49 protein-coding genes and 1 pseudogene are annotated in these 50,586 nt (G+C 39.0%); 43 read left to right on the top strand and 7 right to left on the bottom strand.

The genetic code is table 11. The features are described from left to right. Positions 1-227, bottom strand: a 227-nt coding sequence (locus WYK_RS25610; protein ID WP_040374438.1) for a hypothetical protein, incomplete at its 3' end; no start/stop codon positions are given. 331 nt (positions 228-558) lie between these two features. On the opposite strand from WYK_RS25610, the gene WYK_RS10445 reads away from it, so the two are divergent. Genes WYK_RS10445 through WYK_RS10435 form a run of 3 tightly spaced genes read left to right on the top strand, consistent with a single transcriptional unit; the run spans position 559 to position 2,976 of the window. Next, positions 559-1,377, top strand: a complete 819-nt coding sequence (locus WYK_RS10445; RefSeq protein WP_040374437.1) for an ABC transporter permease subunit — start codon at positions 559-561, stop codon at positions 1,375-1,377. Beyond that, positions 1,374-2,324 (top strand): hypothetical protein, encoded by a 951-nt coding sequence (locus WYK_RS10440; protein WP_040374436.1) that lies wholly within the window; start codon positions 1,374-1,376, stop codon positions 2,322-2,324. Before WYK_RS10445 ends, WYK_RS10440 begins: the two co-directional genes overlap by 4 nt. A 25-nt stretch (positions 2,325-2,349) precedes the next feature. Beyond that, a complete protein-coding gene (locus WYK_RS10435) occupies positions 2,350-2,976 on the top strand; it encodes a class I SAM-dependent methyltransferase (protein WP_040374435.1) in 627 nt (208 codons plus the stop codon). Between the two features lie 34 nt (positions 2,977-3,010). Here WYK_RS10435 and WYK_RS10430 read toward each other — a convergent pair whose 3' ends face one another. Continuing rightward, positions 3,011-3,847, bottom strand: a complete 837-nt coding sequence (locus tag WYK_RS10430; RefSeq protein WP_040374434.1) for a DMT family transporter — start codon at positions 3,845-3,847, stop codon at positions 3,011-3,013. A 285-nt stretch (positions 3,848-4,132) separates the two neighbouring features. Here WYK_RS10430 and WYK_RS10425 point away from each other — a divergent pair, with 285 nt between their 5' ends. From WYK_RS10425 to WYK_RS10320, 22 genes and pseudogenes are all read left to right on the top strand, one after another. Beyond that, positions 4,133-5,503 carry an aspartate kinase gene (locus WYK_RS10425; RefSeq protein WP_040374433.1) on the top strand — a complete coding sequence of 457 codons (1,371 nt, stop codon included), beginning with the start codon at positions 4,133-4,135 and terminating at the stop codon, positions 5,501-5,503. Positions 5,504-5,734: 231 nt separating this feature from the next. Then, positions 5,735-6,934 carry a sensor histidine kinase gene (locus tag WYK_RS10420; protein WP_051387437.1) on the top strand — a complete coding sequence of 400 codons (1,200 nt, stop codon included), beginning with the start codon at positions 5,735-5,737 and terminating at the stop codon, positions 6,932-6,934. Next, the gene (locus tag WYK_RS10415) at positions 6,931-7,593 is read left to right on the top strand and encodes a response regulator transcription factor (protein ID WP_040374432.1); all 663 of its coding nucleotides are present in this window, start codon (positions 6,931-6,933) and stop codon (positions 7,591-7,593) included. Before WYK_RS10420 ends, WYK_RS10415 begins: the two co-directional genes overlap by 4 nt. A gap of 141 nt (positions 7,594-7,734) precedes the next feature. After that, a complete protein-coding gene (locus WYK_RS10410) occupies positions 7,735-8,670 on the top strand; it encodes an ABC transporter ATP-binding protein (RefSeq protein WP_040374431.1) in 936 nt (311 codons plus the stop codon). Positions 8,671-8,680: 10 nt separating this feature from the next. Continuing rightward, positions 8,681-9,883 (top strand): ABC transporter permease, encoded by a 1,203-nt coding sequence (locus WYK_RS10405; protein ID WP_040374430.1) that lies wholly within the window; start codon positions 8,681-8,683, stop codon positions 9,881-9,883. Further along, positions 9,880-11,045 (top strand): annotated as a pseudogene (locus WYK_RS26325) (ABC transporter permease). Before WYK_RS10405 ends, WYK_RS26325 begins: the two are co-directional and overlap by 4 nt. Positions 11,046-11,328: 283 nt before the next feature. Next, positions 11,329-12,270: a VanW family protein gene (locus tag WYK_RS10395; protein ID WP_040374429.1), complete on the top strand. Its 942-nt coding sequence runs from the start codon at positions 11,329-11,331 to the stop codon at positions 12,268-12,270. Between the two features lie 475 nt (positions 12,271-12,745). Then, complete coding sequence (locus tag WYK_RS10390) at positions 12,746-14,476, top strand: ABC transporter ATP-binding protein (protein WP_040374428.1); 1,731 nt, start codon at positions 12,746-12,748, stop codon at positions 14,474-14,476. Continuing rightward, positions 14,463-16,250 (top strand): ABC transporter ATP-binding protein, encoded by a 1,788-nt coding sequence (locus WYK_RS10385; protein WP_040374427.1) that lies wholly within the window; start codon positions 14,463-14,465, stop codon positions 16,248-16,250. Before WYK_RS10390 ends, WYK_RS10385 begins: the two co-directional genes overlap by 14 nt. A gap of 66 nt (positions 16,251-16,316) precedes the next feature. Continuing rightward, positions 16,317-16,658 (top strand): PadR family transcriptional regulator, encoded by a 342-nt coding sequence (locus WYK_RS10380; protein WP_040374426.1) that lies wholly within the window; start codon positions 16,317-16,319, stop codon positions 16,656-16,658. 254 nt (positions 16,659-16,912) lie between these two features. Then, positions 16,913-17,932, top strand: a complete 1,020-nt coding sequence (locus WYK_RS10375; RefSeq protein WP_040374425.1) for an ATP-grasp domain-containing protein — start codon at positions 16,913-16,915, stop codon at positions 17,930-17,932. A gap of 185 nt (positions 17,933-18,117) precedes the next feature. Beyond that, a complete protein-coding gene (locus tag WYK_RS10370; RefSeq protein WP_051387434.1) occupies positions 18,118-19,740 on the top strand; it encodes a YceG family protein in 1,623 nt (540 codons plus the stop codon). 44 nt (positions 19,741-19,784) lie between these two features. Continuing rightward, positions 19,785-20,882 (top strand): toxic anion resistance protein, encoded by a 1,098-nt coding sequence (locus WYK_RS10365; protein ID WP_040374424.1) that lies wholly within the window; start codon positions 19,785-19,787, stop codon positions 20,880-20,882. A gap of 113 nt (positions 20,883-20,995) precedes the next feature. Next, the gene (locus tag WYK_RS10360; RefSeq protein WP_040374423.1) at positions 20,996-21,607 is read left to right on the top strand and encodes a TerD family protein; all 612 of its coding nucleotides are present in this window, start codon (positions 20,996-20,998) and stop codon (positions 21,605-21,607) included. A gap of 28 nt (positions 21,608-21,635) precedes the next feature. Continuing rightward, a complete protein-coding gene (locus WYK_RS10355; protein ID WP_040374422.1) occupies positions 21,636-22,217 on the top strand; it encodes a TerD family protein in 582 nt (193 codons plus the stop codon). A gap of 49 nt (positions 22,218-22,266) precedes the next feature. Beyond that, on the top strand, positions 22,267-22,845 hold the full coding sequence (locus WYK_RS10350) for a TerD family protein (protein ID WP_040374421.1): 579 nt from the start codon (positions 22,267-22,269) through the stop codon (positions 22,843-22,845). Between the two features lie 93 nt (positions 22,846-22,938). After that, positions 22,939-23,715: a TerC family protein gene (locus WYK_RS10345; RefSeq protein WP_040374420.1), complete on the top strand. Its 777-nt coding sequence runs from the start codon at positions 22,939-22,941 to the stop codon at positions 23,713-23,715. Positions 23,716-23,821: 106 nt separating this feature from the next. Continuing rightward, positions 23,822-25,018 carry an HpcH/HpaI aldolase/citrate lyase family protein gene (locus WYK_RS10340; RefSeq protein WP_040374419.1) on the top strand — a complete coding sequence of 399 codons (1,197 nt, stop codon included), beginning with the start codon at positions 23,822-23,824 and terminating at the stop codon, positions 25,016-25,018. Next, a complete protein-coding gene (locus tag WYK_RS10335; RefSeq protein ID WP_051387433.1) occupies positions 24,963-26,423 on the top strand; it encodes a phosphoribosyltransferase family protein in 1,461 nt (486 codons plus the stop codon). The genes WYK_RS10340 and WYK_RS10335 overlap by 56 nt, the downstream gene beginning before the upstream one ends. Next, on the top strand, positions 26,371-27,486 hold the full coding sequence (locus WYK_RS10330; RefSeq protein WP_040374418.1) for a cysteine protease StiP family protein: 1,116 nt from the start codon (positions 26,371-26,373) through the stop codon (positions 27,484-27,486). Before WYK_RS10335 ends, WYK_RS10330 begins: the two co-directional genes overlap by 53 nt. A 7-nt stretch (positions 27,487-27,493) precedes the next feature. Next, the gene (locus tag WYK_RS10325) at positions 27,494-28,315 is read left to right on the top strand and encodes an HAD family hydrolase (protein ID WP_040374417.1); all 822 of its coding nucleotides are present in this window, start codon (positions 27,494-27,496) and stop codon (positions 28,313-28,315) included. A 41-nt stretch (positions 28,316-28,356) separates the two neighbouring features. Continuing rightward, positions 28,357-28,599, top strand: coding sequence for a helix-turn-helix domain-containing protein (locus WYK_RS10320; protein WP_040374416.1), 243 nt, complete (start codon positions 28,357-28,359; stop codon positions 28,597-28,599). Positions 28,600-28,698: 99 nt separating this feature from the next. On the opposite strand, the gene WYK_RS26160 is transcribed toward WYK_RS10320, so the two are convergent. Next, the gene (locus WYK_RS26160; RefSeq protein WP_040374415.1) at positions 28,699-30,075 is read right to left on the bottom strand and encodes a TerD family protein; all 1,377 of its coding nucleotides are present in this window, start codon (positions 30,073-30,075) and stop codon (positions 28,699-28,701) included. A gap of 379 nt (positions 30,076-30,454) precedes the next feature. Here WYK_RS26160 and WYK_RS10310 point away from each other — a divergent pair, with 379 nt between their 5' ends. The 7 genes from WYK_RS10310 to WYK_RS10285 all read left to right on the top strand — a co-directional run bounded on the left by WYK_RS10310 (position 30,455) and on the right by WYK_RS10285 (position 36,489). Next, positions 30,455-31,669 (top strand): ammonium transporter, encoded by a 1,215-nt coding sequence (locus WYK_RS10310; RefSeq protein ID WP_040374414.1) that lies wholly within the window; start codon positions 30,455-30,457, stop codon positions 31,667-31,669. A gap of 18 nt (positions 31,670-31,687) precedes the next feature. Continuing rightward, a complete protein-coding gene (locus WYK_RS10305; RefSeq protein WP_040374413.1) occupies positions 31,688-32,053 on the top strand; it encodes a P-II family nitrogen regulator in 366 nt (121 codons plus the stop codon). Between the two features lie 22 nt (positions 32,054-32,075). Then, complete coding sequence (locus tag WYK_RS24915) at positions 32,076-32,237, top strand: hypothetical protein (protein ID WP_161629125.1); 162 nt, start codon at positions 32,076-32,078, stop codon at positions 32,235-32,237. A 253-nt stretch (positions 32,238-32,490) separates the two neighbouring features. Continuing rightward, entirely contained in the window at positions 32,491-33,141 is a 651-nt protein-coding gene (locus WYK_RS10300; protein WP_040374412.1) for a LytTR family DNA-binding domain-containing protein, read from the top strand. A 130-nt stretch (positions 33,142-33,271) separates the two neighbouring features. Next, positions 33,272-34,804, top strand: a complete 1,533-nt coding sequence (locus WYK_RS10295) for an acetyl-CoA hydrolase/transferase family protein (protein ID WP_040374411.1) — start codon at positions 33,272-33,274, stop codon at positions 34,802-34,804. 120 nt (positions 34,805-34,924) lie between these two features. Then, positions 34,925-35,497 (top strand): TetR/AcrR family transcriptional regulator, encoded by a 573-nt coding sequence (locus WYK_RS10290; RefSeq protein WP_040374410.1) that lies wholly within the window; start codon positions 34,925-34,927, stop codon positions 35,495-35,497. Between the two features lie 56 nt (positions 35,498-35,553). After that, entirely contained in the window at positions 35,554-36,489 is a 936-nt protein-coding gene (locus WYK_RS10285; RefSeq protein WP_040374409.1) for an SDR family NAD(P)-dependent oxidoreductase, read from the top strand. Between the two features lie 262 nt (positions 36,490-36,751). Here the strand turns inward: WYK_RS10285 and WYK_RS10280 are convergent, their stop codons facing one another. Together WYK_RS10280 and WYK_RS10275 are read right to left on the bottom strand one after the other, a co-directional pair. Beyond that, entirely contained in the window at positions 36,752-37,405 is a 654-nt protein-coding gene (locus WYK_RS10280; protein WP_040374408.1) for a carboxymuconolactone decarboxylase family protein, read from the bottom strand. Positions 37,406-37,427: 22 nt separating this feature from the next. Beyond that, the gene (locus WYK_RS10275) at positions 37,428-38,846 is read right to left on the bottom strand and encodes an NAD-dependent succinate-semialdehyde dehydrogenase (protein WP_040374407.1); all 1,419 of its coding nucleotides are present in this window, start codon (positions 38,844-38,846) and stop codon (positions 37,428-37,430) included. Between the two features lie 225 nt (positions 38,847-39,071). Here WYK_RS10275 and WYK_RS10270 point away from each other — a divergent pair, with 225 nt between their 5' ends. The 11 genes from WYK_RS10270 to WYK_RS10215 all read left to right on the top strand — a co-directional run bounded on the left by WYK_RS10270 (position 39,072) and on the right by WYK_RS10215 (position 49,310). After that, the gene (locus WYK_RS10270; RefSeq protein WP_051387432.1) at positions 39,072-40,154 is read left to right on the top strand and encodes a hypothetical protein; all 1,083 of its coding nucleotides are present in this window, start codon (positions 39,072-39,074) and stop codon (positions 40,152-40,154) included. Next, complete coding sequence (locus WYK_RS10265) at positions 40,141-42,306, top strand: molybdopterin oxidoreductase family protein (protein ID WP_040374406.1); 2,166 nt, start codon at positions 40,141-40,143, stop codon at positions 42,304-42,306. Before WYK_RS10270 ends, WYK_RS10265 begins: the two co-directional genes overlap by 14 nt. Continuing rightward, positions 42,307-42,864, top strand: a complete 558-nt coding sequence (locus tag WYK_RS10260; RefSeq protein ID WP_040374405.1) for a 4Fe-4S dicluster domain-containing protein — start codon at positions 42,307-42,309, stop codon at positions 42,862-42,864. 15 nt (positions 42,865-42,879) lie between these two features. Next, the gene (locus WYK_RS10255) at positions 42,880-43,401 is read left to right on the top strand and encodes a Rieske (2Fe-2S) protein (protein WP_040374404.1); all 522 of its coding nucleotides are present in this window, start codon (positions 42,880-42,882) and stop codon (positions 43,399-43,401) included. A 195-nt stretch (positions 43,402-43,596) separates the two neighbouring features. Further along, on the top strand, positions 43,597-43,905 hold the full coding sequence (locus WYK_RS10245; RefSeq protein ID WP_040374402.1) for a hypothetical protein: 309 nt from the start codon (positions 43,597-43,599) through the stop codon (positions 43,903-43,905). Beyond that, the gene (locus WYK_RS10240) at positions 43,892-44,176 is read left to right on the top strand and encodes a hypothetical protein (RefSeq protein WP_051387431.1); all 285 of its coding nucleotides are present in this window, start codon (positions 43,892-43,894) and stop codon (positions 44,174-44,176) included. Before WYK_RS10245 ends, WYK_RS10240 begins: the two co-directional genes overlap by 14 nt. Next, entirely contained in the window at positions 44,169-45,665 is a 1,497-nt protein-coding gene (locus WYK_RS10235) for a nitrate/nitrite transporter (protein WP_040374400.1), read from the top strand. The genes WYK_RS10240 and WYK_RS10235 overlap by 8 nt, the downstream gene beginning before the upstream one ends. A 104-nt stretch (positions 45,666-45,769) precedes the next feature. After that, positions 45,770-46,420 carry a sensor histidine kinase gene (locus tag WYK_RS10230; RefSeq protein ID WP_040374399.1) on the top strand — a complete coding sequence of 217 codons (651 nt, stop codon included), beginning with the start codon at positions 45,770-45,772 and terminating at the stop codon, positions 46,418-46,420. A gap of 30 nt (positions 46,421-46,450) precedes the next feature. Further along, positions 46,451-47,104 carry a response regulator transcription factor gene (locus WYK_RS10225; protein WP_040374398.1) on the top strand — a complete coding sequence of 218 codons (654 nt, stop codon included), beginning with the start codon at positions 46,451-46,453 and terminating at the stop codon, positions 47,102-47,104. Beyond that, positions 47,094-47,570: a GAF domain-containing protein gene (locus WYK_RS10220; RefSeq protein WP_051387430.1), complete on the top strand. Its 477-nt coding sequence runs from the start codon at positions 47,094-47,096 to the stop codon at positions 47,568-47,570. Before WYK_RS10225 ends, WYK_RS10220 begins: the two co-directional genes overlap by 11 nt. A gap of 15 nt (positions 47,571-47,585) precedes the next feature. Next, the gene (locus WYK_RS10215) at positions 47,586-49,310 is read left to right on the top strand and encodes a PAS domain-containing sensor histidine kinase (RefSeq protein WP_040374397.1); all 1,725 of its coding nucleotides are present in this window, start codon (positions 47,586-47,588) and stop codon (positions 49,308-49,310) included. A gap of 42 nt (positions 49,311-49,352) precedes the next feature. Here WYK_RS10215 and WYK_RS10210 read toward each other — a convergent pair whose 3' ends face one another. Together WYK_RS10210 and WYK_RS10205 are read right to left on the bottom strand one after the other, a co-directional pair. Further along, complete coding sequence (locus tag WYK_RS10210) at positions 49,353-50,264, bottom strand: ketopantoate reductase family protein (protein ID WP_040374396.1); 912 nt, start codon at positions 50,262-50,264, stop codon at positions 49,353-49,355. Between the two features lie 119 nt (positions 50,265-50,383). Next, positions 50,384-50,586: 3D domain-containing protein (locus WYK_RS10205; protein WP_040374395.1), on the bottom strand; the 203-nt coding region annotated here is incomplete at its 5' end.

Raw genomic sequence — 50,586 nt, 5'->3', positions numbered from 1 at the left:
GATTTTACTCTTCGTGTTTTGGTAATGAGTTCCTCAGTGATAGTAAAGAACAAGCCCACTCCAAATACTAGCATCGAGTTAAATACTATAGCTATCGCAGCAAATGTTAAAAGATGGTTATCGTTGTAACCGGTTTCAAACAAACTAATAATAAATATAATTCCACCTATTGTACAACCAATCATTGCAAAGATACGGACAAAGTTAAGTAGTTTGTATTGTTCCATTTACAAATCATCTCCTTATATAGTTAATTTTAGTATAATTCACAAATTTGTCAAACCTTTTCATGAATTTATTGTATTTTATGCCGAAATAGTTGACAAGTTTACAGAAAAATGATTTTAAATCCTGACTAAAAATTAATATCGTAATATTCTAACTAATTTGTTAATATTGGTAATAGTTACCACGATTTTAAGGGGAGGGGTTTATATTAAGCTTGCAGCGAGATTAACTGGGAATTTACTTTTATACATAATCATTGGATTGCTTTTAGTATTACTGGTCCTTATGCCTCGTGAAACAACCTCACATCGTGAGGGAACCACTGACGTGATGAGTTATTCATTTACTTGGAGTTCGTATAAGCAAAACATCGTTACTTATTGGAAAGAAGTGAAAGAAAATAAAACACTTGGTATGACTATGTATGAAGATCCTGTGGAAGAAGAACTTCTTTATTATGCTAAAAAAAGCGTTGTAATTATAATTCCCGCATTTTTACTGAGTCTCTTTTTTGGTGTCTGCAAGGGAATCTATGATTACCGCCATACAGGCGGTGTTGGTAAATTAACTGGAAAAGGATCCACTTGGGTTTTACAATCTGTTCCAGACTTCTTCTTTATTATGGTCATTCAAATGTTTATGTTCTTTTGTATGAAAAATGACATATGGAAACCGGATATTTATGGCGATGAAGAGTGGTACAACGTATTTTTACCCATTCTTTATCTTTGTATGTACCCAATTGCTATAATCGCACGTTTAACTGCAGAAGCATTAGAGGAGGAAGAAACAGCTGATTATATTCGGACAGCTCGTTCGAAAGGTGCTAAGGATTGGGCGGTTATTTGGAAGCATGCCTTGTTGAATTGCTGGCCGAAGTTATTGCAGCATTTAATGCCAATTGCGTTAATAATCATGTCAGCTATGTTTGTGGTCGAATATCTATCGATGTATCGCGGCATTGGCACAAGACTAATTAGAGCCCTTCAGTTTAACGGGTGGTTTTATGCCGGTGAACCAATGGTCATGGATACTGCAGCAATAATAGGGTTCAGTTTATTATTGATGGCCATTTTACTAATTTTTCAATGGCTTCAGGAGATTTTGACCTTTTTCCTTGTTCCAGTACGGAAGGAGGATAATAAATGAGGAAAAATGTCCCGCTGCTCATCGGAATATGCGGATGTTCTGTATTTATGATTCTGGCCATTGCAGGACCCTATTTACCAGGGATTGATGCAAAACTAACAAAGCGCAGTTATTATCCAGATTTTTTTTCATACCCGCCATTCCCACCGTCCCAAGATTTTTTGTTAGGTACGGACCGGGAAGGTCGTGATGTACTTAGTTTCCTTGTAATTGGGACAAGGAATACCCTTGCAACGGTACTTGGAATGAGCCTTTCTGTCTTTATTTTAGCGATGATCCTGGCTGTTAGTGCGGCCCATTCAAAAAGTATAAATCTGATTTTGCAGGCTTGGAATTATTTATTCTCTCGTGTTCCGGTTATATTTATGGTTATGTTTTTTTCTTTACTGCCATTAATCGTTTTCAGCTCTCAGCGTATTCTCTGGATGATGGGGTTGATTATCCTTTTTGAAGTCGGAAAGGTAGCGGAGCTCATGAAGAAAAGTATCAAGCATGTTCAAGCATCGACGTATTACGAAGCAGCCACTGTACTCGGCACAGGGATAAAAGGAATGTTTACTAGATATTATTGGCCGCTCTGTTCACCTCAGTGGCTGTCTTATTTCTTCACACATCTTGGCAATATGTTATTTTTGATCGGACAGCTAGGTGTATTTGGAATATTTTTATCACAAAGCTTATCACAAATGGAGAATGGAGCTTACATGATTACAAACACGGCAATTGAATGGCCGTTATATATTTCAAACGTGCTTGTTGATATTGACGGAGCTCCCTGGATTCCTATTACAGCAGCTGTTTTTATAGGTACTGCAATGTTTTCTTTTTTTGCACTAAGCGAAGGTATCCGGCGCAAGTCACGCTTAGAACACCAAGGCTGGATTGAGAGAAAAGGATCACTTCTGAAGAGGTTCCTATCTAAGTTTCCTAAATCAAAAAGTGCTTAACAATAAGTTAAGAAGGAGATAAACAATGCTAAATAAACAGGGATTTGACATTTGGGCAAATGAATATGACCAAAGTGTTAAAGTTAGTGAAGATCAATTGCTATATCCATTCGCGGGATATAAGAAAGTAATCAACACCATTTTCAATGAAATCATGCAGATCAAACATGCGCAGGTGTTAGATATTGGCATAGGAACAGCGACTTTAAGTCACCGGCTATATGACTATGGTCATAGTATTGACGGCCTAGACTTTTCCACTAAAATGATCGAAATTGCTCAAGCTAAAATGCCAAAAGCAAATGTAATGGAGTGTGATTTCTCAAAAGGTTTGCCTAAAGAAATCAAAGAAAAGAAATATGATTTTATTGTAAGTACCTACGCATTACACCATTTAAACGATGATGAAAAACTGATGTTTATCGAAGAGTTACTGCCATTACTAACCGATAACGGGAAAATTCTTATTGGGGACATTGCCTTTCAAAGTCGGGAGAAACTGCAAGCATGCAGAAAAGAAAGTAGTGCCTATTGGGATGATGATGAGTTTTATTTTGTATACGATGAACTCGTTGTATCGTTACAAAAGGTATGTACATGCGAGTTTCATCCAATTTCACATTGTGCTGGTATTTTGATCCTAACAAAATAGTGAACAGAAAAAAAACAGGGGGATCCCTGTTTTTTTATATCTTAGTTAGAATGATGCCGATTAAGGCGATAGCGACACCCGCCATTTGATAGAGCTTTAATCTCTCTTTGTAAAGATAACAGCCAATAAAAACAACCACTAAGCAGTTTAAGCTGACAATAGGAAAGACAATACTTGAGATTCCTGTATTCAATGCGTAAAAATAGCATGAGTAACCGATTAGACTGAGCATAGAAACCGTGGCGCCGATTTTAACTTCTGATTGTTGTACTTTTTCTTTTTTTCTTGCCATTGTTATAAGTAAGTAAGCACTGCCCCCGCCATACATGGCGGATAAAACCTCAAGAGACTCAATATGAAGATGGGACGATACCTGCATTAATACCCCAAGTACACCGAAAGAAAAAATGGCTAAAATAATATGAAGCATCCATAAAGTATAATGAACATTTTTTGAAGCTTTCGGTGAATATTGAATGATTAGTGCCGCTCCTAGCATGCTCAGAATGCCTAACCATTGAACGAGTGTAATATGTTCTTTAAAGATAAGACCTGCACATAGAATGGGAAATAGAGTATTGGCTGCTATTAGAGGAGATGTTAAACTAGCCGGCCCGTTATCAAAGGCATGAGACATCTGGATATTGCCATAAGCATTTAAAATACCAATTGTCGCCCCTAGTACAATTGCTAGAAGATGAATGTGGTATTTCCCACTAATTAGGCTGAAACCTAATGTAAGAAAAAAAGCAGAAATATAAAAGAAAAATTGAATATGTATCTTGGAAAAGCCTTTCGTATTGCTCCATTTAAAGATCGTGTTGTTGATTCCAAAAGAACAGCTGGTGAGTAAGGCGGCCAATAACCACAAGTGACTTCGCTTCTTTCCGAAAAGATTTAAAATTCATACTTATTGTAAGTCCGTTATAATCGTAATGCAATAGGTAAAAAAGGAGAGATGTAATGGACAAGATCAGTATGCGTTTAGTCATGAGACAATAATCGTTGTTCTATCTTCTTTGTAAACTACATACCATTCCGTGATAAAAGTACATTTGTTTTTTTAGGGCAGAATATCCCTTGATTAATGGCTACAAAAGAGTGATAATAAGGGGAGTTATTTTTACTGAATATTTAATTTATAGGGGATGGGTTCATGAAAGTTGTGAAATTTGGCGGTAGTTCACTTGCTTCGGGAGAACAGCTAAAGAAGGTATTAGATATCGTCACAAGTGATTCTGAACGAAGGATTGTAGTTGTATCAGCACCAGGAAAACGAAATTCTGATGATATAAAAGTCACTGATTTATTAATTGCTTGCGGAGAAGATCAATTAGCGGGAGAAGATGCAGCGGATTTACTGGAAACTGTTATTCTCCGCTATTCAGATATTGCTTCAGAATTGGAACTGAGTGAAGACGTTGTTTCCGAAATCAGTGAAAATTTCTATTCGCTCCTCTATGCTGACCAAAAAGATCCACTGAGGTATCTGGATGGATTGAAGGCTGGTGGAGAAGACAATAATGCTAAACTTGTAGCGGCTTTTTTCACAAAAGAAGGATACGCAGCTCGTTATGTGAATCCTTTTGATGCAGGTTTAATTCTTACCGATGAAAATGGTTATGTCGAAGTGCTGTCAGAATCGTATCAACGCCTTTATGAACTTCGGGATCAGAAGGAAATTTTAATCTTCCCTGGATTTTTTGGATATACAGCAGACAAAGAGGTGCTTACTTTCTCTCGAAGTGGTTCGGATATAACAGGTTCAATCCTAGCTAATGGGACGAAAGCTGATTTGTATGAAAACTATACGGATGTAGATGCTGTCTATGCAGTCAATCCTAATGTGGTGAACCAACCGAAGGAAATAAAGGAGTTAACGTATCGCGAAATGCGCGAGCTCTCTTATGCAGGTTTTTCTGTTTTTCATGATGAAGCGTTGATTCCTGCTTACCGCGCGGGCATACCAGTGCAAATCAAAAATACAAATAATCCTGAATCTGAAGGTACGAAGATTGTTAATGAACGAAAAAACAATAATGGTCCAGTCATTGGTATCGCAAGTGACAAGGGATTCTGCAGTATCTATATTAGTAAGTACTTAATGAATCGTGAAATAGGATTTGGGCGAAAGCTATTACAGATTCTCGAAGAAAATTATGTTTCCTATGAGCATATCCCATCTGGCATTGATGATATCACAATCATTCTTAGAGAGTATCAGCTTGATAGAGAAACAGAAGCTTGCATTATTGAGAGAATTAAAGATGAGCTTCATGCAGATGAAATCGAGGTACAGCACGATTTGGCTCTAATTATGGTTGTAGGTGAGGGCATGCGTCATAATGTAGGAACAACAGCCAGAGCTTCTCAAGCACTGGCTAAAGAAAAGGTCAACATTGAAATGATAAATCAAGGTTCGTCAGAAGTCAGCATGATGTTCGGCGTGAAAGCCAAAGATGAAAAGAAAGCAGTCCAAGCCCTCTATCAAGAATTTTTTTCAGAAGTAGCGGCGATCATTGTGTAATCGTAAGAGGGCGCCTTTAAAAGGGCTCTTTTTTTGTTATTTAATATACCCCATTAGGTATTACAAGACGTACAGATGGGAAAACGGCCACTCTAGACGGGATTGTTCCTTAGTTTGAACCAAATCATAGTTAAAATTGATCGTATCCCGCCGACTCCCAATAAAAAAACACTTCCATTTACTAAGGGTTTTCGTCATGATTAAAGAAAAATATAGATAGCGGGTGGTTGTTTGGGGAATTGGTTAATCCATCTTCGAGTGGTTATGTATATCTTGATTAGCTTCATGTATTTTGTAAAGGCGCCTGATCAGAGTTTGCTAAAAGGGACTATTTTCATCATAATGGCTCTTTTTGTGTACAATCATTTTTTTCAATATGACTTCTATAAAGATAAAATCAAACTTTCTACTATTTTAATTGATGGCATGCTGTGCTTCGTTTACGGCTTCCTTTTTCCTTCTTCAACATTGTATTTAATTCTTGTAGGAGTGACAGCTATCACACTGTTCCTCTCTGAATTTGCTAACAAAATACGTCAACGTTTGTTATGGGGCAGCTTTATTTTATGGTTGATTGTTATGCTGGAATGCTTCATTCGCACCGGTTACGTTGATTTATTTGATAATTTAACCGGCGTATCTTTTGTTGTTTTCGGGACAGTAGTTGGTGATTTGATTCGGAAATTATATGAAGCTAGTGAAGTGGTCACTCTACAATATGAACAAATGAGTCGTTCACATCAAGAACTTGAAGATGCACACCAGCAATTACAACAGTACGCTCAGACAGTGGAACAGTTAACGGTAGATCGGGAACGAAACCGCATAGCACGTGAAATACATGACACGGTTGGACATAAAATGACTGCCTTGCTAGTGCAGTTGCAACTTGCACGCGAGCTAATGAATCAAAATAAGCCCAAAGCAGAAGCAGCAATGAACATCTGTGGAGTATTAGCAAGGGATGCATTGGAGGAAGTGCGTTTTTCGGTTAAGACTATCCACAGTGATGAAGGCTCACAACAAACATTTATCGCTTCCGTTCGTAAATTGTTTGAGGACTTTTATAAGTCAGCAAGTCTACAAACGACCTTTGATCTAGCGGGTGATCCAACTAGTATTCCAAGCACACTACAGCCGACACTTATTCGAATCATCCAAGAGTCTTTGACGAATGCCAAACGCCACGGACAAGCAACTCATTGCCATGTGATACTTTCTTGTACTCTCGAAAAGATTACGTTAACAATCAAGGATAATGGATATGGAATGAGTAAGGTCACGCCTGGTTTTGGTCTAATCAATATGAAGGAACGAATAGAAGAACATGGAGGGACAGTGTGTTTTCAAAGCATTCATCAAGGAGGATTCGAGATAGACGTTGAATTACCGTTACATCAAAAACGCTGGATAATAGGAGGGGTCTTATGATTAGAGTATTGATTGCCGACGATCAAGCATTGATTCGGGAAGGATTATCAGCACTACTTAACCTTAGGGAAGAAATAGAGGTAATTGGAATCGCTGAAGATGGTCAAGATGCCTATGAACAAGCGATTCATCTCCAGCCTGATATTGTTTTAATGGATATTCGTATGCCAAATGTAGATGGAGTGAAAGGGACCCAACTGATTACTTCTCAGCTTCCACATACAAAGGTACTGATGTTGACTACCTTTAAAGATAGTGAATTAATTTTTCAGGCATTAGAGGAGGGAGCATCTGGTTACTTATTAAAAGATCTCTCTGTAGATGCTATCGTTAAGGCAATCATGACAGTATTGTCAGGTGGAATTGTCCTTCCCCCACAACTAACAGCCGAGATCATTCATGAGCTGAGAAGGAATAAGGAGAATGATGCTTCAACAATACAAGTACCTAAACTATTTCATGAACTTTCTCTTCGTGAAGTTGAGGTTCTGCGTCATTTGGGTGAGGGGCGTAATAATAAAGAAATTGCTGCTAGTCTTTATATCACCGAAGGTACTGTAAAAAATCATGTATCTAACATCATAAGTAAACTTGAAATGCGCGATCGAACTCAGGCTGCCATATTTGCGGTTAGATACGGGATAACTGTTTTTAAGTAACCATGACTTTCAGCATAGTGTATTAGTCAAAAGGCCTGATGAAGGCCTTTTTTTCGTGCTTTACTTTCTATCCTGCGCTCGATGTATACCAATCCGTTATTTTATAAACTGTGGAGGAGAGATGAAAAGGAGGTTAAGAAAGTGCTTAAAGTTGAAAATATAAAAAAGTCATTTGATCAAAAAGAAGTTGTAAAGAATGTTTCTTTTTCAGTTGATAAGGGTGAAGCATTTGGGCTGCTTGGTCCCAACGGTGCAGGTAAATCAACGCTAATCTCAATGATCTGCGGGTTGGTTAAGTACGATCAAGGAGACATTTGGATAGATGGTCTATCAGTGAAAAAAAGACCCTTAGAAATCAAAAAGAAAATTGGGATAGTCCCGCAAGAAATTGCCCTCTACCCGACGATATCTGCTCGTGAAAATCTATTGTTCTGGGGGAAAATGTACGGTCTAACAAGGGCTGAAACAAAAAGAAAGGCCGAGGAGGTGCTCTCTTTTGTCGGACTTAGTGAGCGGGCAAAAGATAAGATTGAAACGTTTTCTGGCGGCATGAAAAGACGAATTAATATTGGAGCTGCCTTGATGCATGAACCAGAACTGTTGATTATGGATGAACCAACAGTAGGAATCGACCCGCAATCCCGAAATCATATTCTAGAAACGGTCAAGGATTTGAATAAAAGTGGTGTTACGATTATTTATACCAGTCACTACATGGCAGAAGTAGAGTATTTATGTGACCGAATTGGGATTATTGATCAGGGAGAAGTGATGGCGCTCGGAACCCAAAGAGATTTATGTAATCGGTTAGCAAATGGGACGGTTATCGAAATGAAACTAACGAATCTAAATGAGGAGTTCCTTCAATATATTAAACAAATTCATGGTGTTGAAAGAGTGATGATTAAGCCTGATACACATGCAATCGATATTTGTATTAATGAAACGGAAAATCCACTGCCTGAAATTATTACGCTAGCCGTTAACGCAAATATACAGATAGAAACAATGGAACGAAAAGAACCCAATTTAGAGAGTCTGTTTTTACAACTGACTGGACGCTCTTTGCGAGATTAGGAGGGAAGAGATGCAAAGTTTACACATTGCTTGGAATGATGTCAAAATTCGAATAGCTGATCGCAGCGCCCTTATCATGCTGTTATTGCTGCCGCTTGTCCTAACTGCTATTCTCGGTACCGCTTTGAAACCAATTATGAGTAATGAAGACAGCTTTGCAGACACGACCATTGGTTTGTATACGGCTGATAGCGATTCACTCGCAAGGATTTTTGAAGAAGACGTTTTACGAAAACTTGATTTTATTAAAATTGAATCAACCAATAAAGAAGAAAACTTGGGGAAAATGCTGAAGGAAGGAAAAATTGATGTGGGGCTCTCTATTCCAACCGTTTGGAGTGAGAATGTAAAGGAAGGGAAACTTAAAGAGGTCAGATTATTTTCTAATTCTGATAAAGAATTGAAAGCTGCTGTGATTGAATCTATATTAACCTCATTTGTCAGCCGTGTTCAGAGCGTTTCTCACACGACTAACGTTGTTATGGCCGACTTAAGCACTTCACAAGCCGTAGCAGCAGGACCAGGAGAAGTTACTGAACTAGCGAGTACGATAACTGTGGAATTAACCAACCAAGGAAATGAAGTAACGCCAATAACGGATCGGACGATTGGAAAGGAAACCGTCTCATCTATGCAATATTATGCTGCGGCAATGGCTGCTATGTTTCTTTTGTATAACATAACCACTGGTGCAAAATCCTTTATAAAGGAGCGTGACTTAGAAACGCTGGCACGATTGAAAATCAGTCCTACAAGTGATTGGTCCATTATTTTAGGGAAGTTCCTAGGAACATTAGGGTTTGCCTGTATCCAATTTCTTATATTTATTATGGGCACCTCCCTCTTTTGTAAAGTGCATTGGGGGGATAATGTTGGCCAATTGCTAGCGATGGGAGGGGCCTATGCTGTGGCTGTTTCAGGACTCTCTATGCTGCTTGCTGGACTCATAAAGGAAATGAGAACGGCGGATTTAATTAGCGGAATTGGGATACAAATTCTAGCATTCGCTGGAGGATCCATGCTGCCACTGTCCCAATTTCCAGACTTCCTTAAGCGTCTCTCGGACGTTGTGCCTAATAAGTGGGCGCTGACGGGTTTTTTAGAAATCATGGCTGGAGTTAATTGGGGAGAAATACTCCCTGCTATTATCGGTTTGTTTTTAGTGGGAATCGCGGCCATGCTGATTGGAACGTTACGACTCAGAACACGATGAAGGGGGGGATAGTAATGAAGAAAATTTGGAGTATATGCAGTATGGAGGTAAGGCTGGTTTTTAGAAACCCGCGAAACTATTTAATTATGTTTGCTATGCCGATTATTTTCACTCTTCTATTTGGAAATGTAATGACTGAAAGTGAAGAGGAAAAGGCAACAATCCTCTATGTTGACCAAGATAAGACTACTTTATCAAAAGGATTTATCGACGTAATGAGGAAAGATGATTCACTCTTTACATTGGTAGAAACCTCTTCAAAGGAAGCTTCACAAAAACTAAAGGAAAAAGAGGCTGAGGGTGTCATTCTCATTTCAAAAGGGTTTGGGGAACAACTGAAAACTGGGAGCAAGCCAGAGGTAAGATTCGAAAGAATTCCAGAGTTTGTTTCAAGTCGTACAGTTACAGATTATGTTTCTAATAAGCTTTCAACAATCGTGAATCATGTATCAGCATCAAAAACTTGGAGTGAATATAGCGGTCAAGATTGGCCAATTATGTTTGAAAAGTTACAAAGGGATGAACAAGTCCAAAATACGTTGGTTAAAATAGTAGATATGAATTCGAACGAAATAAATGAAAAGAATATTTCGGCCAAGGGTTCAGGATTTTGTATTATGTTTTTAATGATTAAGTTATTTACCGTGACGGGAGTTATTATTGAGGCCAAAGGAAACGGTGTTTGGTATCGGTTGCTGAGTACTCCTGTTACACGTTTTCAAGTAGCTTCTGGCTACCTGCTTTCCTTTTTTTAATCGGATGGATTCAATTTAGTATCTTAATGCTCGCGACAAACCTGCTATTTGATGTGAGTTGGGGAAGCCCGCTTCCAATATTCATTCTCGTTTCTGCTATGATGCTGGCCTTTGTCGGAATTGGGTTAGTCATAGCAACTACAGCCAAAACATTAGAACAGCAATCAGGAATAGCTAGTTTAATTGTGATCCCAACCTGCATGCTCTCGGGAGTATATTGGCCATTAGAACTCGAACCTACTTTCATGCAAAAGATAGCTGAACTTTTGCCGCAGACCTGGGCAATGCGCGGCTTCACGGACATTATTACAACAGGCACCCTAGAGTCCATCATGACAAGCACGATTATTCTCCTTCTCTTCGCAGCAATATTCTTAACTACAGGAATCAAAAAAATCAGATTGTGAGAAGACCGAGGTATTCCGCACTTTTTGGAATAAAATACTGCATTTCACCCTTGTTTTTGTAGAAAAAACGTTCTTTATCAAGATCATTCGACAATACCACTCCTTAGAAAATTTCGGTTCCTTTATTCCTATGAAAATTACACTAAGAGGTGCTTTTTTGATTAAATGTGGTATATAATGGTGTTGAATGAAATCTACGGTAGATTTTATGTGTCTATTAGTATAGGAGTTTGGTAGGGTCTGTTTTGGATTTTGGAAAATATAATTTACGGGTGTGAAGCGAATGAAAAAAGGGATTATGCTGTTGGTGGTAGTTGGTATTTTAGTGTTCAGCGGGGTATGGCTTGGGGTGAAAAATACTGATCTGGTTTTTTCGAAAGAAAAAGAACCAGTGAAGAATAGCAGCCTGGTTAAGAAAGAACTAATGCTCATCGATAAAAAGATGAGTGATCCAAAGCTTGTTTTAGTAGACAGTAGAAATGGTAAGGAAATTCAGGTAGTGAAGGCGTCCGATATACGGGAGGAACAAGCAGCTGTAGATTTAGTCAGGTCGTTGGAAACAAAATACGACCAACCGATGATTCCAGCAAGATTAAGTAATGATGGTACATTAAAACCAGGTCAGGCACGTATTGTTCTGGAAAAAAAGCCGCTTTTGGATGAACTAAAAAATCTACGCGCTTTTCAAAGAGAGGTTAATGTACCGATTATTGAATCAGTACCGAATGTAACGGCAAAGACGGCAGCCAATGTTGACCAAACCCTTTTAGCTTCATATAAGACAAAATTTAATGCATCAGTTACCGGCAGAACTACTAATATTGCTTTATCCGCTAGTGAAATTGACCAAATTGTTTTAGGTCCTGGAGATCGTTTTTACTATAACTTAATCGTTGGTGAACGGACAGAAGCTAGAGGATATCAAAAGGCAATGGAGATTCTTAATAAAGAATTAGTAGAAGGAATAGGCGGGGGAATCTGCCAGACGTCATCTACGTTATATAATGCTGTAGATCAGGCCGGCTTAGAAATAATTGAACTTAATCATCATTCAAAGGAAGTCGGGTATGTGCCGAAAGATCGAGATGCTACCGTATCTTATGGCGGAAAAGACTTCAAATTTTTAAACAATAAGGATTATCCTATACTGCTTAAGGTAATTGTGAATAAAACGATAGGTACCATTGAGGTGCAAGTACGTGCAGCCCAGCAATATGCAGGCTGAATAGAAAGAGGATGACTCATACTGAGTCATCCTCTTTTATTTAGATAGTTGATTAAAAATAAAAATTCCCTGGCTCTCTTAAATGAAAGAATGCTTAAAGTACAGGGGGGGAAATAACTTGAATAAAGAGGGGGCAATATTCTAGTGATTTTCTGCATTCTTATTTTAAGTAGGCCAGGGAGATAACCTGAACCGGTTATCATAGAGTTGTGAAGTCGTTATCACAACATATTGCTTAGTTGCTTATATTACCAGGGTCATGAGATTAATAATGATAGTGAAAATCATTATCAATTAGATTTTCTCTTACTTTTAATAGAATGTCAAGAGTGTTTTGAATTTTTTTCAATTGAGAAAGCAAACTATTTTAAAATTCTTACAATAAATGTATGATATAGCATATATACCTACTATTCAAGATTTTAGAGTGACTAAATGAATGCCGAAAAATATTAATGAAACTAGGGTGGAAAGTATGAAGAAAATGATTCCTTTTTTGAAGCCGTACCGGCTTTCGATTATGCTGGCACTTTTCCTCATGTTTTTTGAGTTGGGTGTAGAATTGCTGCAACCGTTATTAATAGCGAAAATTATTGATGAAGGGATCCTGCAGGAGGATATGACTGTTGTGATTACTTGGGGTGTAGTGATGACTATATTGGCCATTCTTTCTTTTGGAGGGGGATTAATTAACTCCTTTGCTGCCTCACATGTCAGTCAAAGTTTTGGTTTTGATATACGGACTAAATTGTTTGAAAAGGTTCAAGCTTTTTCATTTACAAATTTAATTAAGTTCCCGACTTCCTCTTTAATTACACGAATGACTACGGACATTACGGTCCTCCAAAATACGGTGTTCATGAGCCTGCGAATTATGTTTCGTGCACCCTTATTAGTAGTTGGCGGTGCTTTGATGGCTATGTTTGTTAATTTTAAGCTATCTATCATTTTATTACTATCGATACCTATTTTACTATTCTTTTTAATATGGGTGATGCGTCGAGCAGGAAAGATGTTTAAAAACGTTCAGGAAAAACTGGATCATGTAAATGGAGTGATGCGGGAAAACTTAGTCGGTATGCGTTTGATCAAAGCCTTTCTACGCAGAAGCTATGAGGTAAATCGTTTTAATAAAACAAGTGAGGTTCTCAAAAAAAGAACAGTTACCGCCCTGCGCCTCATTGAAACGACACAGCCGATTCTCTTATTCCTCATGAATTGTTCAATACTCGTCATTCTTTGGTTAGGACGAAATCAGCTGGCAGCAGGTGAAATTAAAGTGGGGGAAGTCGTTGCAATTGTCAACTATGCGACACGAATAACGGCTTCTTTTTCTGTTTTTTCTTGGTTGATTATGGGGATATCCCGCGCACGTGCATCTGTTGCAAGGGTTAATGAAGTAATGGATACTGAAATTGATTTACTTGATCATGCCGATAATTCAAAGGAAATAATCAATGAGGGGAAAGTGACATTTGAAAATGTGTCCTTTAGGTACCCCAATCAGAAGCCTGTCCTTAACAATCTTAGCTTTACAGTTGAGGGGGGACAGACAGCTGCCATTATTGGAGCTACTGGAGCAGGAAAAACAACTCTTTTTCAGTTGATTCCACGTCTCTTTGATGTCGATGCCGGCCGTATACTAATTGATAATCTGGATAGTAAAATGTTGAAACTGGATATGCTCCGGCAGCAAATCGGCTATGTACCACAAGAAGCGCTTCTCTTTTCAGGCACAATTAAATCTAACATAGCTTGGGGAAAAGAGGATGCCTCAATGGAAGAAATTATCCAAGCTGCAAAGGATGCACAAATTCATGAAACGATACTCCAGCTTCCTTTGCAGTATGAGACTGTACTTGGACAAAAGGGTGTTAACTTATCCGGGGGTCAAAAGCAAAGGCTGTCGATTGCTCGGGCTCTTGTAAGGAAACCAAAAATTTTGTTACTTGATGATAGTACTAGCGCGCTTGATTTAAAGACTGAATCAAAACTACTTCAAGCTCTGAAGGGTTATACTTGTACCATTTTCATTATTACCCAGAAAGTAAGTACAGCTACGGGGGCTGATACGACATTATTGATCCAAGAAGGCCGGCTGCTTGCACAAGGTACGCATCATTCACTAGCTCAAAAAAATAGCTTGTATCAGCAAATTATCACCTCGCAATTGGGCAGGGAGGAGATTCCGATTGAGTCAAAGTAAAAAGGAGATAACTCATAAGAAAAAAACAAGTAAACGCTTTGCTGCGATAAAACGAATTTGGTTCTACCTAGCTGATAATAAAACGTTGCTGATGGTTGTACTTGCCATGGTTGTGATCAGTTCAGCATTAGGTCTACTTGGCCCGTTTCTTGTCGGGATGACAATAGATGATTATATTGTGAGTAAAAATGGAAATCATTTTTTGACACTCTTGCTAAGTTTATTAGTTATTTACGTATTTAACTCACTTTCAACATTTTTACAAAATTATTGGATGATAGGTATTGCGCAAGATACGGTATATACAATGCGAAGCCAGTTATTCCGTCATTTACATAAACTTCCGATTACCTTTTTTGACCGCCGACAACATGGAGAATTGATGAGTCGAGTGACAAATGATATTGAAAATGTCAGCTCCACATTAAATAGTTCGGTCATCCAAATATTCTCAAGTTTACTAACACTGGTCGGAACAATTGTAGTGATGCTTTGGCTCAGTCCACTGTTAACCTTACTGACAATGATTATCATACCGCTTATGTTCTTAGGCATGAGATGGATTACGAATCGGACAGGGAAGTTATTCAAGGAGCAGCAGAAGAATATTGGGGAGCTTAATGGTTTTATTGAGGAAACAGTTTCGGGACAGCGGATTGTTAAAACCTTTTCACAGGAAGACCGAGTGATTAGAGAGTTTAAAGTGCGAAACGAGAAATTGAAGCAATCCGGCTACTTGTCCCAAGCATACTCTGGTTTTATTCCTAAAGTAATGAATCTCCTTAATAACCTAAGCTTTGCGATTATAGCAGGGATAGGTGGTTATTTAGCTTTAAAAGGATTTATTTCAATTGGTACCATCGTTATCTTTACGGAGTATTCTAGACAGTTTACTAGACCGATTAACGATTTAGCCAATCAATTTAACACCCTTTTATCAGCTATTGCCGGAGCCGAAAGGGTCTTCGAAATTATAGATGAGGAAGAAGAAGCAGTGGATGAACAAGATGCTGGAAGTCTAGAAGATATCAAGGGTGAAGTGATCTTTGATAAAGTCTCATTCGCATACGAGAAATCAGGTGAGACGATTAAGAATGTTAATTTTAAAGTACGAGCAGGTGAAAATGTGGCACTTGTCGGACCTACAGGAGCAGGGAAAACAACTTTAGTCAATTTACTTGCACGGTTTTATGATCCCAACAGGGGAAAGATTTTAATTGACGGCCGTGATATTCAACAAGTAAAAAGAAGCAGTTTGCGCAGTCATATGGGCTTTGTCCTCCAAGACTCCTACCTTTTTCAAGGTACTGTTCGAGAGAATATCCGTTATGGTCGTTTGGATGCAACTGATAATGAAGTAGAGGAAGCAGCTAGGCTTGCAAATGCTCATAGCTTTATACAAAAACTCCCTAACGAATATGAATTTATGTTAAAACAGGACGGCAGCGGTATTAGTCAGGGACAGAAGCAGTTGATTTCGATAGCCAGAGCGCTGTTAGCTGACCCTAGTATTCTAATCTTAGATGAAGCGACCAGCAGTATTGATACAATTACTGAGGTGAAAATACAAGAAGCATTGCAGCGGCTAATGGAGGGAAGAACAAGTTTTGTTATTGCCCATCGGCTTAATACGATACAACAGGCAGATAAGATACTTGTGCTTGAAGAAGGCAGAATCATAGAAAGTGGATCACATGATTCATTATTGAAGGAAAAAGGCTTCTATTATGGTTTATATAATAGTCAGTTGAATCAAGGCAATCAAACAGGTTGATTAAACGAATGCAAAGGATTACCCTAGAGTAAGTCACTAAGTGTAGTTTTATTGGAGGTTCTTTAAATGAGAAAAAAAGCAGAAAATTATCTACCGCTTACTCATACGACGTTTTATATCTTAATTTCTTTGCAAGAACCGCTTCAGGGGTATGGGGTTATGGAGCGAGTAAAAGAAATGAGCGATGGAGAAGTGACGTTGGGTCCAGGTACTCTTTATGGAGCACTTAGTAAACTTGAAAAAGACGGACTCATTGTTAAACAGGAATCGGATCGACGAAAAAGTTATTCACTTTCTGAACTAGGAAGAATGGTCGTCACCCTTGAGTATGAACGTTTGAAGAGTGTGGTAAAAAAATGTGCAGTATATATAGAAGAATTACAGACTAGTGCTCATAAATCTGTTTGATTTCTTTTTATATTTGATGTGTGAATTCGGTCAGTAGAACCATGTCCCCATCTCAGACGGTTAAAAAACAGCCTGTTAGGATAAAATAGGGATAAGTAGAAATAATATAGAAAAAGCCTGCACATGTTTATGCAGGCTATTTTCTTGATGAAAAAATTAAATCTTTAGATAATTATGTTTACTGTGATAAACTGAATGATAATACCAAATACTAGTAAATTAGCCGCGTGAGCTTAAGAAAGGAACCATTCGTTATGAAAAAGAAAATATGGTTTAATCGCTGGTTTTCAACAGCATACCATTTTATTGAAGCAATCAAAAACAATCCAGATGGAATCGATTTTGAAATCTATGGGACCCATCCAAATCGCAATACCGTTTACTTACATGTATGCGATTATGCAGAGGTTGAACCAGAGGTAAGTGGTGAAGACTATATTAGTTTTTGTCTGGAATTTTGCAAAAAGCATGGAATTGACGTCTTTATTCCTTATCAGCATGCGCTTGAAATTTCTCAAGCCATTTTACGTTTTCAAGCAATCGGGACAAAAGTAATGGTCTGCGAGGATTTTGCTAGTATGGAAACTATTTCTCATAAGGGGAAGCTGTATGAGTCGTTTATAGAAAACGGACTTGGAAACTTAGTTCCAGAATATCGTGTTGTCCAGAATTCAGCACAATTTAAGGAGGAGTATAAGAGGCTCCGCGGTCTTGGTAAGGTTGTGTGCATAAAGCCGGCTGATGGAAGAGGCGGTGAAGGATTCCGGATTATCCGTGATGCAGAGGATACGATTATCGACTTATTTGGTCATATCAGTCATTACATATCGTTTAACGAAGCATATAAAATTCTCTCTAAGCAAGACAGATTTGAGGAATTAATGGTAATGGAATATCTGAGTGGATATGAATATAGTATTGATTGTTTGTCCTATGATGGCCAGCTTCTAGCTGCCGTCCCACGGAAGAAAGAGGAGGGACGGATTAGACAGCTTGAAGATATTCCTGAACTTATGGAAATAGCGGGGAAAGTGAATGATATTTATCAAATTCCATATGTCTATAATGTGCAAATAAAGTATAATAATGGCCTGCCGAAGCTGCTTGAAATTAATCCACGTATGTCTGGCGGTCTGCATATATCATCCCTTTCAGGTGTTAACTTTGCTTATTTAGCCTTAAAGCTCATGTTGACGGGTGATGCCGATATTGTGAAACCAAATTTACAGGTTAAAGCAACACATGTAGAAAAATCGGTGCTTTTATCTTCATAATGGATGTTAGGCGAAAATGTAAACCCAGCTTCCATTTTGGAAGTATGGGTTTTTCTTTTTTTAGGGATAGTCAGCTAGGATGAACGCATAATTTACTACCAACGAATGTGTGTCATTTGAAACCTTTTGCGTACTTATACGTTATACTTAATAGGAGTAAACGGGTAAAGAAAGGGGGGAGCACGTTGGGCGCTTTTGGCCAATATGCTAAGATCAATCCACAACTAATTACCTTTAAAGATACTGAATGGAAGAAAATGATAGATAGTCCGCGTTCTGAACGTGAACATCATCAAATAGATACAGATGGATTTAGTTTTGGTCAAGTTGCTGCTCGCTTTTTGGGGATTCCCCATGATGAAGATGATTATTATCTTACCTTATATGAGCTGTCACAAAAACCGAATGTTGAGGTATGGAGTGATCATCTAAATAAAGAAATTGCCCCTCAAATATTTCAATCTCTACAAAGTGTGCTGCAAGTGAATCAAAGTGAATCACTTTCTGTTAATCGATTTATAGCTTTTATGGAAGGAAGACAGTTGATTCCCTCTCATCAGGATGCATCATTACACCGGTATATCCGAGAAAGTTACATCGAAGTGTTGAATCAATTTGCAGCAAAACATGATGGCGGGTTAAAACATCCAGACTTTAGGCGGGTAATTATGGATCTGACAAAATGGGTTTGGAACCATATTAATGACCTGCTTAAAAAAATGGATGATGTCCTTGTACCCTGTATCATCTGGTATGGTGAGGCAACAAAAAGCGAACAGTACTTTTTATTCTTAACAAAATTACTAGGTATTGATTTATTGATTTTCCATCCAAATGGTGAAGACATTTTTAAAGAGTTTGATCCAGAGAAAACGCTCATGGTTGTACAGGATTTTCCTGTTAAAAAACAGCCTAGACCATTTCCAAAGTCAAAGCCAGTTAGAAAAGCAACAGTAGCTTATCAAGCTTCAAAAGAAATTGACCGCATCCTTCATTCAGAAGAAACACCTATTTTTAAACCATGGCAATATCGATCTCATTTACCGGTATCGATTACGTTGAAAACGACCTATGATGAACTATTTTTAATGAGTAAGGAAAGGGCCTTCATACGCCCTGGCTTTTATATTGAAGGAAATGAAATCTATATCCCCTCCGTATTTGCCAAAATTTCAGGTGTTTCTGAAAATCGGCGGAACTATTGGGAACGTGTAGAACAATTAAAGGAGGGGGAGTTGTCCTTATTCATTCGATATTTCCCTTTTACCAACAGTATAAAAGCCAATCATAAATACCATTATGATCATGCGCTAAATCCAGATGGGACGCTTGATCCAGAAAAGATGATTAAAAGTGTCTGGTGGCGGCTTAATCAGCTTCCGACAGGCGTACAGCTGGCCATTGCTGCAGGAATTTCTAGAGTATGTGCTCAACCTAAACTTCTTCCTGAGGGTCATGAATCAGTGGAAGATGTTAAACAGTTCTTGTTTACGCAGCTGACGGCTTTGCCCAAATCAGTTGTTACCCTTTTTATGAAGTTTGATTATCCGCAGCAAGTACCGCGAGTTATCCTTTATAATAGTGGTGCAACGGGAGGAATCAGCCGATCTGATGCAGCATTGTTGCTGCTATTGAACGAGATTGGGATAGATATTCTACTCTTTAATCCTTCTGGATTAAGGGATTTAGAGTTATACATTGATGAGCATGTGTATGATATCCATTTATTAGAGCAGTTTGAGTTCGAGTATGAATATCAGGAACCTAAACTCCCAATCTGGCGCAGGCTATTTCGAAAAGATACATAACTAGTGGTTTGCTAGTGGAAAATTATAAGAAAAGAGGGATTAGTATGGCAAATTTGAAGAGTACTGAAATCTTCGATGAAAACACAAATCAGGTGTCCTTAGCAAAAACGGAAGAACTTAAGGTGCAGCTTCAAAATGATCCTGAAGTTGCCCGACTTGCTCAGCAAATTGACGTGAAAAATCAAATGTCTCTTTTAGAATTCGGTAAAGAACCAGCAATGGAAATATCTAAATTCTCAGATCGTATTCTATCAACAATGAAATCGAGTTCAATGGAAGATTCCAGTGAGCTGCTAAAACAGCTCGGCAAAATAATGGATCGGTTCGACAGCAAAGATTTCGCCCCAGAGAAAAGGGGTCTCTTATCAAAATTATTTAATAAAGGGGAAAAAATGATTGATAAGATCTTTGGTAAATATCAATCGATGGGAGGTGAGATAGATAAGGTCTATGTTGAAATATCCAAGTACCAAAATGAAATGGTGTCATCCACACACACGTTAGAAGAATTGTATGAGCAGAATTTTAACTATTATTTAGCCCTTGAGAAATATGCTGTGGCGGGAAATGCCAAGGTTGAGGAACTAAAAGCAACGCTTCTTCCTGAATATGAGACGCGCGCAGCATCCGGCGATCAAATTGCAGGCATGGAATTAGATACGCTGAGAAATGGTATTGAGGCCCTTGAACAACGAGTTTATGACCTTGAAATGGCCAAAATGGTTGCGTTACAGACAGCTCCGCAAATACGTCTTTTACAGCGAGGAAATACCAAACTTATAGGGAAAATAAATTCGGCCTTTGTAACAACCATTCCAATCTTTAAAAATGGACTTATACAAGCAGTTTCAGCTAAACGTCAAAAGCTTGTGGCCGATTCAATGAGTGAGCTGGACAAACGTACTAATGAAATGCTTATCCGTAACGCTCAAAATATCACTTCCCAAAGTGTGGATATTGCTCGTCTTGCAGGGGCACCAAGCATAAAAATTGAAACTATTGAAGAATCTTGGAGCATTATTATCAAAGGCCTTGAAGAAACAAAACGAATTGAAGAAGAAAATAAACGTACCCGTGAAGAGGGGACTAAGCGTTTAATCGAACTGAAAGAAACATATCAAACAAGGCAGTTGAAAGGTTAATCATAAGAAAAGTAATTTATATTTGTGCAAATAGGCATCAGATGTTACAATAAATATATAATCACGCTGGCGTGAATCTTATAGGGTAGAGAATTCGAGAGGACGTGAACCTATTGGCAATTTCGTTACAAAAGGGACAGAAAATAGATCTTACAAAAGGAAGAGCTGGTTTATCTTCTCTTACTGTAGGTCTTGGCTGGGATCCGGTTACAGCTGAAAAGTCCAAAGGATTATTTGGCGGTTTATTTGGAGGCGGCGGTACAGCTAATATTGACTGTGATGCTTCTGTACTTATGCTTGATGAAAAAGGTAAGATGGCAAACAAAAACAGCCTGATTTACTTCGGCAATCTAAAAAGTGCCGACAATAGTGTTCGACATTCAGGAGATAATTTAACAGGAGACGGTGATGGGGATGATGAGCAGATCGTCGTTGATCTAAAATCGATTTCGCCTTCAGTCCATAAGCTTGTCTTCGTTGTCAACATCTATTCTTGTGTATCAAGAAAACAAGATTTTGGTATGATACAAAATGCTTTTATTCGTTTAGTTGATAATTCTAATAATGAGGAAATGATTCACTTCAATTTAACAGATAACTATTCTGGGTTGACTTCATTATTTGTAGGTGAAATTTACCGTCATAATGGTGAATGGAAATTCAACGCAATTGGTGACGGAACAAAAGATACATCCATCTCGGAAATAGCAAATAAATACGTATAAATAAAAAATAAAAGTGAGGTAATGTAAAATGGCAATTTCTTTAAGTAAAGGACAAAAAGTAGACTTAACTAAATCAAATCCTGGTTTGAAAAATCTTGTTGTTGGTCTAGGTTGGGACACAAATAAGTATGATGGCGGAAACGACTTTGACTTAGATTCATCCGTATTTCTTCTTAATGCATCAGGTAAAGTAGCTTCTGAAAAAGATTTTGTTTTCTTTAATAATCTTCAAGGCGGTAATGGTTCTGTTGTTCATACGGGAGATAACCTTACTGGTGCAGGAGACGGAGATGATGAACAAATCAAAATTGATTTAAGTAAAGTTCCTGCAGAAGTTGAAAAAATTGCATTTACTATTACTATTCATGATGCTGACGCACGCAGCCAAAACTTTGGTCAAGTATCTAACGCATTTGTTCGAGTAGTGAATGAACAGAGTAATGAAGAATTAATTCGTTACGATCTTGGCGAAGATTTCTCTATTGAAACAGCTGTAGTTGTAGCTGAGTTATACCGTCATGGCGGCGAATGGAAATTTAATGCCATTGGAAGCGGATATCAAGGTGGACTAGCTTCACTTGTTAATGATTATGGTCTATCAGCAGGCTGAGTATGGGATTCAACAAGACATACACTTTTTAGTTGAGAGGATGAGTTAAATGACCATTTCTTTAGCAAAAGGCCAGAGAATCGATTTAACTAAAACAAATCCAGGACTAACAAAGGCCATTATTGGTTTAGGCTGGGATACAAATCGATACTCAGGCGGTTATGATTTTGACCTTGATGCATCTGCTTTTCTAGTCGATGCAAATAATGTTTGTACACAAGATTTAGATTTTATTTTCTATAATAACTTACAAGATCCTAGCGGAGCCGTCGTGCACACTGGTGATAACCGGACAGGAGAAGGGGATGGAGATGACGAGCAAATTGTCATTGATTTCTCTAAGGTGCCTTCCACTACTCATAAGGTTGCGATTACGGTAACGATTCACGATGCCGACCAACGAAGCCAGAACTTTGGCCAAGTATCAAATGCGTTTGTTCGCGTTGTAAATGCAGATAATAATGAAGAGGTACTTCGCTATGATTTAGGTGAAGATTTCTCCATTGAAACAGCTGTAGTCATTTGTGAATTATATCGCCACGGTTCTGAGTGGAAATTTAATGCCATTGGCAGTGGTTTTTCAGGCGGGCTGGGTGCCCTTTGTCGAAACTACGGATTAAGTGTTTAAGAAATAAATAGTAAAAAAATATTCGTGATACGGTTTGCCTCCCCGCAAAGGAGAAAAAGCCCGAAGCATGCAAAACCTTAAAGGAGATTTTACATGGACTTTTTTTCAGGAATGATGGACACATACGGAAAGTTCTTTTCGTGGGAGGCAATCCAACAAGTTATTACGGACCCTTCTGCTTGGGCAGTAATTGGTACATTAATCGTTTTGGAAGGTTTACTTTCAGCGGATAATGCCCTTGTTCTGGCGGTTATGGTTAAACCTCTTCCAAAAGAACAACAGAAAAAGGCGTTGTTTTATGGAATTGTCGGTGCCTATATATTCAGGTTTATCGCTATAGGAGTCGGGGTCTACCTCATACAAATTTGGTGGATTAAAATCGCCGGCGGCGGATATCTTCTATGGCTTGCAATTAGTCACTTTCTTAAAAAGCGAAGAGAAAGTGCAGCAGAAGAACATGATGATGAAGAAAAAGCCCTTAGCAAACAAGGTATTTTCATTCGACTATTCGGTAACTTCTGGGGTACTGTTGCAGCGGTTGAAGTCATGGATATTGCGTTCTCAATTGACTCGGTTATCGCAGCGTTTGGTGTAAGTGATCAGATCTGGGTACTTTTCCTAGGTGGACTGCTTGGAGTATTAATGATGCGTGGTGTTGCTCAAATATTCCTGACACTTATTGAAAAGATTCCAGAACTTGAAGCGACAGCGTTTATCTTAATTGCAATTATTGGTATTAAGATGGTTATGAGCCATTGGTACCATGTTGGTGAATTAGTATTCTTCAGCGTGCTAGTGGGTGTATTCCTAATTACATTCATCGTTCATAAGTTCAATCAACGTAAAGTAAGTGAAGTTTCAAATGAATAAATGAAATGAAAAGGGTGAACACATTTGTGTTTTCCCTTTCGTTTATTTTAAAGACTTATCCAGCAAAGGTAGAGAGTGTGTGTCGCAGTGTAAAGGAGATTAACTTATGAGGCATTTTAATTACTTAACAGAGGAAAGTGTTAAAGATATTTTTTATCGAGAACCAATGAATTTTACTAAAGAAAGTTCCAAAGAACTGTTGGCGTTATCACTGGGTGCAACTTTGTATATGCCAGGTACAAGATCCGCGATATGCTCTGAAATTATCGCGCAAAAACATGATGGATTAGTCTCTATGGTAATAGATCTAGAGGACGCGGTTAGTGATAAAGAGGTTGAACAGGCAGAAATGAATGTGATTAACCAGCTTCAACAGCTTTCCGAAAGTATCGATTTAGGGACATGTAATGTTGATGATCTTCCCCTTATTTTTATTCGAGTGAGAAGCTATTTACAAATGAAGCATGTGGCAGATAATTTAAGTAAGGCACTGAGCGTTTTGACTGGTTTTGTTTTCCCAAAATTCACACGATTTAATGGTAGTGAATATTTAACTGCCTTGCATGAAATTAACGAGAAATACAGTATACGTCTATATGGAATGCCAATCTTAGAATCACCGGAAGTAATTTATAAAGAATCAAGAATTACAGAGTTAATCGGTATCAAAAAGCTGCTTGATGAAAACTATGACCTTATTTTAAATGTTCGGATGGGAGCCACTGATTTCTGTGGGCTTTTTGGTATCCGCCGAAGCAGCGACTACACCATTTATGATATTTCCGTGGTGAGAGACTGCATTGCGGACATGGTTAATATCTTTGGTCGCAGTGAAAAAGAATATATTGTATCTGGACCGGTATGGGAGTACTTTTATAAGAGCGAGCGAGTCATGAAACCGCAGTTAAGAGAAACACCTTTTGAAAACATACTAGGTAAAGAGGGACTGGCTATTCGTAAAGAGATGATTAATCAATACTTAGATGGACTCATTAAAGAAGTAATGATGGATAAAAATAATGGCCTGACAGGAAAAACGATTATTCATCCGACTCATATAAAACCCGTACATGCATTTAGTGTTGTTTCTTATGAAGAATACATGGATGCAGTTAGTATTTTAGAGAGTATGGAAGGCGAAGGCGGCGTGTTAAAGAGCCACTTTTCTAACAAAATGAATGAAATGAAGCCTCATTATAATTGGGCGAAAAAAATTCTAAATAAGGCGAAAGTATACGGGGTGTTCCATGAACAGAACTCATACATCGATTTACTCACTGAACAAGAACTTATCCACATTTAATATCTTAGATTCATTATCTGTAGAGGTACACGTAAAAGAAAATCCCTATGACCTTCCACTGGATTATCTTTTTGGAATGGCTGCACGGAAAAATAAAAAACGAGGCTTCTTATTTGTCAGCAAGCTTCTTGGCAAGCATATACCTATTGCACCCGTTACTTCGTTAATAAGCGGGGCACTGCTTGGTATTCGGTTAATAGAAGAGCTATTTAAGCAGCAAGTACCTAAACGCGATGAGATAATTGAGGCACTATTAACTGGTAAAGGGGAAAAGGATCTATACCAGGAACTAATGCGACGTCCATTTGTGCTGCCAGAGGAAACCCTCTTTATCGGATTTGCAGAAACAGCTACATCATTAGGACAAAGTGTTTTTGATTTGTTCGATAACGCAGCTTATATACATACAACTAGAGAAAATGTGCAGGGCTTAGAGTCAGTCATTAAGTTTGAGGAAGAACATTCCCATGCGACAGCTCAAAGTTGTTTTGGGAAAGAAGAACTGTTCAAAAAAAGCGGTCCAATCGTTCTTGTGGACGATGAGATTACGACCGGGAAAACGGCCATTAATATTATCGAGGCTATTCATCGGGAATACCCTCGTGATGAATATGTGGTCGTCTCATTATTAGACTGGCGTTCGGAGCAAGATAAAAAAAGATATCATGAACTTGAGCAAAGGCTAGGAATCACGGTGAAAACAGTAACGTTATTAGCTGGGGAAATTACAGTTGAAGGAACGCCTGTTGAAGAAGAAGGTATCTATGAATACAGTCGTCCATCTGAGCCTATTCGTGCACTTGTAGAGAAAATTCATTTGAATCAATTTAATCAGTTCAAACGAATGAAAGATTTGGAGCTCTCCTCAGTTACGAGTAATGGCGAGATTAATCATGTGCCCTATTCAGCGATGACAGGCCGCTTTAATGGTGTTACCTCAGATGACAGGGCGGATATTAACTATTATGCCCGTAATGTTGGCGAAGAATTAGGCAAAACGCGTTCTGGCGGCAGGGCTCTATGTCTTGGTACTGGAGAGTTTATGTACTTACCAATGAAAATCGCATCCTTTATGGGAGAAAATATTTATTTTCAATCAACGACAAGAAGCCCTATTCATCGGGTTGATCAAGAAGGATATGCTGTTAGAAGTGGTTTTTCTTTCCCGTGTCCGGATGACGATAGGGTAACGAATTACTTTTATAATATAGAATATGGAAGCTATGAAGATATTTATTTATGTATAGAACGCAATGTTGCGGATGAGCAATTATCATCACTGCTTGAAGCATTACAGGAGGTTGGAGCCAAACGAATATTTGTTGTAATCATGAACGAGGGGGATATGTTCAATGACGGTCAAAAACAATTATCAGCTAACGCCTATGGGAAGTTACCCGGCTGAAGACGTAACATTTCTTTTAAAAGACTTAAGTGATGTAATGGAAGAAAGAGGTACAGAAGATCGTGAAGAAGCAATCCAATCAGGTGTTCATTATTCTGAAATGCTGCCAATAGAATATAAACCAACACCGGAGTATATGGAGGTTTACCATCAATCATTAGAAGAATATGCCGGTAAGTTAGCGATTGCAGTTGGTGTCGTTGCTGAAGAAATTGTGAGTAAAAAGGGCAGAGATATCGTCCTTGTTTCTCTGGCTAGAGCAGGGACACCGATAGGTATTTTAATTAAGAAATATCTATCATTCGCATTTCAACTGAATGTGCCTCACTATAGTGTATCAATTATTCGTGGAAAAGGGCTTGATGAACAGGCCATGCGCTATATACTGGAAGATCATCCTGATAAAGAAATTCAATTTATTGATGGCTGGACCGGTAAGGGAGCCATCACTCATGAATTGACAAAGGCTTGTAAACTGTTAAATGAGAAGTATGGTGTTACAGTAGATGATAGTCTTGCTGTATTGGCAGATCCAGGATATTGTGTGGATATCTACGGAACCAGGGAAGACTTCTTAATCCCAAGTGCTTGTCTAAACTCGACTGTGTCAGGTCTTGTGAGCCGAACGGTTCATAACACCAAATTCATTAAACCTGATGATTTTCATGGTGCCAAGTATTATCAGCATCTTGAAGGGGAAGACGTTTCTAATGACTTTATACAGCGTGTGATCTCGGAATTTCCTAAAAAAGAACAAGGGATTAAGGAGCAGCTTCACAAAATAAGAAGTGAACATACTGAGCCAAGCTGGATTGGGTTAGAAAACATTAAACAAATCCAACAAGAATTTTCTATTCCTGACATCAATCATATTAAGCCTGGAGTTGGAGAAACGACTAGAGTTTTACTCCGCAGGGTCCCTTGGAAAATTCTTGTGCAAGATAAAAATGATCCACGCTTAAAACATATAATGCTGTTAGCTAAGGACCGTTCTGTACCTATTGAAGAATATAAGAATATGTCTTATACTTGCTGCGGATTAATTAAGACAATAAGGAGCTAAAAGACATATGATATTTGCCAGCGATCTAGATCAAACAATGATCTATTCAAAACGAGCTTTTCGGCTTAAAGAAGGAACCACCGAACCTTCTATTCGTTTAATCGAAACCTATGAAGGCCGTGAAATTTCGTTTATGACTAGTGCGGCAATTGAATTGCTAAAAGAAGTGCATGAAAAAATGACTTTTTTACCAGTAACGACGCGAACTATTAAACAATTTCAACGAATTACGTTGTTTCAAGAAGAAATTATTCCTGATATGGCCGTGACGAGTAACGGTGGGAATATTCTTGTAAAAGGTCAAGCGGATCAGGACTGGCAGCGATTAATTAGACGCAAGATGAATGAAAGTTCTATGTCACCAGAAGATTTGAAAATGCAATTTAGTGAACTTGCTCATGATAATTGGATTCTTTCGGAGCGTACGGCCGATGAATTATTTCATTATTATATAATTGATCAAGCAGCGGCACCGCTTGAAGAGTTGAAGGATTTTGAAAAAGCGGCAGCAGAAGCAGGATGGAAAATGTCTCTTCAAGGACGGAAGCTCTACTTTGTACCGATGCCAGTGAATAAATGGGATGCCGTTGCACATATTAAAGAGAAAATGGGAAAAACGTTTGTTGCTGCAGCAGGAGATTCTCTTCTCGATTTATGTATGCTTGAAGTTGCTGACCTTCCTATTGCCCCCCTGCACGGAGAGTTAAATGAGGCTGCACTAGGCAAAACTATACTAAGAACTGAGAATCGTGGTCTGCTGGCTGCAGAAGATATCCTAAAGCAGGTGTTAGCGGCTTATGAGAAGAATAAAAAAATATGCGCATCCTAACAAATTATTGATAAAATATATTACAGAGGAAGGTGACTTCTGTGATAAATTTATTTAAACAACAGCCTAACTTAGATGATAAAAATATACTTAGTTCAAGTGATGCCTGTCAAGAATGGGGAATAGAAGCTTCTACGCTGCGTAAACGTATTGATGATTTTCCCTATGGAACGATTCGTAAATTCGGAACATCCTGGGTCGTCACCAGAGAAGGGATGTATGCAGTATTCGGAGAAAAACGAATTAATAGAAGCTATTTTAGCTGGAAGTCAAAAAGAGAGTAAGCGGAAAATAGATTGTGGAGAATTTTCTCTACAGTCTTTTTTTGTTTCAAAAGAAAAACTGTCGAGGAATCCTCGACAGCTTTTTCAGTCATAGTGACATCAAGAAAGAAATTCATCAGGATTTAATCCTAGTTCAAAGCAAATCTCTCTGACTACACGTTGTTCGTTTGGATCAAAGTTACCGTCTGCGTAACCAATTGCAATACAATAGCGGGCTACAAGCCGGGCAACTTCGGGTTTAGATTTAATTCTTCCTAGTGCTTTAAAGGCATCTGCTCGTCCAATAATTTGATCTCTTTCAATTTTCTGTACAAAGAGATTAAATTGTGAAAGGACTTTCTGGGTATCAAAGACGCGTAATTCTTCACTTTGAGTGACGAATTCAGTCATTTTTTGACGTTCAGAAGCGTCAAGCTGTCCATCAGCCATTCCCACTAGTGCGCATGCGGCAACAACAGCGTCCATAGTATCTTGGCTCTTGAAACGGGTAAAGACCTCTTGGGCTTTTCGTTTTTGCTGCACAGCCCATTCTGTATAATCTGTTTGAGATGGCGACCATTTATTTCCGCAGCTATTGCATGTGAAACTGATTTTCCCTTTTCCGATAAAACCGCCTAATAATCCGACAGGTCCAAGAATTAATCCGCCAACTGCTGCTTTTCCTAAACCAAACCCTTTTTTCCCTGTAGTAACGTTAGTAGATTGGCAGCGGGTACAGCGAATCTCATCACCACCATATGTACCTGATCCACCTTGAGTGTTAGGTAACGTTTGGGGAGGGCCTGAATTAAACGTGGCAGGCGGGTTATAATTCTGGCTAGGCTGTTGGAAGCTCGGCTGCTGTTGAGTTTGCTGCTGAAAATTCTGTTGCTGAAAAGGGGGAGGCGTTGGTGCTGGAGCATCATCAACGGTTACACCAAAATTGCGGCATAAGGCGTTGAGCCCTCCTTGGAATCCGCTGGCGATAGCATTGAATTTCCATTCGCCATTGTGACGATAGAGTTCAGCAGCTACGATGGCCGTTTCAACAGTGAAATCTTGTCCAAGATTAAATCGGATTAGTTCTTCGTTTGTTTCCGCATTTACCACTCTGACATAAGCGTTGGCTACTTGTCCGAAATTTTGATTTTTTAAATGTGCATCATGAATAGTAATGGAAAAGGCTATTCGCTGAATTTGGGCCGGAACTTGTCCAACGTTTATCCGAATTTGTTCGTCATCATCAGCCCCTGCACCTGTACGATTATCTCCGCTGTACTGGATGGATCCATTTCCGCCAGAAGGATTGTTATAGAATACAAAGTCAAGGTCACTTTGGACTTTTCCATCAACACCTGTTAAGAAAGCGGATGCATCTAAATCATAACTACCACCAAACTGATTAACATCCCATCCTAGGCCTACAATGACAGTCTGTATTCCTGGATGTGACTTGGTAAGGTCTACTTTTTGACCTTTGCTAAGGGTAACCCCCATAAATATTCACTCCTAACTAAATTTAATAGGAATTTAGATCCACTTGCAGGTAATGAAGATAAGTGTGGATTAAATCCTGCTGATATCCTTATTGTACCTGATTTTCAGGTCCTTGTAATTTATTTGTACTAGCGAATTTCCTTTGCCCTCTATAAGAACCTGTATACTGAATCTGCCTTTTTTGCCCCTCCAATATAAATGGCCGCTCCTTTATAGTAATGAAAAATACATACTTTTTCACTAGTCATGTAAGGTTATCTAACTAATAAATAAAATATTCTAAAAATTCGTTGATTTTTTGGTTCTTTCGTTATATGATAATAAACATCACATATTAATGTTATATAAACTAACATAAAGAAAAGAGGGGGATGGGTTTATGCAAGCAGCAGATACGGTATTTATGTTTTTGGCGACAATGATGGTTTGGATTATGACACCAGGAATTGCACTTTTTTATGGGGGAATGGTAAAAAGTAAAAATGTCTTGAATACGGCTATGCATAGTTTTATGCCGATGGCGGTTATATCAATTCTGTGGGTGCTTGTGGGATACTCCTTATCTTTTTCACCGGGTAACTCAATTATTGGGGGATTCGAATGGATGGGTCTTAATAATGTAGGGTTTGAACCAGGACCTTATAGTGAGACAATTCCCCATAATTTATTCATGTTATTCCAAATGACTTTTGCGGTTTTAACAGTATCCATTATTGCAGGCGGAATTGCTGAACGTATGAAATTTTCGGCTTTCTTACTTTTCACAATCTTATGGTCGTTAATTGTTTATGCTCCAATTGCTCACTGGGTTTGGGGAGGCGGTTGGTTAGCTCAACTGGGTGCTTTAGATTTTGCAGGAGGAAACGTGGTTCATATTTCCTCTGGTGTAGCAGGTCTTGTATTAGCGATCATGCTTGGGAAACGGAAAGGTAAATCGGAAAGTGCGCCGCATAATCTGCCTTTGACATTTCTTGGAGCAGCACTGATCTGGTTTGGCTGGTATGGATTTAACGTCGGTAGTGCTCTTTCTATTAATGAAGTCGCTATGAATGTATTTGTGAATACAGCGGTCGCAGCAGCAGCAGGTATCATTGGATGGTTATTAGTTGAATATATTGTAAACAAAAAGCCGACGATGTTAGGTGCACTATCTGGAGCTATTGCGGGTCTTGTAGCAATTACTCCAGCCTGTGGATTCGTGACCACACCATCATCCATTCTAATTGGGGCAATCGGTGGGGCTGTTTGTTTCTGGGGCGTTTCTTATCTGAAAAGCAAGCTTGGTTATGATGATGCATTAGATGCTTTTGGGCTTCACGGGATCGGTGGAACGTGGGGTGGTATCGCAACAGGCTTGTTCGCTACAACTAAAGTAAATGAAGCAGGAGCAGATGGCTTATTCGCAGGAGATTTCAACTTACTTTGGAAACAGCTTGTTGCTATTATTGCTACTTATATTTTCGTAGCTGTCCTAACCTTTGTTATTGCTAAGCTGGTTGGTTTTGTAACCTCTCTACGGGTTAACGAAGAGGATGAAACAATGGGCTTAGATCTAACGCTTCATGGTGAAAAGGCATATCACGAATCATTATAGACGATAAGGGGTGTTCGTATGGGAGAGGTACTAACGAAAATTGAGATTATCACAAAAACAGATAAGTTTGATGCTTTCAAACAAGAAATGGCGAAAATAGGCGTTAGTGGAATTACTGTTTCAAATGTTTTAGGTACAGGGCTGCAAAAGGGATATGTTGAGACTTATAGAGGTGTGAAACGCGAAATTACTTTACACGATCGCCTTAAAATAGAAATTGTTGTATGTGAGGTACCTGTTGCTGATGTGGTGAGTATTGCCAGTAAAATATTCAAAACAGGAAAACCAGGAGACGGCAAAATCTTTATTTATGAATTAGGCAATGTAATAAATATCAGAACGGGTTCAGAAGGGCATGCTGCACTTAAAAATGAACCTGTATAAAGTAAGAGGAGGAAAATAAAAAATGGGAAAGTTGGCACAAATGGTATGGGCAAAAAAGGAAGAAATCATTAACGTATTGATTTTGGAGAATGTCTATCAGCCGGCCGACCGAACTTTTTTATCTAACCTTCCATTGGCAAATTTAGAAAAATTGCAAAGTGAAAAGGAAAATAAAATTAAATAGACACCATAAAAACCGCTTTCCTCTCAGGAAGGTGGTTTTTATTGTTATAGTATAAGGAGGGAATTATTACATATCGAATAAGCATGCTGGATTTAGAGGGTTTTTTCAATATGTAAACATTTTTCTATGTCAAACACAGTCGAAATTATGTAGAATAGTGTTGAGCTTTAGAAATGCGACGTGGTTTATCCTCTACCGCCCTTTAAAAAGCAGCGAGATCTACGAAATTATAAATCAGGGGTGTATTACACAAATGGATCGATTTACAGTTTCTTCTGTTATGAATGTTATCGGGGATTTCTTTCCTAAAGAAACTTCGATTGCGGTTTCTAATGACCGTCAATTTATATATTATCAGCCAAGTAAAAAGGTAGACTTGGGAATTAGACCAGGAGACAATATAGAAGAAGATACTGTTACGTATAAAGCTTTAGCCGCACAGCAAAAAGTGACTGAGTTTATTGAAAATAATGCATTTGGTACTCCGTATTACGGTATGTCGGTACCTATTTTTGAAGGTGTTTTTCCAAAGGGTTGTGTGACGGCTATTATGCCTTCCAAACCATATCTTCTTTCAAGTTCGTTCCTTACGATTAAGACAGATGAGTCGTGGGTTCCCGTGCCTTTTGAAGAAATTATCTTCTTAGAAGCACAAAACAGAAAGACAAGGATTCAATCTGGAAGAGGAAAAGGTTCGCATAAGATGAATCTAAGTGAATTGGAACTTATTCTTCCAACTGAACAATTTATTCGAGTTCATCGTTCATATATTGTGAATGTGAATTTTATTGCTGAAATTTTGCCTGATTTTCACTCAACCTTCTTACTGATTATGAAAAATCAGACGAAAATACAAGTTAGTCAGACATACGCCAGCCAGTTCCGGAGGGCGTTAGGATTTTAAAAGTAATTTGTTGGTTGTGTATGGAATATTCTTCTTTATCCCTCATTTAAGGCTTTTCAGTCATTTTTGAATGTCTAATTGTGACGAAATTGTTACAATTATAAGAAAAAAGCGAATGGGGGAACGTTATATGAACGAAAGCGTTTTCAATTTAGTGCGAAACGAACATCTTCAAGATAAAATTGTTACTGCTGAAGAAGCAGCTTTATGGATAGAGCATAACATGACGTTAGGATTAAGTGGATTTACCCGTGCTGGTGATGCAAAAGCTATTCCAATGGCTCTTGTTGAGCGCGCCAAACGTGAAAAAAGTCTTTTTAAAGTGAATGTATTCACGGGGGCTTCTTTAGGCCCGGAAGTTGACCACTTTATGGCTGAAGCTGGAATCATAAATAAACGTCTTCCATTTCAAGCAGACCGCAGCATGCGAAGTAAAATCAATTCTGGTGAGATTGTATATATTGATCAGCATCTTTCACATACGGCTGAACTAATTCGTAATGAAGTACTCGAGGAAATTGATTTTGCGATTATCGAGGCACTAGCCATCACGGAAGATGGAATGATTATTCCGACAACTTCTGTTGGGAACTCGGCTATCTTTGTTCAACAAGCAAAAAATATTATCATTGAATTAAATGTTTCACATCCTGGATCATTTGAAGGAATCCATGATGTGTACTTACCTGCTAAACAAGGTGAACGCGATCCAATCCCATTGAAAAAGGTGGATGACCGCATTGGTACCGCTGGAATACCTGTAGATATCGAAAAAATAAAAGGAATCGTCGTCACCTTCCAACCAGATGCAGCGTCAACAATAGTTCCTCCGGATGAAGAAACGCAAGAGATTGCAGATCATTTATTAACGTTTCTTCGTGAAGAAATAAAAGCTGGCAGATTGACAGAAAAACTAGCTCCTCTTCAATCAGGAATAGGCTCAGTTGCTAATGCGGTATTCCATGGTTTTTTAGATTCGGAGTTTAGCGACTTAGAAGTGTATTCAGAGGTCTTGCAGGACGCCGTATTTGATTTGCTTGATGCAGGAAAAATCAGGTTCGCCTCAGGATGTTCAATTACGCTCTCTGAGGAAAAAGGTCAGAATGTTTATCAAAATTTAGATAAGTACCGTGATAAGCTTGTCCTACGTCCACAGGAGATTTCAAATTCTCCCGAAATCATCCGCCGTTTAGGCTTGATTTCAATTAATACAGCAGTTGAATGTGATATTTATGGGAATGTTAATTCGACACATATCTGCGGAACAAAAATGATGAATGGAATCGGCGGCTCTGGTGACTTTGCTCGTAATGCGAGGATAAGTATCTTTGTAACGAAGTCTATAGCCAAGCATGGCGCCATATCAAGTATTGTTCCATTTGTGTCACATGTAGACCATACCGAACATGATGTAGATGTCATAATAACGGAACAAGGCTATGCAGATTTACGCGGGCTTTCGCCAAGAGAGCGTGTCCAGGTCATTATTACTAACTGTTCGCATCCTATGTATCGAAAACAACTTCTGGCTTATTTTGAAGAAGCACTTGAAAGAGGTGGTCAAACACCGCATGTATTAGAAAAAGCCTTCTCATGGCATACTAATTTCGCTAAAAATGGAACCATGCTTCAAGAAGAAGGTCAACTGACCGGAAAGCACTAATAAACGGATTGAAAGCTACAGCAGGTGCTGTGGCTTTTTTTATTTATGGATTTATTTGACAATAGTTGGTTTTATATTTAAAATATTATTTAACCAGTGGTTAATTAAAAGGAGATTAATATGACACCAAGAAAAGTAGTAGAAAATGAATTAACAAGAGAAATAATCTTGGATACAGCAAGAATTCTTTTTGCTGATACAGGATATCAACATGTATCAATGAGGAAGATCGCAACCGAGTTAGGCTACTCCCATGGTGCACTCTATTATCATTTTCGAAATAAAGCAGAAATTTTTTATGCCATTATCTTAAAAGATTTTGCGTTACTAGACACAGAATTACAGAGTGTTTTCAAAATGAAAGGAACAGATCTTGAAAAAGGGAGGCAAGTTATGCTTAGCTTTATAAAATTCGGTATGGATCATCCAAATCATTATGAATTAATGTTTTTAACGAAAGATAAAGAAGTGAAGAGCTATTTAAAACAAGAACCGAATAAAAGCTATGAACGATTTGCTAAAACGATCCATCAGCTTACTGAGAAGAAGGCAGGTCCTAAAGAGATATGGTTTGTCCTGTTATCCGTTCATGGATTTGTAACAGTCCACAGCCGTAACGATCAAACATATGACGAAGTTAAAGGACTGGCTGAAACACATGTGAATTTGATTTTGAAGGCTGTTTTAACCTGATTCATTATTTTGTTTACTATTGACCAGTGGTTAATTAAAGGGCGGGAGATGAGAAAATGAAAAAGGCAATCGTACTAGGGGCAACCGGAGGTATGGGAAGTGCACTTGTAAATGAACTAGTTGATAGGGGAATCGCTGTAACCGCATTTGCCAGAAATAAGAACAGGCTAGAGAAAATGTTTGGTCACCATGAACAAATACAGGTAATTACCGGGGATGTGTTTAATCTCAAGCAATTAACAGATGCAGTTGAGAATATGGATGTGATTTTTCATGCAGTAAATATTCCATACCAGGAATGGGCGGAGAAGCAACCACTGTTAATGGCTAATATTCTGAAATCAGCAAAAAAAACTGGGGCGAAGCTTGCTCTCGTAGACAATATTTATGCATATGGCAGAAGTGAAGGGCTGCCAATAGACGAGAACCACGAAAAAAATCCTCATACGAAGAAAGGGAAAATTCGTTTACGTCTCGAACAAATGGCGAAGGAAGCTGAAGTACCTTTATTCATAGCTCATTTTCCAGACTTCTATGGTCCAAATGGAAACAGCCTGCTCAATTACACCTTCGAAAATATGGTGAAAAACAAACGAGCAATGTTTATCGGGAACCAGGAACTTGCAAGGGAATATATCTATATTCCAGATGGAGCAAAGGCAATGGTCGAATTAGCCTTACGAAATCGTTTTGAGGGTGAAAACTGGAACATCACTGGATCAGGCGTAATAACTGGAAAGGAAATTATTGATATAGCAAGAGAGTACCTAGGATATACCAAACGTGTGTCAACAGCTGGCATATATGTATTTAGGTTTTTAGGGATATTCGATAAATTCATGTCGGAATGTAAAGAAATGTTGTATTTAACTGAAGAGGCTGTTACTTTAGATGGGAAAAAGTATGAAAAGGCGATGGGGCTTTTGCCTAAAACAAGTTATGAAAAGGGGATTGAGATTACACTTAAGAGTTTTGATGCAAGTTATTTCTAAAAGATTTCACATAGTGTTGTTGTTTTTTTAAAGTTTTCAAAAGGGAATACCTCCTGGTTCTGCACAGCAAAGAAAGTTGTAAACAAAGTTTAAGAATTTTTGTCTCCTGAAGGTCATCAGACGGGAATAACGATGCGCCAGACGGAATTAAGCCTATCGCAGACGGGAATACCTAGTTGTTTTCGATCAGAATCAAATAATCCCCCTATATATAAACCAAAAAACGCTCAGGGCAGCTTTGCCCCGAGCGTTTTTCTCTACACTATTCGCCGTAGCTTTCAATTAAATTGGCTATATGCGCATAAGCTCCTCCGGCAAGCAAGGCTGCGGTGACAAGGACAGCTTCCGCAAGTTCTTCCTTAGTAGCACCTTGTTTATCCGCATTCTTAGTATGAACATCGATGCAATAAGGGCATTGTGTCGCATGAGCGACTGCAACGGCAATAATTTCTTTGAATTTAGCGGTTAAGATACCTGCTTTCATCGCGGCGGCACTGAATTGGGAATAAGCTGTAAACCCTTCAGGTGCAGCTGCTTTTAATTGATCAAGATTTTTCAAATTGGATCGGTTGTAAAGTGCATCATTTGCATCGGTATCAAGCGCATTTGACATGTGAGTACTGTGTGTAACCGCACTGCCTGCCTCTAGACCAGATACAACAAATACGGCTTCAATGAGTTCTTCAAGCGTGGCGCCTTCTGCTTTGGCACTGTTCGTATGAATATCAATGCAATACGGACATTCTGTTACATGAGCAATGGCAACAGCAATGATTTCTTTTTCTTTTCGGCTCAACGCGCCTTCTTTTAATACTGTGGAATTGAACTCAGCAAAAGCATGGAGTTGTTCAGGAGCCAAATTCTTAATCTTGTTTAAATGCACTAAATGTTCTTTTTGATATAAGCTCTTAGTCATGATTCATCCTCCTCTTAGGGATTTATAATCCTAGTGAAATATATTTCACTTCCAAGTACTCTTCAATTCCATGATGACCGCCTTCACGTCCAAGGCCGCTTTGTTTGAATCCTCCGAATGGTGCCTGTGGAGTAGAGGGAACCCCATCATTTAAGCCGATGATGCCGTATTCCAGGGCTTCAGTCACTCGGATTCCACGGCTGATGTTTTCAGTAAATACATAAGCTGCAAGTCCATAGATAGAGTTATTTGCACGTTCGATCGCTTCTTCTTCGGTTTTAAAAGAAGCGATAGGAGCAAGGGGTCCGAATGTTTCATCTTGCATACAGAGCATACTATCATCGATGTTAGAAATAATGGTCGGCTCAATAAAGAACCCTCCCTTAGACTTACCGCCAGCTTCAAGTTTTGCACCTTTTTTAAGCGCATCATCAATCTGACTCATTACTTTATCAACTGCATCTTGGTTGATCAGCGGCCCAATATCTACTCCTTCATCTAGTCCATTACCAACCTTAAGTGTACGTACTTGCTCGGTCAATTTCTCAATAAACACTTCATAAATCGACTCATGGACATACACACGGTTTGAACAGACACAGGTTTGTCCGGCGTTTCGGAACTTCGAACTGATGACTCCTTCTACAGCTTTATCCATGTCTGCATCCTCAAGGACGATAACGGGAGCATGGCCCCCAAGTTCAAGGGATATTTTCTTAACTGTATCGGCTGAGCCCTTCATTAACTCCTTACCAACTTCGGTAGAACCAGTGAAGGTAAGCTTGCGGACACGGCTGTCTTCTAGCCAAGCATTTCCGATTTCAGATGATTTACCTGTTACGATATTGATGACACCTTTCGGAATGCCTGCTTGATCAGCTAGTTCTACCATCTTTAGGGCTGTCAGTGGGGTTAAACCAGCAGGCTTCACAAGAACGGTACATCCGGCTGCAAGCGCAGGGCCAACTTTGCGGGTAATCATGGCCGCTGGGAAATTCCAAGGTGTAATAGCAGCCACAACGCCTACAGGCTGTTTTGTGACGAATAAGCGTTTATTCGTCTGAGAAGAAGGGATGGTTTCCCCATAAATCCGTTTTCCTTCTTCAGCATACCAGGATAAAAAACCATTGGCATAAGTCATTTCACCAATTGCTTCCTTTAAAGGTTTACCTTGTTCAAGCGTCATTACACGTGCAATTTCATCTTTATGTTCATTTATTAAGTGATGCCATTTCCAAATAAGGTCTGACCGTTCATAAACAGACAATGCAGACCAGCCTTTTAAGGCTTGGAAGGCTGCATCAGCAGCTTTTTTAGCTTCCACTGTGCCGCCGTTTGGAACTGTAGCGACAACCTCACCGTTTGCAGGATTTTTCACTTCGATTTTGTCCAGATTGAAATCAGACCATTCACCATTTACGTACATCCCATAGTCTTTCATTTAAAAACCTCCAGTCAATCGATTTTATTAGCAAACTGTTCTCTTAAAAGTATAATCAATAATCCAGATTTACTTAAATCTTATGCCTGTGATGATCAAACTTTTAGAGAATAGGGGAATTCCCCGGAAACAATAGGGAGTTTCCCTGATATGGAAGATGACGAGTTGCGATTAGAATGAAGATATAGAAAGAAAAGACCGGAGTTATGAAAGAGGGGGATAATTATGAACCACCAAACAGTCATTCCAGGAAAGAAAGAACAAACAATCAATCAGGCTTTTGCCTCGAATTTTGCCAAATCAATGTTTCTTGCCATCCTTGGTCTGTTCATCCTTACATTTATAGGAACAAGAATGTTTACACATATAGATTTAAACCTATACGGATACATGGTAGGTACAATTGTTTTTATTGGCGGCTTTTTTTATCGGTTTATTGCTTGGGGAGAACGCCCCCCTACTAAAATTCTGATCAAAAAAGGAATGAAGCTGCTTTTTAAAAAATCGACGCCTGCAACCACCGTCAATCATCTCGTAACTTATAAATTCATTTGGAACCGCGGAATCTATCGTTGGCTGCAGCATGTTTTGATGGGCGGAGGGACGATTCTTTCTTGTTTCGTAACATTTCCGCTTGTATTTGGCTGGATGTACTTCACGATGGACGACAATGGCATGTACAACATCATCATGATTGGTGTAAATGTTCTTACTGTCCCTGCTGATGGTATCATTGCAAATCTTTCCTACAACGCACTTAACATAACAGCGACAATGGTTATTCTTGGAGTATGTATGGCTCTTTATCGGCGATTAAAAAATAACCAAGCTCGTGCTGAACAAAAATTTATGTATGATTTCTTGCCTTTATATTTACTACTATTCGTTTCAATTACGGGTCTTGTTTTGACCTTCATGAATGTCGTTCTTCATGGTTTCGGTCATTCAGTTATGTCATTAATCCATCAATATTCGGTCATTATTACTTTAATCTATCTTCCTTTTGGAAAACTTGCACACATTCCATTTAGACCGCTTAGTATTTTCGCAAAAAATTACCGAGAGCATTACAGTCAGCAGTCCATGAAGGAATGTAAGGTATGCGGGGAGTCATTCGTATCGGTTGAACAATCGAATGATGTAATTGATGTTCTAAGCATTAACCAAATCGATTTTAAACAGGACGAGGGATTTCATCTGGCTGAGTTATGCCTCCCTTGCAGAAGAAAATACCGAATTGCTCAATTTTCAGGAGCACCTACTCACCAATTGAAAGTCAAGGAGGCTAACCAAAATGCAAAAGGATAAGTCAGGTAAGATTGAGAATGTCGTCCATCCAAATGAAAAATTAGTAAAAACGCATTGCAGCTATTGCGGTATGCAGTGCGGCATGAATTTGAGAGTGAATACAGTCTCCAATAAAATTGTGGGGGTTGAGCCTAGATACGATTGGCCGGTGACACTTGGGAAGATGTGTCCAAAAGGGGTGACTGCTTATCAGCAGACAAACCATTCAGATCGGTTATTAAAACCACTTATTCGTGATGATGCCTCTTTAAAAGGAACAAAAGAAGGGTTCCGAGAAGCAAGCTGGGAAGAGGCCTATGACCTTATAACAACTAAATTTAAAGAACTTCAAACCAATTACGGCAAAAATTCGCTGTCAGTATACAGTGGAGTTTCTATGACAAATGAAAAATGTTATTTGACCGGTAAATTTGCTCGGGTGGGACTTCAAACACGTTATATTGATTATAATGGGCGATTCTGTATGTCTAGTGCAGCAGGCGGGTTCCTTCGCTCCTTCGGAGTGGATAGAGGATCGACGCTTCCTTGGACAGATATCCATGAAACAGATTGTATTTTTATGGCTGGTTCAAATACAGCTGAGTGTCATCCAACCTCAATGTTTCGGGTCTGGGCAGTTCAAGAGCGCGGTGGTTACTTAATCGTTGTTGATCCACGAGAAACACCAATTGCCAGAAGAGCGGATGTTCATTTGGATATAAAACCAGGTACAGATTTGGCTCTGGCAAATGGGATCTTGAACTTATTAATCCAAAATAACTATACGGATGAACATTTTATTAAGAATCATACAAATGGTTTTGAAGAAACGAAAGAATTAGTGAAATTATTCACTCCAGAATATACAAGTGAAATTACAGGTGTTGATCCAGAGAAAATTATTCGAGCGGCAGAATTATATGGGAAAGCACCCAATGCAATCGTCATGTTTGCTAGAGGAATTGAACAGCAGGTTAAAGGTGTTGATAATGTTTCTGGCTATACAAACATGGCATTGATAACAGGAAAAATCGGACGTCCTAAGTCAGGTGTTGCAACGCTGACTGGACAGGGAAATGGACAGGGCGGCCGAGAACATGGACAAAAAGCTGATGCACTTCCCGGCTACCGTAAGATAGCTAATCCTGAGCATGTAAAGGAAGTAAGTGCATTTTGGGGAATCGACCCATCTGAGATGCCAAAGCCTGGTGTTTCTGCATATGAGATGTTTGGTTTAATGGAAGAAAAAACAATTCGGGGTTTATACCTGCTCTGTTCGAATCCGGCTGTATCCGCTCCAAATTTAAATTATGTTAGAAAAGTAATGAAAGAACTGGATTTTATGGTTTGTGCTGATTTTTATCTCTCTGAGTCATGTGAATTTGCCGATGTGGTACTGCCGACGACAACATGGTCAGAGGACGAAGGAACCGTAACTAATTTAGAAGGAAGAATTATAAAGATCAATAAAGCACAGGAGCCTGTTGGTGAATCTAAGCCAGATTGGCAAATTCAAATTGAGCTTGCAGAAAGGCTAGGAAGAGGGAAATACTTTTCTCATCTGAAAACTGCAAGAGATGTAGCGGATGAATTCCGCGGTGCATCCAAAGGCGGTTATGCCGATTACTTCGGTGCAACTTGGGATAAAATCGACAAACAGGACGGGGTATTCTGGCCGTGTAAGAGTGAAGATGATCCAGGAACACCGCATATGTTCTTGGATAAGAAATTTTATCACCCCGATGGAAAAGCAAAAATCTGTGCTCTTCCATATCGGCCGCCAGCTGAAGAGCCGGATGAGGTGTATCCGCTGCGTCTAACGACAGGACGTGTCGTTTATCACTATTTATCTGGTAACCAGACACGGAGAATTAAATTTCTCAATGACATGTGTCCAGAACCATATGTAGAAGTTCATCCGGAAAAAGCGATGGAATACGGTATTGAACATGATGAAATCATTCGCCTTTATACAAGACGCGGGCAAGCCTTTTATAAGGTGAAGATTACTGAAGCGATTCGTAAAGATACGGTTTTCGTTCCCTATTCTTTTGGTCATGATGAGTCTATTAATCTACTGACTATTGATGCACTTGACCCGATATCAAGAATGCCTGAGTTTAAGGCTTGTGCGGCACAAATAGAAAAATTAGAAATAAAGAAGGTGCTTTAAGTGAAGCAACGTCTATATATAGAACTTGAAAATTGTATTGGCTGTCGGTCTTGCCTGGCTGCCTGCACTCAGTGCGGCGGGCACGAAGAACGCAATCGAAACTATGTGTATGATGTGAATCCGTTCGTGAATCGTCAAACGATGCCCTTAATGTGCCTTCATTGCGTGAATCCTGCTTGTGCAAGAAGCTGTCCTGCTCAAGCCATTCAGATTCATGAAACCGGAGCTGTTTTATCTGCACTGGTTGAAAAATGTATTGGTTGTCAGAACTGTACGATAGCTTGTCCTTATGGAATACCAAAATTTGATACAGAACAAAACTTAATGTATAAATGTGACCTTTGTATTGATCGGACAAAAGATGGAATTCCCCCAATGTGTGCCAGTGTGTGTCCAACTAACACTTTGCAATGGCTTACGGAGGAAGAAATTGAAATGAAGCAAAAGCAATTTAATCTTGATAACGGAAAATGGACCGCGAGCATGAAGCTGGAAGGGGAAACGAATGTACGTGTAAACCTCCCTGGTATTCTGCAAGGCGTGACGAAACTATTTTAGGAGGGAGCAGTTACAATGGAAAAGAACAACAGGTTCCCCTTTGAAGAAGACAATTATACACACAACATTAATCGTAATAATGAAAGGAAACTAGATCGGCGCGGGTTCATGAAAACATTGGCGGGTGCGGCAGGCGTATTCGCTGTATCTTCTCTTCCTTGGGGCGCACTTGCTGCAAAGGAACTTATGGGTCTCGGCGAAAAGGAATATCCGCATCAGAAAATAACGGATATAGCTGCCATTCCTATTGGTGATTCCGTAGAGTTCGCTTTCCCTGGAGAGCATGATAGTGCGCTGTTAATTAGGCTGGGTGAGAATAAATTCGTAGCCTACCAGAATGCCTGCACACATCTTCGGTGCCCAGTTTATTGGGTCAAAGCTGAGGGTGAAATAATTTGTCCCTGTCATCACGGGAAGTTTGACGTAAAAACAGGAGAACCTACAGCAGGACCACCAAGGCGTCCACTTCCAGAAATAATCGTGAAAGTGGAGAAGGGAGCCGTCTATGCGGTTAAGGTAAAGCGCTATGAAGGCTAAAAATATGAGATTTATTTTAATGTGTATGGTTTTATTCTTAAATATTATATTTACACAAAAAATGGTCCATCAATATTTCTATGAAAATTATAAAAACGCTTTAATCTATTGTGCTTTAAATCTCGTGATTTTTCCTGCAGCCTTATTTTTGTATAAATATGACGTAAAGAAGCTGAAGGGAGCAGATAGAGGATAATGAATAATGAAACCTATCTTGATTTCTGTTTTATCAGAAAGAGTGCCGGTCATTTTCAAAGTGAGATTAATTGCTTGCTTCAGGAACTCTTCGAAGGGAAACAACTGAATTGGTATCTCGAGGAAAAAAATGAGGATGGTTCAGATATCGTCATTGCCGAAGTAAAGGGTATGAGCAGCTGGACATCTGAAGAAGAAACCTTTGCTTACCTTGATACAAAAGGAACGGCACAGTTTTGGGAATACCTTCAAGGTTATCAGCTTCATATCTATCCGGCAAAAGGATGTGGAACTTGTGGCAGCCATTGATATCCAAACCATTCAGCAATTTGTTTCGGTGCCAGTTTCCGTGGCTATTCAGTCAAGTGAGGGAGAGCAAGCTCAATTTGTCAAAAAAACAATAGAAAAAATTGAATGGTGTCCAGAACATACACACATCCGAATTTACTTTGACCATTTCAATTTTTTTGCCATACCTGCTTCAAGCGAGACGCTTCTAACTGATCGTCAATGGTCAGCGTTTGATGCGGAAGGACAATTATTTTACCTAATCCGAAAGGAAAGTGTTAATCATGATTAAGAAAATTCAACTGCCGCTGCAAACAATGAATTTGGTTGTAGGGTTTATGATTTGGGTGCTGCTTTCATCCTTACTTCCATTTATTAAAGAGGACATAGCGATCCCTCCAGAGCAGCTTGCTTGGGTAACCGCCATCCCTGTTGTTCTTGGTTCCATTTTGCGTGTTCCGCTTGGTTACTATGCAAATCAGATTGGGGCGCGTATCATTTTCTTGATTAGTTTTGTGCTATTATTCTTCCCTATATATTATATAAGTGTGGCAGATTCATTTATTGATTTATTAATTGGAGGGTTGTTCTTAGGACTTGGAGGAGCGGTATTCTCCGTGGGTGTTACCTCAGTTCCTAAATATTATCCGAAAGAAAAGCATGGCTTTGTAAATGGAATCTATGGCGCAGGTAATATCGGTACTGCAATTAGTACGTTTGCCGCACCGGTCGTAGCAACTAAAATAGGCTGGAGTGCTACCGTTCAGCTTTATATGATTCTACTTGGAGTTTTCGTTATTCTTAACTTTTTCCTTGGTGATAAGCACGAAGTGAAGGTCAAGACACCACTAATTGTTCAGATAAAAAGTGTCTATAAAAATGAAAAGTTATGGCTTTTGAGTCTTTTCTATTTTATTACCTTCGGTTCCTTTGTTGCTTTCACTGTATATCTTCCCAACTTTTTAGTGATGAATTTCGAACTGGAAAAGGTTGATGCGGGATTACGAACAGCTGGATTCATTGCTGTGGCAACCGTTATGCGTCCAATTGGAGGCTGGCTGGCTGATCGAATTCAACCACTTATTCTGTTAATCTATGTATTTACAGGATTTAGCTTATTCGGAGTTCTTTTATCCTTCTCACCGACTATCATGTGGTATTCAGTTGGATGTATCGGAATTGCCTTTTGTTCAGGGATGGGAAATGGAGTCATTTTTAAATTAGTACCGGGTTATTTTCAAAAGCAAGCTGGTATTGCAAACGGGATTGTATCAGCTATGGGTGGTCTGGGCGGTTTCTTTCCGCCGCTTATCCTAGCCTTCTTATTCAGTTTAACAGGACATTATGCTATAGGCTTTATGGCATTATCAGAAGTGGCGCTTGCCAGCTTAGTGCTTGTCATTTGGATGCACTTCCAAGAAAGACTTGCGTTGACAAAGGAAGTGGTCAATGCAACAGGTGAAGGGCTGCTAGTCACAGATAAAAGTGGTAAAATTATAATGACAAACCCAGCATTCACCAAGCTTACAGGCTACAGTGAGCAAGAGGTTATCGGTCAGAATCCTAGTATGATGCAATCTGGCAAGCAGTCGCCGGAATTTTATACAGAGATGTGGAAAACGATTAAAGAAAAAGGGTATTGGCAAGGAGAAATTTGGAATCGTCGTAAGGACGGACAAAACTATTTAGAATGGCTTACGATCAGTGCGATAAAAGACGATGCAGGTGAAGTTAAGCAGTATGCCGGTCTACTTAGTGATATAACGGATTACAAAAAATAAATATGACGACTTAAGAAAAAGAGTGTGATGGGGCTGAAGGTTTCTTTGGCGCTGTCACCTTTTTTCTGTATTAAACAAACTGCAAACTAATAGGAGGCACCACCATGGAAGGAATTCCTGTTACAAAAAGTATTAGTTCATATATTATTCAGTCTCAAGATGAAGAATTAAAACGAATAGCGCTGGAACTCCATGAAGGTGTCGGCCAAACACTTTATAGCCTGTATACGGGCCTGCAGTATATCGAGATGGGAATTGAACAACCAGGAATGAAGGCTTATCTTCAGGAAATGCAGCAAACAATGGAAAGAACGATTAAAGAAATTCAGATGCTTTCAGTTGAACTGCATCCCCCTACTCTTTCTTTAGGTTTAGTGTCTGCAATAAAGAGTTATGTAAGATTATATACGTCAACCTATGGAATTGTAGTGAGTGTTGAATCAATTGGAGAAGAAAAGATCCTGCCTGATCAAAATAAAATTGCTGTCTTCCGTGTTTGCCAAGAAGCATTAATCAATATTGCTAAATATGCGGATATAGATTCCGCTTCTATCCAGCTTGATTGGAGGGAAGAGGAAATAAAAGTGGTAATTGTAGATCACGGACAGGGGTTTAATGTGAAGAAAGTGTTAAAAGAAAATCTTTCCTCAGGATTGGGAGCTATGCAGGAAAGGATGCTTTTAGCGGGAGGGACATGTGACATTGCTTCCACACAAGGAAAAGGAACGAGTATACTGATTGACATGCCCTTATAAAGAGATTGGGGAAAAGGGAGAGGGTAAATTATGATTAATGTACTTCTAGTAGATGACCATGCAGTAGTCAGAATGGGGTTAACCATGCTGTTAAATTCTCATGATGACCTTGAAGTAGTGGGGGAAGCATCTGAAGGAAATGAAGGAATACAAAAAGCATTAGAGTTAAATCCAGATGTAATTGTCATGGATTTAAGTATGCCGCATGGAAAGGATGGTTTGTCGGCTACCTCTGAGTTGAAAAAATTGCTGCCGGAGGTGACCATTTTAATTCTTACTATGCATGATGATGAAGAATACTTATTCAGGGGAATACAAGCTGGTGCATCTGGCTGTATTTTAAAGAGTGCTCCCCACCATGAATTGGTTACGGCTATTCGTTCTGTTGCAGCTGGTGATGCTTATCTTCATCCTTCTGCAACCAAGCGGCTGATGGAAGAATACATGGGTACGATTCAAAAAGGCGGAGTAGACACTTACAGTCTGCTGTCTGACCGGGAAAAGGAAGTGCTCGCATTAATTGCAAAAGGCTTTTCTAATAAAGAAATCGCCGAGCAGCTCATTATTAGTGTGAAAACAGTAGAAAACCACAAAGGACATGTGATGGAAAAACTCCAAATGAAAAAAAGACCTGAATTAGTCGCGTATGCATTAAAAAAGGGGCTGCTTGGCTATGGAATATAGGGGAAGTGACGCAGATATGGATCAACCCACGTTTTCGGATGTTTTAGATGTTTGTCACGAGATGCGTGCTGAATTAAACTGTGATTTTGCAGCCATAGCCATTCAAGATGACATAGGTACGGATATAAAATGGCCTTATGCATCTGGAAACAGAAATGAGAAGTATAAGAGGATTACGGTCCGTTATGGAAAGGGGATTGCCGGCAAAGTGATTTCGACCGGCCGGCCTATGATGATATCCGACCTATCAAATGATAAAAGCAGTATGGTTTTAGAACATCCGATTATGCTGGCAGAACAGTTACTTTCAGCTTATTCAGTTCCTCTACTAATAAATGGAACGGCAAAAGGAGCATTATTAGCTGGGAATAGAAGCAGTCATCTATTTACTGAGAATGAACAAAACAGCATCGCAAAGTATGTGCACAAGCTGGAGATAATGTTTAATTCCAATCATTCACTTTAAGCAGGAGGTCAGTAAATGAACAACTTTGATGACATTAAAAAAAGGCCTATGATGCCTGGTTCTAGTGAAGAAACGATTCTGGTTAATCAATCAGGCATTGTTATCTATATGAATAATGAAGCAATTAACTATTTCGGTTATAAAACTGGATATTGTGTATATATCCATGAGCTGATTCCTGATATAAAGCTTGATGAAATTGAAGAGGGATATGTCCTGCAGTTCTATGGAAAACATCGGGAAGGGTATACTTTTCCATTGTTCTTAAAAGTGAATAGCTTCATTTCAGATAATAAGCAATATTTCCTTTTTATCATACATAATGTGAGAGATCAGTCCAAAATGGACAAAGAACTCTCTCAGCCGTTAAATGAATTAATTGATTTAAAATATGCGATTGATGAGGCGGCAATTGTGGCCATTACTGATCATAAAGGTGTTATTCTCTATGTTAATGAGCAGTTTTGCAATATTTCACAATATACAGCAAATGAATTAATAGGCAGGGATCACCGCATGATTAATTCAGGGTATCATAGTCAGGAATTTATGCGTGATTTATGGCGTACAATCAGTAGTGGAAAAGTTTGGCGTGGAGAACTAAGGAATAAAGCAAAAGATGGTAGTTACTATTGGGTGGATACAACCATTGTACCGTTCATGAACGAAAAGGATAAACCCTATCAATATCTGGCGATTCGGCAGGATGTGACGGACCATAAACGAGTCGTTGAAGAATTAGAGACATCGATCAAAGAATTAAGTGATTTAAAGTTTGCCCTGGACGAGTCATCAATTGTGGCCATCACTAATTCGAAGGGAAAGATCACGTATGTTAATGATCAATTTTGTCAGATATCTAAGTATTCGAAACAAGAATTGCTAGGAAAAGACCATCGAATCATTAATTCAAACTACCACTCAAAAACATTTTTTCAGAACCTATGGAAGAAAATTTCCAATGGTCAGGTCTGGAAGGGTGAACTTCGAAATAAAGCGAAAGATGGAACCATTTATTGGGTAGATACCACCATTGTTCCGTTCATGAATGAGGAGGGTACTCCTTATCAATACCTAGCCATTCGTTACGAAATTACCGAAAGAAAGCGAGTAGAAGAAGAATTACAACGAATGATGACCAGGATTATTGATGTACAGGAAGAAGAAAGGAAGGTATTGTCTAGAAACCTCCATGATGGAATTGGGCAAAATCTTTATAGCCATTTAATTACGATCAGCCGCGTTCAAGCTGAGATTGACCATCCGCTGTTGCAGCAAATGCATGATGAGACATCTAACCTAATCAAGGATGTGCGAGAGATATCTTGGGAGCTTCGTCCCTCAGTACTAGACGACCTTGGTTTGTTGCCGGCAATCCGCTCATATTTAGTGCGCTATGCAGAGTTTTATGAAATCGATGTTGAATTTGAATGTGGACTTTTAACAAGGCTTGACAGTAATGCTGAACTAACAATCTACCGAATTATCCAGGAGGCACTTACTAATATCCGTAAATATGCGTATGTCGATAAAGCAAAAGTAATCATGCGGGAAGAGGCAGATCATATTCGGGTACTTATAGAAGACAATGGTCAGGGATTTGATCATAAATCAAATACTTCAGGTGTAGGGATATTTAGCATGGAAGAAAGAGCTAAATCTGCTGGAGGATTGGTAGAAATCTATTCTGCGCCTATGAAAGGAACCAAGATTGTATTAGAGTTACCTAAGAGGAATTGATTATAATATAAACACCACCACCCGTTTTCGGGTGGTGGTTAGTTAATTTTCAAATGGTTTAATGATTCCATATAGGGTTTCAATGACTGGCAGTTTGATGCCTGCCATTGAAGCGAGTCTAAGTGCACCGCCCTGCAGATGCTCAACTTCAAGCGTTAAGAATTTTCTCCTGTCCTGATGCATGGAGGAGGTTGCTTCATCGGGAAGGTCATGCAGCTGCTGGATGCTTTGGGCTATTTGGTTGTCCGTGATCTCTATATCATACGCTGCTGCTAATTGCTGCATCTCAATCAACACCTTTTTCAGCAGGCTGAAGGTTTCTGGATAATGACGGATTGTTCCAATGTTCAGATTGGCAGCTGTAGTCACACCGGAAAAGGCATTAATGAATATATATTTCTGCCAGATCCTTCGGAGTATCTGAGTAGAATGGTGAGCATCCATAATCGCTTGATCAGAGATATTCTCTATTTGAGCACATAGCTCTTGCTGGGAGGGATGAAGGGGTCCGAATACTAAGTCATGTTGTGTACTGGAATGAACAACATGTCCTCTTTCGTTGAGAGTAGCAATAATATAAGCTGAACCGCCCATAACAGCTTCTTCGCCAAACGTTTGTTGGAGAATATGAATATGTTCCAGACCATTTAAGATGGGGAGGATTTTTGCTCCTTTTTCTACTAAGTAGGTTAAAGCAGGAAGTGTTCCTTCTAGATGATGGCCTTTTACAGAAAGCAGGATTAAGTCTGGGTTTTCAATGTCTTCAACATTCTCGGTGTAATCAATCTCATGAAAGAGATAATTACCATGCGGGCTAGTTACATATAAGCCCTCCTCAGCGATTTGCCGGGCTCGACGTTCTCTTACCAAAAATTGAACAGGCTGTCCGGATTCTTGCCATCTAGCTCCATAATAAACTCCTAATGCGCCAGCACCAATAATGACAATATTCATATTTTCCCCTTTCCTTAGATAAGGTAGAAGTTCACTATGATTATACCATTATCTAAATATTTGGAAAACTCATTAAAGTAGAGAAAAAGACTCGGATAGGTTTCCGAGTCCTTAATGAATTATTTATAAACTCTTATTTTAACAGTTTTAACTCCCCATTTAATAGCTTTTGCTTTTGAAGAGATAAAGACATCAATTTTATTTCCTTTAATTGAGCTCCCTTTATCTGCAGCAACTGCATAGCCATATCCCTCAACATATACTTTTGTTCCCAAAGGTATTTTCTTAGGATCAACTGAAATTGCTTTTAGGGAAGGATTCT

Origin of the sequence: Peribacillus psychrosaccharolyticus ATCC 23296, from assembly GCF_000305495.1 — a bacterium.
GTDB lineage: Bacteria > Bacillota > Bacilli > Bacillales > DSM-1321 > Peribacillus > Peribacillus psychrosaccharolyticus.
Note: the sequence above shows the minus strand (reverse complement) of the source record. Positions and strands in the feature narration are given on the sequence as shown.

Coding starts and splice junctions, on each gene's coding strand:
- WYK_RS10445 (WP_040374437.1), top strand. CDS start 559: ATGAGTTATTCATTTACTTGGAGTTCGTATAAGCAAAACATCGTTACT.
- WYK_RS10440 (WP_040374436.1), top strand. CDS start 1,374: ATGAGGAAAAATGTCCCGCTGCTCATCGGAATATGCGGATGTTCTGTA.
- WYK_RS10435 (WP_040374435.1), top strand. CDS start 2,350: ATGCTAAATAAACAGGGATTTGACATTTGGGCAAATGAATATGACCAA.
- WYK_RS10425 (WP_040374433.1), top strand. CDS start 4,133: ATGAAAGTTGTGAAATTTGGCGGTAGTTCACTTGCTTCGGGAGAACAG.
- WYK_RS10415 (WP_040374432.1), top strand. CDS start 6,931: ATGATTAGAGTATTGATTGCCGACGATCAAGCATTGATTCGGGAAGGA.
- WYK_RS10405 (WP_040374430.1), top strand. CDS start 8,681: ATGCAAAGTTTACACATTGCTTGGAATGATGTCAAAATTCGAATAGCT.
- WYK_RS10395 (WP_040374429.1), top strand. CDS start 11,329: ATGAAAAAAGGGATTATGCTGTTGGTGGTAGTTGGTATTTTAGTGTTC.
- WYK_RS10390 (WP_040374428.1), top strand. CDS start 12,746: ATGAAGAAAATGATTCCTTTTTTGAAGCCGTACCGGCTTTCGATTATG.
- WYK_RS10380 (WP_040374426.1), top strand. CDS start 16,317: ATGAGAAAAAAAGCAGAAAATTATCTACCGCTTACTCATACGACGTTT.
- WYK_RS10375 (WP_040374425.1), top strand. CDS start 16,913: ATGAAAAAGAAAATATGGTTTAATCGCTGGTTTTCAACAGCATACCAT.
- WYK_RS10365 (WP_040374424.1), top strand. CDS start 19,785: ATGGCAAATTTGAAGAGTACTGAAATCTTCGATGAAAACACAAATCAG.
- WYK_RS10355 (WP_040374422.1), top strand. CDS start 21,636: ATGGCAATTTCTTTAAGTAAAGGACAAAAAGTAGACTTAACTAAATCA.
- WYK_RS10350 (WP_040374421.1), top strand. CDS start 22,267: ATGACCATTTCTTTAGCAAAAGGCCAGAGAATCGATTTAACTAAAACA.
- WYK_RS10345 (WP_040374420.1), top strand. CDS start 22,939: ATGGACTTTTTTTCAGGAATGATGGACACATACGGAAAGTTCTTTTCG.
- WYK_RS10340 (WP_040374419.1), top strand. CDS start 23,822: ATGAGGCATTTTAATTACTTAACAGAGGAAAGTGTTAAAGATATTTTT.
- WYK_RS10335 (WP_051387433.1), top strand. CDS start 24,963: ATGAACAGAACTCATACATCGATTTACTCACTGAACAAGAACTTATCC.
- WYK_RS10330 (WP_040374418.1), top strand. CDS start 26,371: ATGACGGTCAAAAACAATTATCAGCTAACGCCTATGGGAAGTTACCCG.
- WYK_RS10325 (WP_040374417.1), top strand. CDS start 27,494: ATGATATTTGCCAGCGATCTAGATCAAACAATGATCTATTCAAAACGA.
- WYK_RS26160 (WP_040374415.1), bottom strand. CDS start 30,075: ATGGGGGTTACCCTTAGCAAAGGTCAAAAAGTAGACCTTACCAAGTCA.
- WYK_RS10310 (WP_040374414.1), top strand. CDS start 30,455: ATGCAAGCAGCAGATACGGTATTTATGTTTTTGGCGACAATGATGGTT.
- WYK_RS10305 (WP_040374413.1), top strand. CDS start 31,688: ATGGGAGAGGTACTAACGAAAATTGAGATTATCACAAAAACAGATAAG.
- WYK_RS24915 (WP_161629125.1), top strand. CDS start 32,076: ATGGGAAAGTTGGCACAAATGGTATGGGCAAAAAAGGAAGAAATCATT.
- WYK_RS10300 (WP_040374412.1), top strand. CDS start 32,491: ATGGATCGATTTACAGTTTCTTCTGTTATGAATGTTATCGGGGATTTC.
- WYK_RS10295 (WP_040374411.1), top strand. CDS start 33,272: ATGAACGAAAGCGTTTTCAATTTAGTGCGAAACGAACATCTTCAAGAT.
- WYK_RS10290 (WP_040374410.1), top strand. CDS start 34,925: ATGACACCAAGAAAAGTAGTAGAAAATGAATTAACAAGAGAAATAATC.
- WYK_RS10285 (WP_040374409.1), top strand. CDS start 35,554: ATGAAAAAGGCAATCGTACTAGGGGCAACCGGAGGTATGGGAAGTGCA.
- WYK_RS10280 (WP_040374408.1), bottom strand. CDS start 37,405: ATGACTAAGAGCTTATATCAAAAAGAACATTTAGTGCATTTAAACAAG.
- WYK_RS10275 (WP_040374407.1), bottom strand. CDS start 38,846: ATGAAAGACTATGGGATGTACGTAAATGGTGAATGGTCTGATTTCAAT.
- WYK_RS10270 (WP_051387432.1), top strand. CDS start 39,072: ATGAACCACCAAACAGTCATTCCAGGAAAGAAAGAACAAACAATCAAT.
- WYK_RS10265 (WP_040374406.1), top strand. CDS start 40,141: ATGCAAAAGGATAAGTCAGGTAAGATTGAGAATGTCGTCCATCCAAAT.
- WYK_RS10255 (WP_040374404.1), top strand. CDS start 42,880: ATGGAAAAGAACAACAGGTTCCCCTTTGAAGAAGACAATTATACACAC.
- WYK_RS10245 (WP_040374402.1), top strand. CDS start 43,597: ATGAATAATGAAACCTATCTTGATTTCTGTTTTATCAGAAAGAGTGCC.
- WYK_RS10235 (WP_040374400.1), top strand. CDS start 44,169: ATGATTAAGAAAATTCAACTGCCGCTGCAAACAATGAATTTGGTTGTA.
- WYK_RS10230 (WP_040374399.1), top strand. CDS start 45,770: ATGGAAGGAATTCCTGTTACAAAAAGTATTAGTTCATATATTATTCAG.
- WYK_RS10225 (WP_040374398.1), top strand. CDS start 46,451: ATGATTAATGTACTTCTAGTAGATGACCATGCAGTAGTCAGAATGGGG.
- WYK_RS10220 (WP_051387430.1), top strand. CDS start 47,094: ATGGAATATAGGGGAAGTGACGCAGATATGGATCAACCCACGTTTTCG.
- WYK_RS10215 (WP_040374397.1), top strand. CDS start 47,586: ATGAACAACTTTGATGACATTAAAAAAAGGCCTATGATGCCTGGTTCT.
- WYK_RS10210 (WP_040374396.1), bottom strand. CDS start 50,264: ATGAATATTGTCATTATTGGTGCTGGCGCATTAGGAGTTTATTATGGA.